68 protein-coding genes and 2 other annotated features are annotated in these 53,385 nt (G+C 50.0%); all 68 genes read right to left on the bottom strand.

Annotation, left to right across the window (positions count from 1 at the left end):
* Positions 1–291: 291 nt before the first annotated feature.
* The 68 genes from RT52_RS10310 to RT52_RS09985 all read right to left on the bottom strand — a co-directional run bounded on the left by RT52_RS10310 (position 292) and on the right by RT52_RS09985 (position 53,230).
* Positions 292–927, bottom strand: a complete 636-nt coding sequence (locus RT52_RS10310; protein WP_034807521.1) for a KinB-signaling pathway activation protein — start codon at positions 925–927, stop codon at positions 292–294.
* Between the two features lie 11 nt (positions 928–938).
* Positions 939–1,970 (bottom strand): Mrp/NBP35 family ATP-binding protein, encoded by a 1,032-nt coding sequence (locus RT52_RS10305; RefSeq protein WP_034807523.1) that lies wholly within the window; start codon positions 1,968–1,970, stop codon positions 939–941.
* A gap of 139 nt (positions 1,971–2,109) precedes the next feature.
* Complete coding sequence (rpsI, locus tag RT52_RS10300; protein WP_034807525.1) at positions 2,110–2,502, bottom strand: 30S ribosomal protein S9; 393 nt, start codon at positions 2,500–2,502, stop codon at positions 2,110–2,112.
* Positions 2,503–2,527: 25 nt separating this feature from the next.
* A complete protein-coding gene (gene rplM, locus RT52_RS10295) occupies positions 2,528–2,965 on the bottom strand; it encodes a 50S ribosomal protein L13 (protein ID WP_024372202.1) in 438 nt (145 codons plus the stop codon).
* A 154-nt stretch (positions 2,966–3,119) separates the two neighbouring features.
* Complete coding sequence (gene truA / locus RT52_RS10290; RefSeq protein WP_034817145.1) at positions 3,120–3,860, bottom strand: tRNA pseudouridine(38-40) synthase TruA; 741 nt, start codon at positions 3,858–3,860, stop codon at positions 3,120–3,122.
* Positions 3,857–4,648 carry an energy-coupling factor transporter transmembrane component T family protein gene (locus RT52_RS10285; RefSeq protein ID WP_034817143.1) on the bottom strand — a complete coding sequence of 264 codons (792 nt, stop codon included), beginning with the start codon at positions 4,646–4,648 and terminating at the stop codon, positions 3,857–3,859. The genes truA and RT52_RS10285 overlap by 4 nt, the downstream gene beginning before the upstream one ends.
* Positions 4,645–5,523, bottom strand: coding sequence for an energy-coupling factor transporter ATPase (locus tag RT52_RS10280; RefSeq protein ID WP_034817141.1), 879 nt, complete (start codon positions 5,521–5,523; stop codon positions 4,645–4,647). The genes RT52_RS10285 and RT52_RS10280 overlap by 4 nt, the downstream gene beginning before the upstream one ends.
* A complete protein-coding gene (locus tag RT52_RS10275) occupies positions 5,499–6,335 on the bottom strand; it encodes an energy-coupling factor transporter ATPase (protein ID WP_034817139.1) in 837 nt (278 codons plus the stop codon). Before RT52_RS10275 ends, RT52_RS10280 begins: the two co-directional genes overlap by 25 nt.
* Positions 6,336–6,403: 68 nt before the next feature.
* Positions 6,404–6,757 (bottom strand): 50S ribosomal protein L17, encoded by a 354-nt coding sequence (gene rplQ / locus RT52_RS10270; RefSeq protein ID WP_012727650.1) that lies wholly within the window; start codon positions 6,755–6,757, stop codon positions 6,404–6,406.
* Between the two features lie 24 nt (positions 6,758–6,781).
* Positions 6,782–7,726 (bottom strand): DNA-directed RNA polymerase subunit alpha, encoded by a 945-nt coding sequence (locus RT52_RS10265; RefSeq protein ID WP_021066625.1) that lies wholly within the window; start codon positions 7,724–7,726, stop codon positions 6,782–6,784.
* 92 nt (positions 7,727–7,818) lie between these two features.
* Positions 7,819–8,214 carry a 30S ribosomal protein S11 gene (gene rpsK / locus RT52_RS10260; protein ID WP_021066624.1) on the bottom strand — a complete coding sequence of 132 codons (396 nt, stop codon included), beginning with the start codon at positions 8,212–8,214 and terminating at the stop codon, positions 7,819–7,821.
* Between the two features lie 16 nt (positions 8,215–8,230).
* Positions 8,231–8,596, bottom strand: a complete 366-nt coding sequence (rpsM, locus tag RT52_RS10255) for a 30S ribosomal protein S13 (protein ID WP_024372197.1) — start codon at positions 8,594–8,596, stop codon at positions 8,231–8,233.
* 19 nt (positions 8,597–8,615) lie between these two features.
* Positions 8,616–8,729, bottom strand: a complete 114-nt coding sequence (gene rpmJ / locus RT52_RS16215; RefSeq protein ID WP_003156543.1) for a 50S ribosomal protein L36 — start codon at positions 8,727–8,729, stop codon at positions 8,616–8,618.
* Positions 8,730–8,759: 30 nt separating this feature from the next.
* Complete coding sequence (infA, locus tag RT52_RS10250) at positions 8,760–8,978, bottom strand: translation initiation factor IF-1 (RefSeq protein WP_021066622.1); 219 nt, start codon at positions 8,976–8,978, stop codon at positions 8,760–8,762.
* A 105-nt stretch (positions 8,979–9,083) separates the two neighbouring features.
* Positions 9,084–9,842: a type I methionyl aminopeptidase gene (gene map, locus RT52_RS10245; RefSeq protein WP_034804052.1), complete on the bottom strand. Its 759-nt coding sequence runs from the start codon at positions 9,840–9,842 to the stop codon at positions 9,084–9,086.
* Positions 9,839–10,489: an adenylate kinase gene (locus tag RT52_RS10240; RefSeq protein ID WP_034817137.1), complete on the bottom strand. Its 651-nt coding sequence runs from the start codon at positions 10,487–10,489 to the stop codon at positions 9,839–9,841. Before RT52_RS10240 ends, map begins: the two co-directional genes overlap by 4 nt.
* Before the next feature lie 78 nt (positions 10,490–10,567).
* Positions 10,568–11,857, bottom strand: coding sequence for a preprotein translocase subunit SecY (secY, locus tag RT52_RS10235; protein ID WP_034804046.1), 1,290 nt, complete (start codon positions 11,855–11,857; stop codon positions 10,568–10,570).
* Positions 11,857–12,297: a 50S ribosomal protein L15 gene (rplO, locus tag RT52_RS10230; protein WP_021066618.1), complete on the bottom strand. Its 441-nt coding sequence runs from the start codon at positions 12,295–12,297 to the stop codon at positions 11,857–11,859. The genes secY and rplO overlap by 1 nt, the downstream gene beginning before the upstream one ends.
* Before the next feature lie 33 nt (positions 12,298–12,330).
* Entirely contained in the window at positions 12,331–12,516 is a 186-nt protein-coding gene (rpmD, locus tag RT52_RS10225; RefSeq protein ID WP_024372193.1) for a 50S ribosomal protein L30, read from the bottom strand.
* A 15-nt stretch (positions 12,517–12,531) separates the two neighbouring features.
* On the bottom strand, positions 12,532–13,032 hold the full coding sequence (gene rpsE / locus RT52_RS10220; RefSeq protein WP_034817136.1) for a 30S ribosomal protein S5: 501 nt from the start codon (positions 13,030–13,032) through the stop codon (positions 12,532–12,534).
* A gap of 20 nt (positions 13,033–13,052) precedes the next feature.
* The gene (gene rplR, locus RT52_RS10215; protein WP_034804040.1) at positions 13,053–13,415 is read right to left on the bottom strand and encodes a 50S ribosomal protein L18; all 363 of its coding nucleotides are present in this window, start codon (positions 13,413–13,415) and stop codon (positions 13,053–13,055) included.
* A gap of 34 nt (positions 13,416–13,449) precedes the next feature.
* Positions 13,450–13,989 (bottom strand): 50S ribosomal protein L6, encoded by a 540-nt coding sequence (rplF, locus tag RT52_RS10210; protein WP_024372191.1) that lies wholly within the window; start codon positions 13,987–13,989, stop codon positions 13,450–13,452.
* A 33-nt stretch (positions 13,990–14,022) separates the two neighbouring features.
* Positions 14,023–14,421 (bottom strand): 30S ribosomal protein S8, encoded by a 399-nt coding sequence (gene rpsH / locus RT52_RS10205; protein WP_034804038.1) that lies wholly within the window; start codon positions 14,419–14,421, stop codon positions 14,023–14,025.
* Positions 14,422–14,451: 30 nt separating this feature from the next.
* On the bottom strand, positions 14,452–14,721 hold the full coding sequence (gene rpsN / locus RT52_RS10200; protein ID WP_034804036.1) for a 30S ribosomal protein S14: 270 nt from the start codon (positions 14,719–14,721) through the stop codon (positions 14,452–14,454).
* Positions 14,722–14,741: 20 nt separating this feature from the next.
* Positions 14,742–15,281: a 50S ribosomal protein L5 gene (gene rplE / locus RT52_RS10195; protein WP_024372189.1), complete on the bottom strand. Its 540-nt coding sequence runs from the start codon at positions 15,279–15,281 to the stop codon at positions 14,742–14,744.
* Between the two features lie 32 nt (positions 15,282–15,313).
* On the bottom strand, positions 15,314–15,622 hold the full coding sequence (gene rplX / locus RT52_RS10190) for a 50S ribosomal protein L24 (RefSeq protein WP_021066612.1): 309 nt from the start codon (positions 15,620–15,622) through the stop codon (positions 15,314–15,316).
* Between the two features lie 36 nt (positions 15,623–15,658).
* A complete protein-coding gene (rplN, locus tag RT52_RS10185; protein ID WP_012727667.1) occupies positions 15,659–16,027 on the bottom strand; it encodes a 50S ribosomal protein L14 in 369 nt (122 codons plus the stop codon).
* Positions 16,028–16,070: 43 nt separating this feature from the next.
* Entirely contained in the window at positions 16,071–16,331 is a 261-nt protein-coding gene (gene rpsQ / locus RT52_RS10180) for a 30S ribosomal protein S17 (protein ID WP_034804034.1), read from the bottom strand.
* Positions 16,332–16,364: 33 nt separating this feature from the next.
* Positions 16,365–16,568, bottom strand: a complete 204-nt coding sequence (gene rpmC / locus RT52_RS10175; protein ID WP_012727669.1) for a 50S ribosomal protein L29 — start codon at positions 16,566–16,568, stop codon at positions 16,365–16,367.
* Positions 16,555–16,992, bottom strand: a complete 438-nt coding sequence (rplP, locus tag RT52_RS10170; protein WP_012727670.1) for a 50S ribosomal protein L16 — start codon at positions 16,990–16,992, stop codon at positions 16,555–16,557. Before rplP ends, rpmC begins: the two co-directional genes overlap by 14 nt.
* Positions 16,993–17,024: 32 nt before the next feature.
* Positions 17,025–17,684, bottom strand: a complete 660-nt coding sequence (gene rpsC, locus RT52_RS10165) for a 30S ribosomal protein S3 (RefSeq protein WP_024372187.1) — start codon at positions 17,682–17,684, stop codon at positions 17,025–17,027.
* Positions 17,685–17,697: 13 nt separating this feature from the next.
* Entirely contained in the window at positions 17,698–18,030 is a 333-nt protein-coding gene (rplV, locus tag RT52_RS10160) for a 50S ribosomal protein L22 (protein WP_024372186.1), read from the bottom strand.
* Between the two features lie 20 nt (positions 18,031–18,050).
* Positions 18,051–18,326, bottom strand: a complete 276-nt coding sequence (rpsS, locus tag RT52_RS10155) for a 30S ribosomal protein S19 (protein WP_012727673.1) — start codon at positions 18,324–18,326, stop codon at positions 18,051–18,053.
* A gap of 66 nt (positions 18,327–18,392) precedes the next feature.
* Entirely contained in the window at positions 18,393–19,223 is an 831-nt protein-coding gene (rplB, locus tag RT52_RS10150) for a 50S ribosomal protein L2 (protein ID WP_034817133.1), read from the bottom strand.
* Between the two features lie 34 nt (positions 19,224–19,257).
* Positions 19,258–19,539, bottom strand: a complete 282-nt coding sequence (gene rplW / locus RT52_RS10145; protein WP_024372184.1) for a 50S ribosomal protein L23 — start codon at positions 19,537–19,539, stop codon at positions 19,258–19,260.
* Positions 19,539–20,162, bottom strand: a complete 624-nt coding sequence (gene rplD, locus RT52_RS10140) for a 50S ribosomal protein L4 (RefSeq protein ID WP_034804023.1) — start codon at positions 20,160–20,162, stop codon at positions 19,539–19,541. Before rplD ends, rplW begins: the two co-directional genes overlap by 1 nt.
* Before the next feature lie 28 nt (positions 20,163–20,190).
* Positions 20,191–20,817: a 50S ribosomal protein L3 gene (gene rplC / locus RT52_RS10135; RefSeq protein WP_024372182.1), complete on the bottom strand. Its 627-nt coding sequence runs from the start codon at positions 20,815–20,817 to the stop codon at positions 20,191–20,193.
* A gap of 61 nt (positions 20,818–20,878) precedes the next feature.
* Complete coding sequence (rpsJ, locus tag RT52_RS10130) at positions 20,879–21,187, bottom strand: 30S ribosomal protein S10 (protein WP_016508894.1); 309 nt, start codon at positions 21,185–21,187, stop codon at positions 20,879–20,881.
* Between the two features lie 378 nt (positions 21,188–21,565).
* Entirely contained in the window at positions 21,566–22,075 is a 510-nt protein-coding gene (locus tag RT52_RS10125; protein ID WP_034817131.1) for a hypothetical protein, read from the bottom strand.
* A 95-nt stretch (positions 22,076–22,170) separates the two neighbouring features.
* The gene (tuf, locus tag RT52_RS10120; RefSeq protein ID WP_034817130.1) at positions 22,171–23,358 is read right to left on the bottom strand and encodes an elongation factor Tu; all 1,188 of its coding nucleotides are present in this window, start codon (positions 23,356–23,358) and stop codon (positions 22,171–22,173) included.
* Positions 23,359–23,472: 114 nt separating this feature from the next.
* A complete protein-coding gene (fusA, locus tag RT52_RS10115; RefSeq protein WP_034804017.1) occupies positions 23,473–25,551 on the bottom strand; it encodes an elongation factor G in 2,079 nt (692 codons plus the stop codon).
* 116 nt (positions 25,552–25,667) lie between these two features.
* On the bottom strand, positions 25,668–26,135 hold the full coding sequence (gene rpsG, locus RT52_RS10110; RefSeq protein WP_021066600.1) for a 30S ribosomal protein S7: 468 nt from the start codon (positions 26,133–26,135) through the stop codon (positions 25,668–25,670).
* A 52-nt stretch (positions 26,136–26,187) separates the two neighbouring features.
* Positions 26,188–26,610, bottom strand: coding sequence for a 30S ribosomal protein S12 (rpsL, locus tag RT52_RS10105; RefSeq protein ID WP_012727683.1), 423 nt, complete (start codon positions 26,608–26,610; stop codon positions 26,188–26,190).
* A 288-nt stretch (positions 26,611–26,898) separates the two neighbouring features.
* Entirely contained in the window at positions 26,899–30,498 is a 3,600-nt protein-coding gene (gene rpoC, locus RT52_RS10100) for a DNA-directed RNA polymerase subunit beta' (RefSeq protein ID WP_034817127.1), read from the bottom strand.
* A 22-nt stretch (positions 30,499–30,520) separates the two neighbouring features.
* Complete coding sequence (gene rpoB, locus RT52_RS10095; protein WP_034806381.1) at positions 30,521–34,069, bottom strand: DNA-directed RNA polymerase subunit beta; 3,549 nt, start codon at positions 34,067–34,069, stop codon at positions 30,521–30,523.
* A 193-nt stretch (positions 34,070–34,262) separates the two neighbouring features.
* The gene (locus RT52_RS10090; RefSeq protein WP_034817125.1) at positions 34,263–34,859 is read right to left on the bottom strand and encodes a class I SAM-dependent methyltransferase; all 597 of its coding nucleotides are present in this window, start codon (positions 34,857–34,859) and stop codon (positions 34,263–34,265) included.
* A gap of 85 nt (positions 34,860–34,944) precedes the next feature.
* The gene (rplL, locus tag RT52_RS10085) at positions 34,945–35,310 is read right to left on the bottom strand and encodes a 50S ribosomal protein L7/L12 (RefSeq protein ID WP_024372175.1); all 366 of its coding nucleotides are present in this window, start codon (positions 35,308–35,310) and stop codon (positions 34,945–34,947) included.
* A gap of 56 nt (positions 35,311–35,366) precedes the next feature.
* Positions 35,367–35,873 (bottom strand): 50S ribosomal protein L10, encoded by a 507-nt coding sequence (rplJ, locus tag RT52_RS10080; protein WP_024372174.1) that lies wholly within the window; start codon positions 35,871–35,873, stop codon positions 35,367–35,369.
* Positions 35,874–35,918: 45 nt separating this feature from the next.
* Positions 35,919–36,072 (bottom strand) — a sequence feature (ribosomal protein L10 leader region).
* 59 nt (positions 36,073–36,131) lie between these two features.
* On the bottom strand, positions 36,132–36,818 hold the full coding sequence (gene rplA, locus RT52_RS10075) for a 50S ribosomal protein L1 (protein WP_034817123.1): 687 nt from the start codon (positions 36,816–36,818) through the stop codon (positions 36,132–36,134).
* Between the two features lie 98 nt (positions 36,819–36,916).
* A complete protein-coding gene (rplK, locus tag RT52_RS10070; protein WP_021066593.1) occupies positions 36,917–37,342 on the bottom strand; it encodes a 50S ribosomal protein L11 in 426 nt (141 codons plus the stop codon).
* Between the two features lie 147 nt (positions 37,343–37,489).
* Positions 37,490–38,041: a transcription termination/antitermination protein NusG gene (gene nusG / locus RT52_RS10065; protein WP_024372172.1), complete on the bottom strand. Its 552-nt coding sequence runs from the start codon at positions 38,039–38,041 to the stop codon at positions 37,490–37,492.
* A 17-nt stretch (positions 38,042–38,058) separates the two neighbouring features.
* Entirely contained in the window at positions 38,059–38,229 is a 171-nt protein-coding gene (secE, locus tag RT52_RS10060) for a preprotein translocase subunit SecE (protein ID WP_012727692.1), read from the bottom strand.
* A gap of 34 nt (positions 38,230–38,263) precedes the next feature.
* Positions 38,264–38,410, bottom strand: coding sequence for a 50S ribosomal protein L33 (gene rpmG, locus RT52_RS16210; protein ID WP_081825824.1), 147 nt, complete (start codon positions 38,408–38,410; stop codon positions 38,264–38,266).
* Between the two features lie 129 nt (positions 38,411–38,539).
* Positions 38,540–39,181 carry an RNA polymerase sporulation sigma factor SigH gene (gene sigH, locus RT52_RS10055; RefSeq protein WP_034806365.1) on the bottom strand — a complete coding sequence of 214 codons (642 nt, stop codon included), beginning with the start codon at positions 39,179–39,181 and terminating at the stop codon, positions 38,540–38,542.
* A gap of 222 nt (positions 39,182–39,403) precedes the next feature.
* On the bottom strand, positions 39,404–39,931 hold the full coding sequence (locus RT52_RS10050) for an NYN domain-containing protein (protein ID WP_034817121.1): 528 nt from the start codon (positions 39,929–39,931) through the stop codon (positions 39,404–39,406).
* Positions 39,928–40,677, bottom strand: coding sequence for a 23S rRNA (guanosine(2251)-2'-O)-methyltransferase RlmB (rlmB, locus tag RT52_RS10045; RefSeq protein ID WP_034806379.1), 750 nt, complete (start codon positions 40,675–40,677; stop codon positions 39,928–39,930). The genes RT52_RS10050 and rlmB overlap by 4 nt, the downstream gene beginning before the upstream one ends.
* A gap of 103 nt (positions 40,678–40,780) precedes the next feature.
* Entirely contained in the window at positions 40,781–41,188 is a 408-nt protein-coding gene (locus RT52_RS10040) for a Mini-ribonuclease 3 (RefSeq protein ID WP_034806359.1), read from the bottom strand.
* Entirely contained in the window at positions 41,185–42,582 is a 1,398-nt protein-coding gene (gene cysS / locus RT52_RS10035; RefSeq protein WP_034817118.1) for a cysteine--tRNA ligase, read from the bottom strand. Before cysS ends, RT52_RS10040 begins: the two co-directional genes overlap by 4 nt.
* On the bottom strand, positions 42,551–43,240 hold the full coding sequence (gene cysE / locus RT52_RS10030; RefSeq protein WP_034817116.1) for a serine O-acetyltransferase: 690 nt from the start codon (positions 43,238–43,240) through the stop codon (positions 42,551–42,553). Before cysE ends, cysS begins: the two co-directional genes overlap by 32 nt.
* Positions 43,241–43,289: 49 nt before the next feature.
* Positions 43,290–43,493 (bottom strand) — a binding site (T-box leader).
* A complete protein-coding gene (gene gltX, locus RT52_RS10025; RefSeq protein WP_034817114.1) occupies positions 43,490–44,944 on the bottom strand; it encodes a glutamate--tRNA ligase in 1,455 nt (484 codons plus the stop codon). Its footprint overlaps the feature before it by 4 nt.
* Positions 44,945–44,992: 48 nt before the next feature.
* Positions 44,993–45,466, bottom strand: coding sequence for a 2-C-methyl-D-erythritol 2,4-cyclodiphosphate synthase (gene ispF / locus RT52_RS10020; RefSeq protein WP_034817112.1), 474 nt, complete (start codon positions 45,464–45,466; stop codon positions 44,993–44,995).
* Positions 45,463–46,140 carry a 2-C-methyl-D-erythritol 4-phosphate cytidylyltransferase gene (gene ispD, locus RT52_RS10015; protein ID WP_034817110.1) on the bottom strand — a complete coding sequence of 226 codons (678 nt, stop codon included), beginning with the start codon at positions 46,138–46,140 and terminating at the stop codon, positions 45,463–45,465. The genes ispF and ispD overlap by 4 nt, the downstream gene beginning before the upstream one ends.
* A 58-nt stretch (positions 46,141–46,198) precedes the next feature.
* Positions 46,199–47,263 carry a PIN/TRAM domain-containing protein gene (locus RT52_RS10010; RefSeq protein WP_034806342.1) on the bottom strand — a complete coding sequence of 355 codons (1,065 nt, stop codon included), beginning with the start codon at positions 47,261–47,263 and terminating at the stop codon, positions 46,199–46,201.
* 114 nt (positions 47,264–47,377) lie between these two features.
* Positions 47,378–48,754: a DNA repair protein RadA gene (gene radA, locus RT52_RS10005; RefSeq protein WP_034806339.1), complete on the bottom strand. Its 1,377-nt coding sequence runs from the start codon at positions 48,752–48,754 to the stop codon at positions 47,378–47,380.
* A gap of 54 nt (positions 48,755–48,808) precedes the next feature.
* Positions 48,809–51,244, bottom strand: coding sequence for an ATP-dependent Clp protease ATP-binding subunit (locus tag RT52_RS10000; RefSeq protein ID WP_034817108.1), 2,436 nt, complete (start codon positions 51,242–51,244; stop codon positions 48,809–48,811).
* 25 nt (positions 51,245–51,269) lie between these two features.
* On the bottom strand, positions 51,270–52,313 hold the full coding sequence (locus tag RT52_RS09995; RefSeq protein ID WP_081852695.1) for a protein arginine kinase: 1,044 nt from the start codon (positions 52,311–52,313) through the stop codon (positions 51,270–51,272).
* Complete coding sequence (locus RT52_RS09990; RefSeq protein ID WP_034817105.1) at positions 52,313–52,747, bottom strand: UvrB/UvrC motif-containing protein; 435 nt, start codon at positions 52,745–52,747, stop codon at positions 52,313–52,315. Before RT52_RS09990 ends, RT52_RS09995 begins: the two co-directional genes overlap by 1 nt.
* Before the next feature lie 15 nt (positions 52,748–52,762).
* Positions 52,763–53,230: a CtsR family transcriptional regulator gene (locus tag RT52_RS09985; RefSeq protein WP_034817103.1), complete on the bottom strand. Its 468-nt coding sequence runs from the start codon at positions 53,228–53,230 to the stop codon at positions 52,763–52,765.
* Between the last annotated feature and the right edge of the window lie 155 nt (positions 53,231–53,385).

Below are 53,385 nucleotides of genomic sequence, written 5' to 3'. Positions count from 1 at the left end.
TTTGCCTCATCGTTCAGTTTTCAAAGACCAATTCGTTGTCGTGTTAGCGACTTTTTAATAATAGCGATTCGACTTGTGAAAGTCAATCACTTTTTATTATTTTTTTCACTTACTTTCTGATGTTCCGAAAGGAACAGCAGCGACGTTTATTAATATATCAGCGCCCCTAATATTCGTCAACTGTTTTTCTAAAAAAACTTTATTGTTTTTTGAATTTCTTTCGCCTGATCATTCCTGTAGCAAAAAAAGGGGAAACATCCAGTCGGACGTTCCCCTTTCTCGACTTTTCAGTTAAGACGACTTTGACGTGACACGTTTTTTCGAACCTTTTGGCTGACGCGCCTCGACCGGTGCCTCAACAGGCGCCTGAAACCGATGCAACATCAACACTTGATACGCGTTCGCGAACACAAGCGTCGCTAAGGCCGGCCAAAGAAGCGCGACCTCATCTGTCGTTTGAAGCGCAGGAATCCATTCAATCAACGTGATGACAATCATCAAGAAGAGGGTCGGGATAAACGCACTCGCATTCGTCTGTCTCGCCTTGCTCGTCGCGACAATCCAAGAGACGATGACTAACACGACCATCTCTCCGATATAGCGCCACATATGATCGTTACTAAACGCAAGCATACGAAGGTAGACAGCATCAAATAAGGCGAAGGCGATCAAGAGCACTTGGACACGATTCCAAAGCCTCGGTCCACGAAATAAATCCAGTCCGACACGATGCACGATCAAATAAGCAAAAAAGCCCATCATGCTGATTCCGGTCCACGTGCTTGAATAACTGAGTGCCGTCACGATGGCGGCCCATGACTGGCTCACTAAATAACCCGGGTTCGCCAACAAGTTCATCACGAACCCAAATAATGTCCCGAAGACGAGTGTTGTCCAAAACAACCGTAAAAAACCTTGTACTTTCATCTGTTAACCATTCACCCTTCTATTTGTTCAATCACCGCTTGTGCCAATTCATCGTAAGTCGCTTCAAACGGGTGGCCGTCACGGTAGACCGACGGCGCAAAGTCTTCTTCATTGTCATAAGGTTGGCCGAGCGGGATTTGGGCGAGCAGCTTACTCTTCAACGCTTCAGACAATTTCTCCCCACCACCGTAACCAAAGACGTATTCTTTCTCGCCTGTCACCTTGCTCTCGAAGTAAGCCATGTTCTCGATGATGCCGAGTACTTTATGGTTCGTCTTAATCGCCATCGCACCGGCACGGGCCGCGACGAACGCTGCCGTGGCGTGAGGCGTCGTCACGATCAACTCCTGACAAGCTGGGAGCATCGAGTGGATGTCGAGCGCGACGTCACCCGTTCCTGGCGGCAAATCGAGGAGCAGGTAATCGAGATCACCCCACTCGACGTCATTGAAGAAGTTATTGAGCATCTTCCCGAGCATTGGCCCCCGCCAAATGACCGGCGCATTGTCCTCGACGAAGAAGCCCATCGAGATGACTTTGACACCGAACCGCTCGACCGGGATAATCTTCTCTCCGCGCACGACCGGACGTTCTTCAATCCCGAGCATGTCCGGCACACTGAAACCGTAAATGTCCGCATCAATCAATCCGACTTTTTTACCGGCACGCGCGAGTGCGACCGCCAAGTTGACCGATACGGTCGATTTGCCGACGCCGCCTTTACCTGAGGCGATGGCGATAAACGTCGTCCCTGAGTTTTCACGCAGGATGGCCGGCTTCGTCGCTTCCTTCAGACTCTCATCGTTGAGCGCTTCGAAGCGAAGACCGACCGTCTTGAAGCCTTTGCCTTTTAAGAGCGTCACGATCTCTTGTTGCAGTTGTAACTGTTCCCCGCTCCCAGTCTGACCGAGCGCCACTTTCACGCTCACATAATCTTCTTTGATGCGGACATCTTTCACACCAGCTGTATCACCAAGCGTACGGTTAATCGTCGGATCGACTAACCCCGCCAATTCTTCACGAACTTGTTCGACTGTAAGCATGTCATTTCCCCCTAATTTCTGTCTCGCTAACAGTATATCAAAAAAAGCGTTTTCTTGATGAAACAGAAATCGGTAAATTGCATACAAAAAAACTCTCCACCCAGAAAGGGGGAGAGTAAAAGACCAACTTGCCCGAAGATTAACGCTTCGAGAACTGTGGTGCGCGACGTGCTGCTTTAAGACCGTATTTTTTACGCTCTTTCATACGTGCGTCACGAGTCAAGAAGCCTTTTTCTTTGAGGCCTGGACGGAATTCTGGGTCCGCTTGAAGAAGCGCACGTGATACGCCGTGGCGAATCGCTCCAGCTTGTCCAGTGTATCCACCACCGTTAACGTTAACGATTACATCGTATTTACCTTCTGTTTCAGTCAATACGAGTGGTGATTTAGCCATCATGATCAAAGTCTCATGACCGAAGTATTCTGAGATATCACGGCCATTTACAACAACTTTACCGTCACCTGCAACGAGGTGAACGCGAGCCACCGAGTGTTTGCGGCGGCCTGTTCCGTAGTAACGTACATCTGCCATCGTTTAGTTCCTCCCTGTGTCCCGATTAACCGCGAAGTTCGTAAACTTCTGGTTTTTGTGCTTCGTGCTTGTGCTCAGCTCCAGCGTAAACGTGGAGTTTGTTGAATGATTGACGACCGAGTGATCCTTTTGGAAGCATCCCTTTAATCGCGAGTTCAAGCATACGCTCTGGGCGTTTTGCAAGAAGCTCTTTTGCAGTTTGTGATTTCAAACCGCCTGGATGACCTGAATGACGGTAGTAGATCTTGTCATTTAACTTGTTACCAGTTAAGTGAATTTTCTCAGCGTTGATGATGATGACGTGGTCTCCGCAATCAACGTGTGGTGTGAAAGTCGGCTTGTGCTTACCGCGAAGAAGTGATGCTACTTCACTAGTCAAACGACCAAGTGTTTTGCCTTCTGCGTCGATAAGGAGCCATTTGCGTTCTACTTCAGATGCTTTTGCCATGAATGTCGTGCGCATGTGGAATACCTCCTAAAATGTCTGTTCGCTTAATTTTTTTACTGCTTGGGTGATGCTTTATCATAATCCTAGTTTACGGGGCTAAGATTGTGGTTCATCTCTCAATATGAAAATGAAATGCCAATGAATATGATACGATTTTATAAGGGGAATGTCAATCTACTTTTTCATAATTCACATTCCATAAATAAAGGCCGTGCGGCGGTGCCGTAATTCCAGCAACCCGACGGTCTTTTTCCGCCAACATTCGCTCGATGTCCCGAGGCTCATACTTCCCGCGGCCGACGTCAAGCACGGTGCCGACCATGATGCGGACTTGATTGTATAGGAACCCCGACCCGACGAACCGGAAGTACATCTCTTCCCCGGTTTCGACGAGCTCTGCCTCATAGATGGTCCGGACACGATCCTCGACTTCCGCCTTCGTCACGGAGAACGACGTGAAGTCATGCGTCCCGACCAAGTGAGCGAGTGCTTGTCGCATCCGCTCGACGTCGAGCGGATATGTCACCGTCACGGCATGGTGCCGACGAAACGGATCCACGTCCTGGCGGATGACGTACCGATACTCCTTCCGCTTCGCCCCGTAACGGGCGTGAAATGACGTTTCGGTCTCTTCCGCCGAACAAGCATGGATGTCGTCCGGTAGCATCGCGTTCAACGCTTTGACGAACCGGTCCGCCGGCATTTGTAAATGCGTGTCAAAGTGGAGCACTTGGCCTTTCGCGTGAACACGTGCATCGGTGCGGCCTGAGGCGACGACTTTAACGCGTTGCCCATGCATCCGCGCTAGCACGGCCTCGACCTCGGCTTGAATCGTGTTGCCGTTCGGTTGTACTTGATAGCCTGCGTAGTTCGTCCCGTCATAAGCGATCGTCAATTTAATCCGTCTCATCCAATCCCTCGCAATCCTAATAAGATGAGTGTCAACACGACGAACGCGACGAGTAAGCCCGTATCACGGCGATGCCACGTCATCTCACGCCATCTTGTCCGTCCTTCCCCCCCACGATACCCGCGGGCCTCCATCGCCGTGGCGAGATCCTCAGCCCGTTTAAACGCCGATACGAATAACGGAATCATGAGTGGGACGACCGCCTTCAACCGATCTTTAACGGGGCCGCTCTTCAAATCGACGCCGCGAGCTTGTTGGGCTTTCATGATGCGATCGGTCTCGTCGGCAAGCGTCGGCAAGAAACGAAGCGAGATGGACAACATGAGCGCGATCTCATGGGCCGGCACTTTGAACCGTTCGAGCGGACGGAGTCCGGCCTCGATCGAGTCGGTCAGTTCCATCGGTGTCGTCGTGAGCGTCACGAGCGTCGTCAGCATGACGAGATAGAAGAAACGGAGCGAGACGATCATCCCCATCCGAATCCCTTCCGAGTAAATCGCAAACGGCCCGACCGAAAGGAGCAACTGCCCGTCCCGATTGAAGAACAGTTGCAAGAACAGCGTGAAGATAATCAAGAACAGAATCATCCGTAAACCGTTCCACAGAAAACGCCACGACAGTTGGGACAGTTTGACTGCGAACAACGTGAACGCCAGTAAAAATACGTTCGTCCATAAGTTATCCGCCAAGAAGACAATCGGGATAAACAAGAGGACGAACAACGTCTTCGCCCGGGCGTCGAGCGAATGGAGCCACGAGTGTCCCGGGATATATTGCCCGATAATCAAAGGGACCCCTCCTTCCGAAGATGCAGCGCAATCCAATCGGCAAGTTCCGCCTCGGTCCGTAATGCCGGCGGGATTGTTCCGAACGTCGGCTCGAACGCTTGGGCCATCCGGAGCACGTTCGGAACGTCGAGTTGTAACGACGTGACGAGCGCTTCATCACGGAATAAGTCGAACGGGTCTCCGTCGAAGGCGACAGCGCCGCGTTCCATCACGACGACACGCTCGGCATACGTCAAGACATCGTCCATGTCGTGCGACACGAGGATGAGTGTCAAATCCAGTTCATGTTTTAAGCGTTTGAACAAACTGAGCATGTCGCGACGTCCAAGCGGATCGAGTCCTGCTGTCGGCTCATCGACGACGAGGACGTCTGGACGGCTTGCAAGCACGCCTGCAATCGCCACACGACGCATCTGACCCCCAGACAAGTCAAATGGTGAACGGGTCCACAGCGACTCGTCTAGCCCGACGAGACGTAAAGCGGCATGGGCCCGTTCTTTCGCTTCGGCCTCGGTCGCGCCGAAGTTGCGCGGACCAAACATGACGTCGCGTTCGACCGTCTCTTCGAACAGCTGATGTTCGGGATATTGGAAGACGAGCCCAACGCGGCGCCGAAGCGGTAGTAAGCTTTCTTTTTTGTCACGACGTTTCGTGATGGCCCGGACCTCGATGTCATCGACGACGACACGCCCTTTCGTCGGGCGCAACAATCCATTCAAATGTTGGACGAGCGTCGACTTCCCTGAGCCGGTATGGCCAAGAAACGCAACAAGCGCTCCCGACGGAATGGATACATTCACATCGCGCAGCGCGGTTCGTTCAAACGGAGTATTCAATTGGTACAAATAGGTCACTTCTTCAATGCTAATCGGCATAGATGATTCACCAACTCCGAATGTTGTAGCATCAGACGATCGAGTGGAATGCCGCGTTCCTTCAGTTCGAGTTGCATCCTGACGATGAACGGCACATCCAGTTGAATGGCACGTAATGCGTCCGGACGTTGAAACACGTCTTCAGGAGTGCCTGTCATGGCAATTTCGCCTTTTGACAGGGCAATGATACGGTCAGCAAACAACACTTCGTCGAGCTCGTGGGTAATGGCGACAACGGTCATCCCTTCCGAGACGAGCTGTCGTACCGTTTGTAACACCTCTTTGCGCCCAATCGGGTCGAGCATCGAGGTCGCTTCATCGAGCACGAGGACATGCGGGCGCATTGCGAGAGCCGAAGCAATCGCAACACGCTGCTTTTGTCCACCGGATAACTGATGCGGTTCACGGTCCGCTAGTTCCGATAATCCAACGCGCGCTAGACTGTCATCAATTCGACGAACCATTTCTTGACGTGGAAGTCCCATGTTTTCGAGAGAGAATGCCACATCATCGCGCACGGTCGCCCCGACAAACTGGTTGTCAGGATTTTGGAAGACGACACCGACCCGTTTCCGGACGTCCCACACGTCTGTGGCGTCCGTCGGATCGAGTGCCTCTACCCGGACTTCTCCTTCTTGGGGAAGCAAAAGCCCGTTCCACAATTTCGTTAAAGTCGACTTGCCAGAACCGTTATGGCCGACGATGGCGAGCCATTCCCCTTTGTATACATCGAGCGACAACCCGTTAAGGGCAGGCTCGGTTTGTCCCGGGTAACGAAACACGATATCGCGTACCATAATTTGAGGTTCCATGGGCCGACTCCTTTCGATGTGGAAACAGGGCAATACGTCACCGCATGCCCTGTTGACTGCCTAATGAATTAGACGAGTTCGATGATTACAACTTCTGCACCATCACCGCGGCGTGGGCCGACTTTCATGATGCGCGTGTATCCACCTTGACGTTCAGCGTAGCGTGGTGCCACGTCTTCGAACAATTTTTGGATTGCGTCTTTTTCTCCAGCGTTCTCTTTGCGAACGAATGAAGCAACTTGACGACGGGCATGAAGATCGCCACGTTTCCCAAGAGTGATCAATTTTTCAACGACTGGGCGAAGTTCTTTCGCTTTTTGTTCAGTTGTTTGAATGCGCTCGTTGATAATAAGGTCAGTTGCAAGATCACGCAAAAGTGCCTTACGTTGTGAGCTTGTACGGCCAAGTTTCGAATAAGCCATTACATTTCCCTCCTTCGGTTGAACTTAGTCTTCTTTACGCAAGCCCAAACCGAGCTCGTCCAACTTGAGTTGAACTTCTTCGAGTGATTTACGTCCGAGGTTACGGACTTTCATCATCTCTTCCTCTGATTTGTTTGCGAGTTCTTGAACAGTGTTGATGCCGGCGCGCTTCAAGCAGTTGTACGAACGAACTGAAAGATCGAGTTCTTCAATCGTCATTTCGAGTACTTTTTCTTTTTGGTCTTCTTCTTTCTCGACCATGATTTCTGCATTGAGAGCTTCGTCCGTCAAGCCAACAAAGATGTTCAAGTGTTCTGTCAAAATTTTCGCCCCGAGCGATACCGCTTCTTCCGGACGGATTGAACCATCTGTCCACACGTCTAATAGAAGCTTATCGAAGCTAGCGTCTTGACCGACACGTGTTTTATCTACTTCGTAGTTTACACGTTGAATCGGTGTGTAGATCGAATCGATTGGAATGACACCAATCGGCATATCATCACGTTTGTTGTCTTCTGCCTGGACGTAACCACGACCACGGCGAGCAGTCAAACGCATGCGAAGCGTCGCGTTGTCAGCGAGAGTCGCGATGTGGAGCTCAGGATTCAAGATTTCAACGTCGCTATCATGGGTAATGTCTGCCGCAGTGACAGCACCGGCACTTGAAACGTTAATCTCAAGCGTCTTCTCTTCGTCCGAGTACACTTTGAGCGCTAACTTCTTCAGGTTTAATACGATTTGTGTGACGTCTTCGACGACACCGTCAATCGTAGAGAACTCGTGAAGCACGCCATCGATTTGAACTGCCGTTACCGCTGCACCAGGAAGCGATGACAATAAAATTCGACGTAGTGAGTTACCAAGAGTCGTGCCATATCCACGTTCAAGCGGTTCGACTACGAATTTACCAAACGTAGCATCCTCGCTGATTTCGACCGTTTCGATCTTTGGTTTTTCAATCTCGATCATCTGAACCCCTCCTTGAGTGTATCCTGCCATGCAGTTTGCACTGCATTGTATATGCTGTCCGTGCTAGGAATGCCCATCACACGCTCAAGCGGTTATACGCGGCGACGTTTTGGAGGGCGGCAACCGTTGTGCGGAACTGGTGTTACGTCACGGATTGCAGTTACTTCAAGACCAGTAGCTTGGAGGGCACGGATAGCCGCTTCGCGTCCAGCACCAGGACCTTTAACGTTAACTTCTACTGTGCGCATACCGTTGTCCATTGCAACTTTCGCTGCAGTTTCAGCAGCCAATTGTGCTGCGAACGGAGTCGATTTACGTGATCCTTTAAATCCAAGGTTACCAGAAGTAGCCCATGAGATCGCGTTACCTTGCGTATCAGTGATTGTGATGATTGTGTTGTTGAATGTAGAACGGATGTGTACCACACCGACTTCAACATGTTTTTTAACTTTACGTTTAGAACGTACGTTTTGCTTACGTTTCGCCATTGTTCAATTCCCTCCTTTACTTCTTCTTGTTCGCTACTGTACGGCGTGGGCCTTTACGAGTACGCGAGTTGTTCTTCGTGTTTTGACCGCGAACAGGGAGACTACGACGGTGACGAACACCGCGATATGCGCCGATTTCGATCAAACGCTTAATGTTGAGTGAAACTTCACGACGAAGGTCACCTTCAACTTTGATTCCGTCAATTGCTTCACGGATGCGGTTGATTTCGTCCTCTGTCAAATCACGTGTGCGTGAATCTTCAGATACGTTTGCAGCCTTCAAAATTTCTTGTGCTCTTGTTTTACCAATACCAAAGATGTATGTGAGCGAAATAACGATACGTTTTTCGCGTGGAATATCTACACCAGCAATACGTGCCATGTGTGCACCTCCTCTTAGATTAACCTTGTTTTTGTTTGTGTTTCGGGTTTTCGCAAATTACCATTACTTTACCCTTACGACGAATAACTTTACATTTTTCGCAGATCGGTTTTACCGACGGTCTTACTTTCATGATTATACCCTCCTCCTGGAAAAATCGGAGTTACTTGTAACGGTACGTAATCCGCCCGCGAGTCAAGTCGTACGGAGACAACTCGACAGTTACGCGGTCACCTGGAAGGATTCGAATGTAGTGCATCCGAATTTTCCCTGAGACGTGCGCGAGCACCGTGTGGCCGTTTTCTAACTCCACTTTAAACATTGCGTTTGGAAGTGGTTCGACAACAGTGCCTTCCACTTCAATGACATCTTGTTTCGCCATCATTTATTCCCCTTTCTATATGAAGATATTTAGGAGCACAGACGATCTATCGCATTGTACTGTGAGAGAAGGATCCGTAACGGATCAGCACGAAGCAATAGAGCCTCATTCACCGGAATCGAGTTTCGTTAAAATCTCGTATCCATCGTCTGTGATGGCGATGGTGTGCTCAAAGTGGGCGCACATGCTACCGTCCACTGTCACAACTGTCCAGTTGTCAGCCAGTGTTCGAACATAGCGTTGACCAGCGTTCACCATCGGTTCGATAGCTAACGTCATTCCAGTCTTCAGGCGTGGCCCTTTCCCCGGTGGACCATAGTGTGGGATTTGCGGTTCTTCATGCAAATTTTGACCGACACCATGACCGACGTATTCGCGGACGACAGAAAAATCGTGTGCCTCGACATACGCTTGAATCGCATGCGAGATATCCGTTAATCGCTGTCCAGCCTTGGCGTGCTCCAATCCTTTATACAGACTTTCTTCGGTTACGTCAAGTAACCGCTGCGTCTCGTCCGAGATTGTTCCGACTGGATAAGTCCAGGCAGAGTCTCCATGGTATCCGTTGTAATGGGCACCGATGTCGATGGAGATGATATCTCCGTCGTTCAATACCCGTTCCCCCGGAATGCCATGAACAAGCTCTTCATTCACCGACGCACAAACGCTACCGGTAAACCCGTTGTAACCTTTGAACGAAGGTGTTGCACCTTGGCTGCGAATATAATCTTCCGCAATCCGGTCGAGCTCAAGCGTTGTAATTCCTGGTTTGATGTGCTGTTTAAGCACCTGGTGCGTTCGAGCAACAATTTGCCCAGCCTCACGCATAATCGCAATTTCACGAGGCGTCTTCGTGATGATCATTCAGTATCACCGAGTAACGCTTTGACATCGGCGTAAACGACATCGATTGGACGATCTCCATCCAATGTACGAAGATACCCTTTTTCAGCGTAAAAGTCAATGAGTGGTTTCGATTGCTCGATGTTGACGTCAAGGCGACGGCGAACCGTTTCCTCTTTATCGTCTTCACGTTGCATGAGAGCCGACCCATCCACATCACAAATCCCTTCCACTTTTGGTGGGTTGAAGATGACGTGATATGTCGCACCACACGTCGGGCAGATCCAACGACCTGTCAAACGCGGGACGAGAATTTCCGCATCCACATCGATGTTCACGACATGGTCAATCTGTTTTCCCAAATCTTTAAGCAAACTTTCGAGTGCCTCTGCTTGAGCAACAGTACGCGGGAATCCATCGAGTAGGAAGCCGTTCTTCGTGTCATCTTGACTCAAGCGCTCACGTACGATTCCGATTGTAACCTCATCCGGTACGAGTTCGCCTTTATCCATGAACGATTTTGCTTCTTTGCCGAGTGGCGTTCCGCCTTTGATTGCCGCACGAAACATGTCGCCTGTCGAAATGTGTGGGATTTGGTACTCTTCGACGATTTTCGCCGCTTGAGTCCCTTTCCCTGCACCCGGTAAGCCCATGAGTACTAGATTCATCTCAGTTAGCCTCCAGTTTTGTTTTTCACGAACTAGTCGTAACACGACAGGAAGGAAGGGTTTACCCTTCCTTCCGCTTTAACGGATAAAGCCTTTGTAGTGTCGTTTTACGAGTTGGCTTTCGATTTGTTTCATCGTCTCGAGGGCTACCCCGATGACGATCAACAAGCTCGTTCCTCCGATTTGCACCGAAGTTGGGAGACCGGCAAGCTTAATGAAGATTGTCGGCATGATCGCGACGACCGATAAGAAGATCGCCCCGAAGAACGTCAATCGATAAAGCAACTTCGTGATGTACTGTTCTGTTTGCGCCCCAGGACGAATCCCAGGGATATAACCACCTTGCTTCTGCAAGTTTTCTGCCATCTGTTCCGGGTTAACCTGAACGAATGTATAGAAGTAAGCGAACGCGATGATGAGCGCTACATAGATGGACATTCCAATCGGAGCTGTCGTATCGAAGTAGGTCTGCAATTTCTGCGTCGTTTCAGGAGAAGCAATGAAGCTTGCAACAGTTGGCGGTGTCACCATGAAGGAAATCGCGAAGATAACCGGGATAACACCAGCCGCGTTTAGCTTGATTGGCAAGTGCGTTGACTGACCGCCCACAGGGGTGCGGTTCGCCGTACGCTTCGCATATTGAATCGGAATTTTGCGTGCCGCTTGTTGAACATAAATGATCCCAACCGTCACAGCCAAAATAACGAGTGCCAATACAACCAAGTAAACAACGTTAATGAATAACGCGTCTCCAGCATTTTGGAGCTTCGTCTCATAAATCTGCGTGAAGATTCTTGGGAACCCAGCGACGATACCGGCGAAGATAATGATGGAAATACCATTCCCAACACCTCTCTCCGTCGTCATCTCACCTAAGAACATCAAGAACGCTGTACCTGCAGTGAGTACAATCGCGATCACAAAGTAGGTAGCCGTTCCCCACGTCTCATTGACGAGACCTGGGTAGAGGCGGTTGAACCCAAACGACAACGAAGTCGCTTGAATAAATCCTAAGATGATCGTCCCATAGCGCGTGACCGTCGCTAACTTCTTACGACCCGCCTCTCCTTGTTTTGCCCATTCGGCAAACTTCGGAACGACATCCATCTGTAAGAGTTGTACGACGATCGATGCCGTAATGTACGGCATGATCCCCATTGCGAACAGGGAGAAGTTCTGTAAAGCATTTCCTCCAAACAAGTTCAGGAAGTCGAGAAGACCACCTGAGTCAAAACGCAACACATCCGTATTCACCATCGGCACCGGGATATGGGCCCCGATGCGGAAAATGATGATGATTGCGAGTGTGAAGAGAATACGCTGTCGAATATCTTTCACGCGCCACATATTGGAGATCGTCTGAAACATCAGATCACCTCAACTGAACCGCCAGCTGCTTCGATCGCTTCTTTCGCTGCACCCGAGAATTTGTTGGCTTTTACAGTCAATTTCGTTTCAAGCTTGCCGTTAGCAAGTACTTTGATCCCGTCTTTAGCAGAGCTGACAACACCAGTCTCGATTAAGAGTTCTGGAGTTACTTCAGTACCTGCCTCGAAACGGTTAAGCGTGTCTAGGGATACAACTGCGTACTCTTTACGAGTCGGGTTGTTGAAACCGCGTTTTGGAAGACGACGGTAGAGTGGGTTTTGCCCACCTTCAAATCCTGGACGAACGCCACCGCCCGAACGAGCTTTTTGACCTTTGTGTCCACGGCCAGAAGTTTTACCGTTACCAGTCGCCATACCGCGACCGACACGGTTGCGTTCGTGACGTGAACCTGGAGTTGGCTTCAATTCATGGAGTTTCATAGTGGCACCTCCTTATTTAATAAGATCTTTTGATTATTCGTTGATTTCTTTTACAGTCACAAGGTGCGACACTTTTTTGACCATACCGCGCATCGCGACGTTGTCAGGGACAACGACTGTCTGATGCATTTTGCGAAGACCAAGTGTACGTACTGTTACACGCTGATCCTCAGGACGGCCAATAATGCTGCGTGTGAGGGTGATTGCGAGTTTCGCCATGTCTAGTTCCCTCCCTTATTTAAGAAGTTCTTCTACGCTTTTACCGCGTAGTTTAGCAACTTCCTCTGCTTTTTTAAGCTCTGTCAAGCCTTGTACCGTCGCGCGGACGATGTTGATTGGTGTGTTCGAACCTAACGATTTCGAAAGGATGTCACCTACACCTGCAAGTTCGAGTACGGCACGAACCGGACCACCTGCGATAACCCCAGTACCTTCAGAAGCTGGTTTCATGAATACACGACCTGCTCCGAATACTCCTGTGATTTCGTGTGGAATCGTTGTACCGACCATTGGTACTTGAACCATGTTTTTCTTAGCGGCTTCAATAGCCTTGCGGATCGCTTCTGGCACCTCTTGTGCCTTACCTGTACCGAAACCGACGTGACCATTTTTGTCACCTACGACGACGAGAGCGGCGAAACGGAAGCGACGGCCACCTTTCACGACTTTCGCGACGCGGTTTACGGTAACAACGCGTTCTTCGAGTTGTTCCATGTTAACGTCTAACTGGCGCATCGAGTGTCCCCTCCTTTTTATTAGAATTTAAGACCTGCTTCACGAGCTGCTTCAGCAACAGCTTTGACGCGGCCATGATAGAGGTATCCACCACGGTCGAACACAACTGTGTCGATACCTTTCTCGAGTGCACGTTCAGCAGCAAGTTTACCGACAGCTTTCGCTGCTTCAACGTTACCACCGTTTGTAAGATCGAGAGCTTTATCTTTCGAAGATGCTGACACAAGCGTTGTTTGTGACGCGTCATCGATGAGTTGTACGTAAATGTGTTTGCTTGAGCGGAAGACGTTCAAACGTGGACGAACTGCTGTCCCCGAGATCGTACGACGTACACGAGCATGACGCTTTTTACGAACTGCATTTTTATCTGCTTTTGTGATCATTTATGCCACTCCTTTCCGTTCATTTCGTGACGAATTACTTACCAGTCTTACCTTCTTTACGGCGAATACGTTCATCAGAGTAACGAACACCTTTACCTTTGTAAGGTTCTGGAGCACGGTACGAGCGGATTTGAGCAGCAACGTGACCGACGCGCTCTTTGTTAATCCCTTTTACGATGATTTGCGTGTTTGAAGGTACTTCGATTTCGATACCTTCTTCAGCAACGTACTCGATTGGGTGCGAGTAACCGAGGCTGAGGACGAGTTTGTTCCCTTGCTTAGCAGCACGGTAACCAACCCCTGAGATCTCAAGTGTTTTCTGGAATCCGTTAGACACACCTTCCACCATGTTGGCGATAAGGGCACGTGTCGTACCGTGGATCGTACGGTTCTCTTTCGAGTCATCCGGACGAACGACAGTCAATTCGTTCTCTTCAACTTTGATTTCCAATGCTGGGTTAGCTGAAAGCGAAAGTTCACCTTTAGCACCTTTTACTGTGACCGTGTTGTCTTCTGCAACCGTGACAGTAACGCCAGCTGGAATCGTAACTGGTTTTTTACCAATACGTGACATTGATTACACCTCCGTTCTTGTTAGAAAAGTGACTTACCAGATGTAGGCGATCACTTCGCCGCCGACTTGTTGTTGGCGAGCTTCTTTATCAGTCATAAGACCTTTTGATGTCGAAAGAACTGCGATACCGAGTCCTCCGAGTACTTTTGGTACTTCATCTGCTTTTGCATATACGCGAAGACCTGGTTTCGAAATACGTTTGAGACCAGTGATAACACGTTCGTTGCTTGCTCCATATTTAAGGAAAAGACGAAGTGTACCTTGTTTAGCGTCCTCGATATATTCAACATCGCGAATGAAACCTTCACGCTTGAGGATCTCTGCAACCTCACGTTTGATGTTCGAAGCTGGAAGCTCCAATTTTTCATGGCGAACCATGTTAGCGTTACGGATACGTGTAAGCATATCTGCAATTGGGTCTGTCATTACCATGCGATGTACCTCCTTTCACACTTTAGTGGATTACCAGCTTGCTTTTTTAACACCAGGGATTTGACCTTTGTATGCAAGATCACGGAACTTGATACGGCTGATCCCGAATTTACCCATGTAACCATGTGGACGACCTGTGATGCTGCAACGGTTGTGCAAGCGAACAGGTGACGAGTTACGTGGCAATTTGCTGAGTCCGATATAATCGCCTTCAGCTTTAAGCTTCGCACGTTTTTCAGCGTACTGGGCAACGAGTTTCTCGCGTTTGATTTCGCGATTCACCATTGACTTTTTAGCCATGTTGTCGACCTCCCTTTAGATTATTTTTGGAATGGCATTCCGAGAAGTGTGAGCAATTCACGAGCTTCTTCGTCTGTGTTCGCTGTTGTAACAACAACGATGTCCATACCGCGTACTTTAGATACTTTATCGTAATCGATCTCAGGGAAAATAAGTTGCTCTTTCACGCCAAGCGTGTAGTTACCGCGTCCGTCGAATGCTTTCTTCGATACACCGCGGAAGTCACGTACACGTGGAAGTGAAACAGTTACCAATTTGTCGAGGAAATCGTACATGCGCTCGCCGCGAAGTGTTACTTTCGCTCCGATTGGCATGCCTTCACGAAGTTTGAAACCAGCGATTGATTTCTTAGCCTTCGTTACGAGTGGTTTTTGACCAGAAAGAATTGATAATTCTTCCACTGCCATATCAAGTGCTTTCGAGTTCGAAACAGCGTCACCTACACCCATGTTGATGACGATCTTGTCGACCTTCGGTACTTGCATGACTGAGTCATAGTTGAATTTATCCATCATCGCTTTCACGATGTCGCTTTTATACTTCTCTTGCAAACGGTTCATAGTCGAATGGACCTCCTTTCGTCACGTTCTTCTTATTTATCGAGTACTTCGCCCGATTTCGCGACACGAACTTTTTTACCATCGACTACTTTGAAACCAACACGAGTTGGTTTGCCCGTTTTCGGGTCGAGTGGCATGACGTTCGAGACGTGAATTGGTGCTTCGATTTCAAGGATACCGCCTTGTGGATTCGCTTGTGATGGTTTCGAGTGTTTTTTAATCACGTTGATACCTTCTACGACTACGCGGTTCTTGCTTGGCATCGCTTTGAGGATAACCCCTTGCTTGCCTTTATCTTTACCAGACATTACCTGGACTGTATCGCCTTTTTTAACATGCATCGTTTGCGCACCTCCTTATAGGATTGAAATTGGAAATTAAAGTACTTCCGGTGCCAACGAAACGATCTTCATGAATTCTTTTTCACGAAGTTCACGTGCAACTGGCCCGAAGATCCGTGTGCCGCGTGGGCTCTTGTCATCTTTGATGATGACTGCTGCGTTCTCATCGAAACGGATGTACGAACCATCTTTACGACGAGCGCCGCGTTTTGTACGAACGACAACTGCTCTGACAACGTCACCTTTTTTAACAACGCCACCTGGTGTTGCTTGTTTTACCGTCGCGACGATGATGTCACCGATGTTTGCAGTCTTACGACCTGAACCACCGAGGACTTTAATTGTCAACAGTTCACGCGCGCCAGAGTTGTCTGCTACTTTCAAGCGAGATTCTTGTTGAATCATGCGAGTGTACCTCCCTCCGGATGTTTATAGATCCGAACTGTTATTAGATGATTACTGATTCTTCAATTACTGTTACGAGACGGAAACGTTTGTCTTTCGAAAGTGGACGTGTTTCCGCGATGCGTACGATATCGCCAACTTTAGCGACATTGTTCTCATCATGCGCTTTAAATTTCTTCGTGTAGTTTACACGCTTACCATAAAGCTTATGACGTACTTTTGTTTCAACTGCAACGACGATCGTTTTGTCCATTTTGTCAGACACGACGCGTCCAGTGAGCACTTTACGCTGATTGCGTTCCATGAGTGTTACCTCCTCTTCAAGAATCCGATTAGATTAGCCGTTGTTGATGCCGAGTTCGCGTTCACGAAGAATCGTTTTAGCACGCGCAATCGACTTGCGTACTTCACGGATACGAGCAGGATTCTCAAGCTGACCTGTAGCTAATTGGAAACGAAGGTTAAAGAGTTCTTCTTTCCACTCGCCGACTTTACCGTTGAGCTCTTCAGTTGTTGATTGACGGAGATCAGTTGCTTTCATTCGTATCACCACCATTTTCTTCACGTTTCACGAACTTACATTTAACTGGAAGTTTGTGCGATGCAAGACGAAGTGCCTCACGTGCCACTTCCTCAGATACACCTGCGATTTCGAACATTACTTTGCCAGGCTTAACTACAGCTACCCAGCCTTCTGGAGCACCTTTACCCGAACCCATTCGGACTTCGAGAGGCTTTTTCGTGTATGGTTTGTGTGGGAAGATCTTGATCCACACTTTACCACCACGTTTCATATAACGTGTCATTGCGATACGTGCTGATTCGATTTGACGGTTTGTGATCCAGCTCGCTTCGAGAGCTTGGAGACCGAATTCACCGAAATGTACTGTTGTGCCGCGTTTTGCATTCCCGCGCATTTTACCACGGTGTACACGACGATATTTCACGCGTTTAGGTAACAACATAGTGTGTTGCCTCCTTCCTGAAAGAGTGTTTATTATTCAGCGTTTTTCGCTGTGTTGTTTTTTGTTGGAAGAACTTCACCATGGTACAACCAGACTTTAATTCCGATTTTACCGTAAGTTGTGTCTGCTTCAGCTGTTCCGTAGTCGATATCGGCACGGAGTGTGTGAAGTGGAACTGTTCCTTCCGAGTACTTCTCTGAACGAGCGATGTCAGCGCCACCAAGACGACCAGAAACTTCTGTTTTGATCCCTTTGATGCCAGTGCGCATCGAACGTTGAATTGATTGCTTCATTGCACGACGGAAAGATACGCGACCTTCCAATTGACGAGCGATGTTTTCAGCAACGAGTTTTGCAACAGCGTCCGCGTTTTTCACTTCAACAACGTTGATGTGAACACGTTTGCCTTCTGCAAGTTTCGTGATGTTTTTACGGAGTGACTCGATTTCCGAACCACCTTTACCGATAACCATACCTGGTTTCGCAGTGTGAAGCGAAATGTTTACGCGGTTTGCAGCGCGCTCGATTTCTACTTTAGAAACACTAGCATCCTTCATTTTGTTTTCGATATATTCACGAATAACGAAGTCTTCATGAAGGAGATCTGCGTAGTCTTTCTCAGCGTACCAACGCGAATCCCAGTCTTTGATAATACCAACGCGAAGACCGTGCGGATTTACCTTTTGACCCACTACATATCCCTCCTTATTTTTCAGTTACCACGATGTGGATGTGGCTTGTGCGTTTGTTAATACGGCTTGCGCGACCCATCGCACGTGGGCGGAAGCGTTTGAGTGTTGGACCTTCGTTAACAAATGCTTCTGTAACGACAAGGTTCTCAATGTTCATATCGTAGTTGTGCTCTGCGTTAGCAATTGCCGACTTCAATACTTTTTCAACAACTGGCGACGCTGCCTTGTTCGTGTGAGCAAGGACAGAGAGCGCTTCGCCGACTTGTTTCCCGCGAATTAAGTCTACAACGAGACGTGCTTTGCGAGGAGCAAGACGGACCATATTAGCTGATGCTTTAGCTTGCATGGATTTGACCTCCCCTCAAATTACCGTTTCGTTTTCTTGTCTGATCCGTGACCTTTGTACGTGCGTGTTGGAGCGAACTCACCAAGTTTGTGACCAACCATGTCTTCTGTCACGAATACTGGTACGTGTTTGCGACCATCGTGTACACCGAACGTGTGACCCATGAATTCTGGGAAGATCGTCGAGCGACGTGACCAAGTTTTAATAACCTGCTTCTCACCAGATTCGTTGAGTTTGTCAACTTTAGCGAGCAAGTGGTGATCTGCGAATGGACCTTTTTTCAAGCTGCGACCCATGATAGAACCTCCCTTTGGAATGATTCGGGAACGGCCCTTTCGAACCGCCCGAGAATCATGTAGTGATTATTTCTTACGGCGACGGAGAATGTACATGTCGCTCGATTTGTTTTTCTTACGTGTTTTAAGACCAAGAGCTGGTTTACCCCAAGGAGTAAGTGGGCCCGAACGACCGATTGGCGCACGACCTTCACCACCACCGTGTGGGTGATCAACCGGGTTCATGACAGAACCACGTACTGTTGGGCGTTTGCCTAACCAACGTGAACGTCCTGCTTTACCGATGTTAACGAGTTCGTGTTCTTCGTTACCAACTGAACCGACTGTCGCGCGGCAAGTGCCGAGGAACAAGCGTGATTCACCTGATTGAAGACGAACGATGACGTACTTGCCGTCACGTCCTTGGATTTGTGCCGATGCACCAGCCGCACGAACAAGCTGACCGCCTTTACCAGGCTTAAGCTCGATGTTGTGGATAGTAGTACCGACAGGGATGTTTGCGAGTGGCAACGCGTTCCCTACTTTGATGTCCGCTTCTGGGCCAGCCATGATTTCCATGCCTACTTTGATCCCTTTAGGAGCGAGGATGTAACGTTTCTCACCATCTGCATAGTTGATGAGGGCGATGTTCGCTGAACGGTTTGGATCGTACTCGATCGTTGCTACGCGTCCGACGATGCCATCTTTGTTACGTTTGAAATCGATGATACGGTATTTACGTTTGTGTCCGCCACCTTGGTGACGTACAGTCAAACGACCTTGGTTGTTACGTCCGCCTTTTTTCGAAAGCTTTTCAGTTAACGATTTTTCAGGGCGATTCGTAGTGATCTCTGCAAAGTCGAGAGATGTCATGTTACGGCGACCGTTAGTGGTCGGCTTAAACTTTTTAATTGCCATCGAGGATTCCCTCCTTTTCTTGTAAAGTAATCAATTAACCGAGGAAGTCGATTGTGTTGCCTTCAGCAAGAGTTACGATCGCTTTCTTACGACGCGATGTGTAACCAGAGTGACGACCGACACGTTTCGCTTTCGGTTTCATGTTCATTGTGTTTACCGAAGCAACTTTCACGTTGAAGATTGTTTCGATAGCGTGTTTCACTTGCGATTTAGTCGCTTTAACTTCGATCTCGAAAACGTATTTGTTAGCTTCCATGAGGCTAACTGAACGCTCAGTGATGATCGGGCGTTTGATGATATCGTATGCTTGAGCCATTATGCAAGCACCTCCTCTACCTTCGCAACCGCATCTTTAGTGAAGATGACTTTGTCGTTAGCAACGAGGTCAAGAACGTTCACGCCTGCTGCTTCGATCACAGTCACTCCTGGGATGTTACGAGCTGCGAGAGCGATAGTCTCATTGTAGTCCGCTGTGACTACGAGAGCCTTACGTTCTACTGAAAGGCTGTTAAGTACAGCAGCCATATCTTTTGTTTTTGGTGCATCGAAAGCAAGGCCTTCGAGGACGATCATTTCGTTGTTTTGTACTTTAGTCGACAAAGCCGAGAGAAGTGCAAGACGACGAACTTTCTTAGGAAGCTTGTAAGAGTATGAACGTGGAGTTGGACCGAAGACTGTTCCACCACCAACCCATTGTGGTGAGCGGATCGAACCTTGGCGCGCACGACCAGTTCCCTTTTGTTTCCATGGTTTACGGCCGCCACCGCGTACTTCCGAGCGACCTTTCGTATCGTGAGTACCTTGACGGCGTGATGCTTGTTGCATGACGATCGCGTCATAAAGTACTGAATCGTTTGGCTCGATACCGAAGATGGCTTCTGCCAATTCGATTTCGCCAACTTGTGAACCTGTTTGGTTAAGCAAAGCTACTTTAGGCATTCGTAATTCCTCCTTTCCGTGCAGTTAATTAGTTACCTTTTACCGCTGTTTTGATGATGACGTTCGACTTGCGAGCGCCTGGGATTGCGCCTTTAACGAGTACAAGGCCGCGTTCCACGTCAACTTTAACAACTTCAAGGTTTTGAATCGTTTTACGCTCGCCGCCCATTTGACCAGGAAGAAGCTTCCCTTTGAATACGCGGTTAGGAGCTACAGGACCCATCGAACCAGGACGACGGTGGTAGCGCGAACCGTGAGCCATTGGTCCACGTGATTGTCCGTGACGCTTGATCGCACCTTGGAATCCTTTACCTTTTGAAGTACCTGTAACGTCTACTAATTCACCTGCAGCGAAAATGTCCGCCTTGATCTCTTGACCGATTTCGTATCCTTCTACTGAAGTACGAATCTCTTTGATGAAGCGCTTAGGTGTCGCGTTTGCTTTCGCAGCGTGACCTTTTGCCGGTTTGTTTTGACGTGATTCTTTCACGTCGCTGAAACCGAGTTGGACTGCTTCGTAACCGTCCGTTTCAACTGTTTTAAGTTGAAGCACAACGTTTCCTTCGACAGCAACTACTGTTACTGGTACGACTTCGCCTGCTTCGTTGAAGATTTGAGTCATACCGAGTTTTGTTCCTAAGATTCCTTTAGCCATGAGATACACCTCCTGTTTAATAATTATTGTCTCTTCTGGCTAGTATCTACTATATGAAGAATTAAAGTTTGATTTCGATGTCAACACCTGATGGTAATTCGAGGCGCATAAGCGCATCAACCGTTTTTGGTGTTGGGTTGACGATGTCGATCAAGCGTTTGTGTGTACGCATCTCGAACTGCTCACGAGCATCTTTGTACTTGTGAACCGCACGAAGGATCGTGTAGATCGATTTGTCAGTTGGAAGCGGGATTGGTCCCGAAACCTTTGCACCTGAACGCTTCGCAGTTTCAACGATTTTCTCAGCTGATTGATCGAGAACGCGATGGTCGTATGCTTTTAAACGAATACGGATTTTTTCATTTGCCATGTAAGTTTCCCTCCTTTGTCGCCTATTTTAAAAATAGACAGTTCTCCGCGGAAATTTCCACACCGGCCATGGCAAAGCTGCCTGGCGTGTCATAACCTCCCGCTTCATCGCAGCGTGCTTGTGTCAGCAGAGGCATCCGATCATTGCAAATCAACGATTGGACCCGTTTTCTGCTGTAAAGTCTCTCACCACTCGCACAAACACTTAATCATTATATCGAATCCGCAAATGAATTGCAAGATTTGATTTTTTTGAACGCGCCGGATGTCTGATGAGTTATTCAACGTTCACTAATGTAACAAGATTCCGAGCCATTTGCAAGCTATTTTCTTTCTTTTGTTGAACTATTTTCGAAACGAACTCCTGTGTCAACTCGACCTAGCGTTTCATTTCATCTTGAAACCGCGTCATCACCTGCTCGACGATCGAATCCGGGGCCCGCAAGAGGCACGTTCGAACAATCGCCTTATCGAATGCATAATCGTGGAAATACGCCTTGATACGGTCGACTTTATCCGGTCGCTCCATGACCGTGTAAAGCACGGCCCACTCCTCGAGATGCATCCAGCCGTTCACGGGCTCGACGTATGGATGTGTATAGATGCCGTCCGTGCACTTCATCCGAAACGACGCCATCACATCGATCTCCACCCCTTCAACTTCATACTCACCAAAGTACGTTGTTAAATAATCGGCATGCGGTTTTGAATCACGCTTTTCCCCAACTCGACTGAGCACGTTATCAAGTCGCTCAAATTGATCGGGTTCTACAAAAATATCGAAATCATTTGCCACGTCGATGAGTCCATGATGTTTCAGTAACGTCGAACCCCCGATGCGGCATTCGATTCCGTTCAATCGGCACAGCGTCTCTAGTTTCTCTTTCATCATCATCGCTCCTTCGATTCCATATGTGCTATCTTACCATGACGCCACCTAAACAAAAAAAGCGATCCGCAAATGCGGACCGCTTTGAACATCGATTACTCGATGATTTGTGTTACAGAACCAGCACCTACAGTACGGCCACCCTCACGGATTGAGAAACGTGTTCCGTCTTCGATCGCGATTGTAGAAATCAATTCGATCGTCAACTCGATGTTGTCTCCTGGCATTACCATTTCAGTACCTTCTGGAAGGTGAACGATACCTGTTACGTCAGTTGTACGGAAGTAGAACTGCGGACGGTAGTTCGCGAAGAATGGCGTGTGACGGCCACCCTCTTCTTTAGAAAGAACGTAGATTGAAGCTTTGAACTTCGAGTGTGGCGTGATTGAACCTGGCTTAGCAAGTACTTGTCCACGCTCGATGTCGTCGCGTGATACACCACGGAGAAGTGCACCGATGTTGTCGCCAGCTTCAGCGTAGTCGAGAAGCTTACGGAACATCTCTACACCAGTACATACAGTTTTCTTAGTTTCTTCTGTAAGACCAACGATTTCAACTTCGTCGTTGACGCGGAGAACACCACGCTCAACACGACCAGTCGCTACAGTACCGCGACCAGTGATTGAGAATACGTCCTCAACTGGCATCATGAAGTCTTTGTCCGTGTCACGAACTGGCTCGGGGATGTACTCATCAACAGCGTTCATGAGTTCCATGATTTTTTCTTCCCACTGAGCTTCGCCGTTAAGCGCGCCAAGTGCTGAACCTTTGATTACTGGAAGGTCGTCGCCTGGGAAGTCGTACTCAGAAAGAAGTTCACGGATTTCCATTTCAACGAGCTCGAGGAGTTCTTCGTCGTCAACCATGTCAACTTTGTTCATGAATACGACGATGAAAGGAACACCTACTTGACGTGAAAGAAGGATGTGCTCACGTGTTTGTGGCATTGGGCCATCTGTTGCAGAAACAACGAGGATCGCGCCGTCCATTTGTGCAGCACCAGTGATCATGTTTTTAACATAGTCAGCGTGACCTGGGCAGTCAACGTGTGCATAGTGGCGTTTCTCAGTTTCGTACTCGATGTGAGCTGTTGCGATTGTGATACCGCGCTCGCGCTCTTCAGGAGCACCATCGATTTGGTCAAACTTCGTAGCAGCCTTACCTTGTGCTTTTGAAAGTACAGCAGAGATTGCTGCAGTCAAAGTAGTTTTACCGTGGTCGACGTGGCCGATTGTACCAACGTTAACGTGCGGTTTAGAACGGTCGAATTTTTCTTTACCCATTCTAGATTCCTCCTCTATTAGACAATTAGTTTTTATTTAACTAGGAAGACGTAGGCTACTTTTAACATACGTCCTCCTTAGCTTACAACAATCAATTCAGCGTTACAACCGTTATTAGCCGTTCGCTTTTTTGATGATTTCTTCAGCAATTGACTTCGGTACTTCTTCGTAGTGGTCGAAGTGCATCGAGTACGTTCCGCGTCCTTGTGTACGTGAACGAAGTGACGTTGCATATCCGAACATTTCCGAAAGTGGAACCATCGCCTTAACGACTTGTGCGTTACCGCGTGCTTCCATACCTTCTACGCGTCCACGGCGTGACGTGACGTCACCCATGATGTCTCCCAAGTATTCTTCTGGGATAACAACTTCAACACGCATCATTGGCTCAAGGATAACAGCTTTCGCTTGTTCCTTAAGTTGTTTAACCGCCATCGAAGCAGCAACTTTAAACGCCATCTCGTTCGAGTCGACATCGTGGTACGATCCGAAGACGAGGGCAGCTTTAACGTCAACTACTGGGTAGCCAGCGAGGATACCGTTTTCGAGAGCTTCTTCAATCCCGTTTTGAACAGCTGGGACGTATTCACGTGGGACAACACCACCGACGATCTTGTTCTCGAATGCGAATCCAGCGCCTTCTTCGTTCGGCTCGAATTCTACGACAACGTGACCGTACTGACCGCGTCCACCCGATTGACGTACGAATTTCGAATCGATCTTCGCAGCGCCACGGATTGTCTCACGGTAAGCAACTTGTGGTGCACCAACGTTTGCTTCTACTTTGAATTCGCGACGCATACGGTCAACGAGGATATCAAGGTGAAGCTCACCCATACCAGAGATGATCGTTTGACCTGTCTCTTGGTTTGTTTCAGTGCGGAATGTTGGATCCTCTTCTGCGAGTTTCGCGAGGGCTTGACCCATCTTGTCTTGGTCAGCTTTCGATTTAGGCTCGATTGCGACCGAGATAACCGGTTCTGGGAATGTCATTGACTCGAGAACGACGTTGTCTTTCTCTGAGCAAAGCGTATCACCAGTCGTTGTATCTTTAAGACCAACAGCTGCGGCGATGTCACCAGCGTATACCATTGGAATTTCTTCACGGCTGTTCGCGTGCATTTGAAGGATACGACCGAGACGCTCACGCTTCCCTTTAGTCGAGTTCTTCACATACGAACCAGCTTGTGCTGTACCAGAGTACACACGGAAGAATGTCAATTTACCGACGTAAGGGTCAGTCATGACTTTGAATGCGAGTGCCGAGAACGGCGCTTCATCCGAAGGTTCACGCGTGATTTCTTCTTCTGTATCGAGGTTAACCCCTTTGATTGACTCAACATCAACTGGTGATGGGAGGTAATCAACAACTGCGTCCAACATCAATTGAACACCTTTGTTTTTGAAGGCCGAACCAACGAGTACAGGGTAGAATTCTACGCTGAGTGTTGCTTTACGAATACCAGCTTTGAGTTCTTCGATTGAGATCTCTTCGCCTTCGAGGTATTTCATCATCAACTCTTCGTTGTAGTCCGCGACCGCTTCGATCAATTGACCGCGAAGTTCTTCAGCTTGGTCAGCCATGTCAGCTGGGAAGCCTTCGATTACTTCGATGTCTGTACCGAGGTCGTTCGAGTACATGTACGTCTTCATTTCGACGAGGTCAACGATTCCTTTGAATTCGTCTTCCGCACCGATTGGAAGTTGGATTGGGTGTGCATTGGCTTGAAGACGCTCGTGAAGTGTTTTCACCGAGTACAAGAAGTCCGCACCGATCTTATCCATCTTGTTGACGAATACGACACGTGGAACACCGTAAGTCGTCGCTTGACGCCATACAGTTTCTGTTTGTGGTTCAACACCTGATTGTGCATCAAGTACTGCTACTGCGCCATCAAGTACACGAAGTGAACGCTCAACTTCAACTGTGAAGTCTACGTGTCCAGGTGTATCGATGATGTTTACACGGTGGCCATTCCACTGTGCAGTTGTCGCTGCAGAAGTGATCGTGATTCCACGCTCTTGCTCCTGCTCCATCCAGTCCATTTGTGAAGCTCCTTCATGAGTTTCACCAATTTTGTGGATACGACCTGTGTAATAAAGAATACGTTCAGTCGTTGTCGTTTTACCGGCATCGATGTGAGCCATGATCCCGATGTTACGAGTATTCTTTAGGGAGAATTCTCTTGCCATACTGGGTATTCTCCTTCCGCATGTGTTTTTCGTGTGCTGGCACACGATATGATTATACCCGAAAGCCACTCCATTAAGCCACCGCTTGGTGACGTGGAGTGGACTTTACGTTTAAATTACCAACGATAGTGAGCAAACGCTTTGTTCGCTTCTGCCATCTTATGCATGTCTTCGCGTTTCTTAACTGAAGCACCAGTGTTATTGGCTGCATCCATGATTTCGTTCGCGATACGTTGCTCCATCGTCTTCTCGTTGCGGAGACGAGCGTAGTTCACGAGGTAACGAAGACCAAGTGTCGTACGGCGCTCTGGACGAACTTCAACAGGAACTTGGTAGTTTGCTCCACCAACACGGCGAGCTTTAACTTCAAGTACAGGCATGATGTTGTTCATTGCTTCTTCGAACACTTCCATAGGCTCTTTGCCTGAGCGTTCAGCGATGAGGCCAAATGCGTTGTAAATGATAGTTTGAGCTGTACCTTTTTTACCGTCTAACATGACACGGTTAATGAGGCGAGTTACCAATTTCGAGTTGTAGATCGGATCTGCGATAACGTCACGACGTTCTGCACGGTTTTTACGCATCCGAGTACCCTCCTTTCAAAATTTCAGTAGTTGTAGTTTTAGTAAGCGAGAATTACTTCTTCGCAGCTTTCGGACGTTTCGTACCGTATTTAGAACGGCCTTGCATACGTCCGTCAACACCTGCAGTGTCAAGCGCACCACGAACGATGTGGTAACGTACCCCTGGTAAGTCTTTTACACGTCCTCCACGGATAAGAACAACGCTGTGCTCTTGAAGGTTGTGGCCAATACCTGGGATGTACGCAGTCACTTCGATTTGGTTCGTCAAGCGAACACGAGCATACTTACGTAACGCCGAGTTCGGTTTCTTCGGAGTCATTGTACCAACACGTGTACAAACACCACGTTTTTGTGGCGAGCTCACGTTTGTTTGTGACTTGATGAAACTGTTGTAACCTTTGTTAAGTGCTGGAGAGTCAGATTTAACGACTTTCGATTTACGTCCTTTACGGACTAACTGGTTGATAGTAGGCATCTTTGAAGATCCTCCCTTCCTGAATTGTGCTATTTTCTAGACCCACCGACCCGGGTGGTTCATTTAAGGTCATAACGAAACGCCTTTACGAGGCGTAGGCATTCCATGACCTCGCAAAAACGTGAGTTATACCTTGAAAGTGGCAAAGATAGCAGCCAAATCCTTCCGAAGAAAGATCGGGTGACGTCCAAGTAGCTTGCCGACTGCTGGACACCGTTGTCTACGACAACAACCGATTGGCGGCACTAAATCATAGTAGCACCGCCAATGAATGCTGTCAAGACGTTTTTATTCCACTGTCGTGTCTTCGAGAGCGACTTCTGCCTTGTCCTCTTTGAGCTGGACATCGCGGTAAACCGGCATCCCTGTACCAGCAGGAACGAGCTTACCGATGATGACGTTCTCTTTGAGACCGAGGAGATAGTCACGCTTGCCTTTGATGGCAGCGTCTGTCAACACGCGAGTCGTTTCTTGGAACGAAGCGGCCGAGAGGAACGAATCTGTCTCGAGCGACGCTTTCGTGATTCCGAGAAGGACCGGTTTGGCCGTCGCCGGGCTCTTGCCGTCGCGGAGAGCATCTTTACATGCCTCTTTGAAGACGCTGATATCGACGAGTGAACCTGGGAGAAGCGGCGTGTCACCTGATTCGATGACTTTGACGCGACGAAGCATTTGGCGAACCATGACCTCGACGTGCTTATCGCCGATTTCTACCCCTTGCATCCGGTATACTTTTTGAACTTCTTGGAGAAGATAGTTCTGAACACCCGATACACCACGGACGGTGAGCAATTCTTTCGGATCGATCGAACCTTCCGTGAAGACTTCCCCAGCGTCGACCGTATCGCCGATTTGGACACGGAGACGTGCTCCGAACGGAATCGTGTACGAACGTGTTTCGCTGAGCCCTTCGACTGTGAGTTCACGCTTGTCGCGCGACTCGGTGAAGTCGATGACCGTACCCGGGATTTCCGAGATGACCGCTTGACCTTTCGGGTTACGGGCCTCGAATACCTCTTGGATACGCGGAAGACCTTGTGTGATATCATCTCCGGCTACACCACCTGTGTGGAAGGTACGCATCGTAAGCTGCGTTCCTGGCTCACCGATTGATTGCGCGGCGATGATTCCGACAGCTTCCCCGACTTCGACGTTCGAACCGGTCGCCAAGTTGCGTCCGTAACACTTCTTACATACGCCGTGTGACGTGTTACATGTGAAGGCAGTACGGATTTCAACGCGCTCAACGCCAGCATCGACGATTTCACGGGCAAGCTCTTCGGTGATGAGTTGGTTCTTCTCGACCATGACTTCTCCCGTTTCCGGATGTGCCACTGTCTCGAACGATGTACGGCCGACGAGGCGGTCATACAAGCTTTCGATTTCTTCCGTGCCTTCGCGGAGAGCGGCGACGCGGATTCCGCGGTCCGTTTCACAATCTTCTTCACGGATGATGACATCTTGGGCAACGTCGACGAGACGACGCGTCAAGTAACCTGAGTCAGCCGTCTTAAGGGCTGTATCGGCAAGACCTTTACGCGCACCGTGCGTCGAGATGAAGTACTCTTGAACCGTCAGTCCCTCACGGAACGACGATTTGATCGGAAGTTCGATGATGCGGCCAGATGGAGCGGCCATCAAACCACGCATCCCTGCGAGCTGCGTGAAGTTGGACGCGTTACCACGGGCACCAGAATCAGACATCATGAAGATCGGGTTCAAGCGGTTGAGGGATTTCATCAAGCGTGACTGAATCTCATCTTTCGCTTCGTTCCACGACCGGACGACACGCTCATAGCGCTCATCTTCAGTGATGAGACCACGGCGGAACGATTTCATGATTTGGTCGACTTGTTTCTGTGCTTCATCGAGGATTTCTTGTTTATCCGGAAGAACGATGATGTCCGAGATCCCGACCGTCACACCCGCTTTTGTCGAGTGTTTGAAGCCGAGGTCTTTCATCCGGTCAAGCATGCGGCTTGTTTCAGTCGTTTCAAACTTCTGGAACACTTCCGCGATGACTTTTCCAAGGAATCCTTTTTTGAACGGCTCGACGAGTGGACGTGCGGCGATTTCTTCCGCGACGTTCGCACCTTTGTCGATGAAGTACTTGTCAGGTGTTGCTTCCTGCAAGTTTTCCATTGACGGCTCGTTCAAGTATGGGAACGTGTTCGGCAAGATTTCGTTAAAGATCATCTTTCCGACCGTCGTGATCAATAGTTTCTCATTTTGTTCGTCAGTGAACGTCGGGTTGTTGAGTGTCCGCGCCGGAACCGCCACACGCGAGTGCAAGTGGACGTAACCGTTTTGGTACGCGATGAGTGCTTCGTTGACGTTCGACATGATCTTCCCTTGACCGATGGCATCGTCGCGCTCAAGCGAGATGTAGTAGTTACCGAGGACCATATCCTGCGATGGTGTAACGACTGGTTTTCCATCTTTCGGGTTCAAAATGTTTTGTGCTGCGAGCATGAGAAGACGAGCTTCCGCTTGCGCTTCTGCAGAAAGTGGAACGTGAACCGCCATTTGGTCACCATCGAAGTCGGCGTTGTAAGCCGTACATACGAGCGGGTGAAGGCGAATCGCGCGACCTTCTACGAGAATCGGTTCAAACGCCTGGATTCCGAGACGGTGAAGCGTCGGGGCACGGTTCAAGAGAACCGGATGCTCACGGATGACTTCTTCAAGGACGCCCCAGATTTCAGGTTGCATCTTCTCAATCTTGCGTTTTGCGTTCTTGATGTTCGACGCGATGCCGCGACCGACGAGTTCTTTCATCACGAACGGCTTAAAGAGTTCGAGTGCCATCTCTTTCGGGAGACCACACTGGTACATCTTCAAGTTTGGTCCAACGACGATAACCGAACGTCCTGAGTAGTCGACCCGTTTACCAAGAAGGTTTTGACGGAAACGACCCTGTTTCCCTTTCAACATGTGTGAAAGTGATTTGAGCGGACGGTTACCAGGACCTGTGACCGGACGTCCACGACGACCGTTATCAATCAAAGCGTCAACCGCTTCTTGAAGCATACGCTTCTCGTTTTGCACGATGATGTTCGGCGCGCCGAGGTCGAGCAAACGTTTGAGACGGTTGTTACGGTTGATGACACGACGATATAAATCGTTCAAGTCCGATGTCGCGAAGCGTCCACCGTCGAGCTGCACCATCGGGCGAAGCTCTGGCGGGATGACAGGAAGTACTTCAAGGATCATCCAGTCCGGATTGTTCCCTGACGTGAAGAATGCATCGAGCACTTCAAGACGTTTAATCGCACGTGTACGACGTTGGCCTTGAACCGTCTTCAATTCTTCGCGGAGTTCTCCGACTTCCTTCTCGAGTTGTACGTCTTGAAGGAGTGTCCGAATCGCTTCCGCACCCATGTCTGCTTTGAAGTCGCTACCGTATTTCTCGCGGTAGAGACGGAATTCTTTTTCCGAGAGGAGTTGCTTCTTCTCGAGCGGTGTGTCACCTGGCTCGGTCACGACGTACGACGCGAAGTAAATGACTTCTTCGAGCGCACGTGGTGACATGTCGAGCACAAGCCCCATCCGGCTTGGAATTCCTTTGAAGTACCAGATATGCGAAACCGGTGCCGCGAGCTCGATATGGCCCATACGCTCGCGACGCACTTTCGCTTTCGTCACTTCAACGCCACAGCGGTCACAAATGACTCCTTTATAACGGATTCGTTTGTACTTCCCGCAGTAACATTCCCACTCTTTCGTCGGACCGAAGATTCGTTCACAGAACAATCCGTCCTTCTCTGGTTTAAGTGTACGATAGTTGATTGTTTCCGGCTTTTTGACTTCCCCGTAAGACCACGAACGGATCTTCTCCGGTGAAGCCAAGCCGATTTTCATATATTCAAATCGATTAACATCTACCAAGGGGCCGACCTCCCTTTTCGCCTTATTCCTCTTCCGTAACAGTCGGTTGAACGACTTGTTCTAACGCCGATGTTGCGTTCGGGATGTTGTCGTCATCTTCATCTTTCATTTCGACTTCTTCATCGTCCGCAGACATCATCTTGACTTCCATACCGAGTGCTTGAAGCTCTTTAATCAAGACGCGGAACGATTCAGGAACGCCCGCTTTCGGAACGCTCTCGCCTTTCACGATCGCTTCGTATGCTTTCACACGACCGACCGTGTCATCCGACTTGATTGTCAAGATTTCTTGGAGCGTGTAGGCTGCGCCGTACGCTTCAAGTGCCCAAACTTCCATCTCACCGAAGCGCTGTCCACCGAACTGTGCTTTACCACCGAGCGGTTGTTGCGTGACGAGTGAGTATGGTCCAGTCGAACGAGCGTGAAGTTTATCATCAACCATGTGCGCGAGTTTGATCATGTACATGACACCGACCGAGACGCGGTTATCGAACGGTTCACCAGTACGCCCGTCGTAGAGACGAGTCTTGGCATCCTTGTCCATTCCAGCTTCTTCAATCGTTGCCCATACGTCTTCCTCACGCGCACCATCGAATACAGGTGTCGCCACTTTAATGCCGAGCTTCTTCGCCGCCATCCCAAGGTGGAGTTCGAGTACCTGACCGATGTTCATACGCGATGGTACACCAAGCGGGTTAAGCATGATGTCAATTGGTGTGCCGTCTGGCATGTATGGCATATCTTCTTCTGGGAGAATGCGCGAGATAACACCTTTGTTACCGTGACGTCCCGCCATTTTATCCCCTTCGTGAATCTTACGTTTTTGAACGATGTAGACACGAACCATTTGGTTCACGCCTGGTGAGAGTTCGTCACCGTTTTCACGATCGAACACTTTGACGTCCAAGATGATGCCGTCGCCACCGTTTGGTACACGGAGTGACGTATCACGGACTTCACGTGCCTTCTCACCGAAGATCGCATGCAAGAGACGCTCTTCCGCCGTCAATTCCGTCACACCTTTAGGCGTTACTTTACCGACGAGGATGTCGCCATCCTTGACTTCCGCACCGATGCGGATGATCCCACGATCGTCCAAGTTGCGAAGTGCGTCATCACCGACGTTTGGAATATCACGTGTGATTTCCTCAGGTCCGAGTTTCGTATCGCGTGACTCTGACTCGTACTCTTCGATATGAATCGACGTGTACACATCATCTTTCACGAGACGCTCACTCATGATGATCGCATCCTCATAGTTGTAACCGTCCCATGTCATGAAGGCGACGACGACGTTACGGCCGAGCGCGAGCTCACCCATATCCATCGACGGACCGTCAGCAAGGATTTCTCCTTTTTCGACACGGTCGCCAGCAGCGATGATTGGCTTCTGGTTGTAGCATGTCCCTTGGTTCGAGCGGACATATTTTTGAAGTTTATAGCGGTCGAGGTCACCTGAAACTTCAGAGCCGTTCACGTCAGACGTGCGACGGACTAAGATTTCACGTGCTGTGACACGCTCGACGACACCTGGGAACTTGGCGATAATCGCGGCTCCAGAGTCTTTCGCTGACACGTACTCCATTCCAGTCCCGATAATCGGTGAATCTGGTTGGAGAAGTGGTACAGCTTGACGTTGCATGTTCGCTCCCATGAGGGCACGGTTCGAGTCATCGTTCTCAAGGAACGGGATACATGCCGTCGCGGCAGAAACAACCTGTTTCGGCGAAACGTCCATGTAATCGACTCGGCTCGGCTCAACTGACAAGTTTTGTCCGCGGAAGCGGCAAAGAACTTGTGCGTCGGCAAAGTGACCGTCTTCCGTGAGCGGCATGTTCGCCTGGGCGACGACGTAGAGATCTTCTTCGTCCGCCGTCATATATTGAATCTCGCCTGTGACGAGACCAGTTTCCGGGTCAACACGACGGTACGGCGCTTCGATGAACCCGTACTCGTTTACTTTCGCATAAGACGAAAGTGAGTTGATGAGACCGATGTTCGGTCCTTCTGGTGTTTCAATTGGACACATCCGACCGTAGTGCGAATAGTGAACGTCTCGAACTTCGAAGCCGGCACGCTCACGTGTCAAACCACCCGGTCCAAGTGCAGAGAGACGACGCTTATGCGTCAATTCTGCGAGCGGGTTCGTTTGGTCCATGAACTGTGACAACTGCGAGCTACCGAAGAACTCTTTCAGTGATGCAATCACCGGGCGAATGTTGATGAGCGCCTGAGGTGTGATCGCGTTTTGATCTTGAATCGACATCCGTTCTTTTACGACACGTTCCATCCGCGAGAGACCGATGCGGAATTGGTTTTGGAGAAGCTCTCCGACTGAACGAAGACGACGGTTTCCTAAGTGGTCGATGTCATCTGTTGTTCCGACTTCGTGAAGTAAGTTGAAGAAGTAGTTGATCGATGCGATGATATCGGCCGGTGTGATATGTTTCACGCTACGGTCGATATTGCCGTTACCGATAATGTTCAAAATACGCTCTCCGTCTGGGTCATCCGGTGAGATGACTTTAATCGACTGAAGACCGAACGGTTCACCTTCCGCGACGCCGCCTGTCGGCTCTGCGTCCATGTAGCCAAGGCCGTTCTCCAAATGCGGGAGGACGCGGTCAAGGTTACGACGGTCGAGTACCGTGCCAGCCTCTGCGATCACTTCGCCTGTTTCCGGGTCAACGAGCGTTTCCGCCAACTTTTGTCCGAACAAGCGATTCTTTAGATGAAGCTTTTTGTTCATCTTATAGCGACCAACGTTTGCGAGGTCATAGCGTTTCGGGTCGAAGAAACGTGAGACGAGAAGTGATTTCGCGTTCTCAACCGTTGGTGGCTCACCAGGGCGGAGACGCTCATAAATCTCAATCAATGCTTTTTCTGTCGACTCGGTGTTATCTTTTTCAAGGGTGTTACGAAGATATTCGTCGTCGCCTAAAAGGTCGATAATTTCTTGGTCCGTGCCGAATCCGAGCGCACGCAACAACACCGTTACCGGGATTTTGCGGGTACGGTCGATACGGACATACACGATATCTTTGGCATCTGTTTCGAGCTCGAGCCATGCCCCACGGTTCGGGATGACGGTCGCGCCGAAACCACGCTTACCATTTTTATCGAGCTTCGAGTTGTAATAAACGCTCGGTGAACGAACAAGCTGAGAAACGATGACGCGCTCGGCGCCGTTAATGATAAACGTTCCTGACTCTGTCATGAGCGGGAAATCCCCCATGAACACTTCTTGCTCTTTCAATTCACCTGTTTCTTTGTTTTGCAGACGTACTTTTACGCGAAGTGGCGCAGAGTAAGTAACGTCTCGCTCCTTCGACTCATCGATCGAGTACTTCGGCTCGCTGAGCGAGTAATCGATGAACTCGAGTACGAGGTTTCCTGTGAAGTCAGAGATTGGTGAAATGTCCGTGAACATCTCTTTCAATCCTTCACGCAAGAACCACTCATACGAAGCAGTTTGAATTTCAATCAAATTCGGAAGCTCTAATACCTCACTGATACGGGCAAAGCTTCTTCTCTGACGGTGACGACCGTACTGAACAAGTTGACCAGTCAACTGATTCACCTCGCAGACCCCCAATTCTTTAGCGAATTTTTCGGGCGTAATAATCGAACATTGTCATTGAATGTCGCTCTTTTTCCGCGTCTAAAAAGCGGCAAACGCGGCAGTTCCAAGCGAATTCCATTCCAATGGCATTTTATAATGTTAGCATATACGTTATAGCGAGTCAACAAGACTTCGCCGTTTGTCAAGACCGAATTGCCCGGAAAATGAAATAGCCTTTTTCCTTCGCAAGCGTCTCGACATGACCAAACACGTCTTCAAGCAACTTCTTGGCAGAAGGTGCTCCTTGTTTCTTTTGAATGACGACATAGAGCGCGCCACCGCTCACAAGGTGATCGTACGCATCCCGAAGGATCGTATGGACCACTTGTTTACCGGCGCGAATCGGCGGATTGGTCACGATGGCCGCGAACCGTTCCTCTCCGACCGCATCATAAGCATGACTGAGTCGCGTCTCAATCGTCACTCCGTTCTGGGTGGCGTTTTGTTCGGACAAAGCGAGCGCCCGCTCGTTCACGTCGACGAGGAGCGCTTCCCGCCCAGAGGCGTCGGCAAGCGAGATCCCCATAGGACCGTAACCACAGCCGACATCTAAAATGCGGCCCGAAACGACAGGCACTTCAAATGACTCGATTAAGAGACGTGACCCAAAATCGACCGATCCTTTCGAGAACACGCCGCGGTCCGAGGTGAAGCGATACGTCTTCCCTCGTAACTCGAACGACCACGTCTCAGGGGCACTTTTCGAACTCGGATCGTTCGTATAGTAATGATCTCCCATGCGTTGAACCTCCTAACCCAATCTTCAAGGAAATAAAAGAAGCTCGCCACGGCGAGCTTCTATAGGTTGTGAAGTAAAAGTTGGATTACTTAACTTCAACAGTTGCGCCAGCTTCTTCAAGCTTAGCTTTAACTGCGTCTGCGTCTTCTTTCGAAACGCCTTCTTTGACTGGAGCTGGAGTTCCGTCAACGAGTGCTTTCGCTTCTTTAAGACCGAGGCCTGTAAGTTCACGAACCGCTTTGATGACGTTGATTTTACCAGCGCCAGCGTTTGTGAGGATTACGTCGAATTCAGTTTGCTCTTCAGCTGCTGCTGCGCCTGCACCTGCAACTGCTACTGGAGCTGCTGCTGATACGCCGAATTCTTCTTCGATTGTTTTTACGAGTTCGTTAAGTTCGAGAACCGTCATTGATTTGAGGTCTTCGATGAATTGCTCTTTGTTGAAAGCCATTATGGTTTTCCTCCTTTGATGTTGTAAACATGTTTAGTTACGCTACGCGACAAAAATTAAGCAGACTGCTCTTCTTTTTGTTCTGCGATTGCGTTTGTTGCGACTGCGAGCCCACGGATTGGAGCTTGAAGTACGCTGAGAAGCATCGAGAGAAGACCTTCGCGTGATGGAAGTTCTGCAAGAGCTTTCACTTCTTCAAGTGAAGTTACTTTGCCTTCGATGATTCCGCCTTTGAGTTCGAGCGCTTTGTGCTCTTTCGAGAAGTCGTTCAAGATCTTCGCTGGAGCAACAACGTCTTCTTTCGAGAACGCGACTGCTGTAGGACCTGTGAAGACTTCGTCAAGACCGTCAAAACCAGACTGAGTAGCCGCGCGGCGAAGAAGTCCGTTTTTGTATACTTTGAACTCGATTCCAGCGTCACGGAGTGATTTACGGAGTGTAGTCACTTCTTCAACTGTAAGTCCACGGTAGTCAACAACGATTGTTCCAACGCTCGCTTGCATTTTCTCAGCGATTTCATCGACGAGTGCCGATTTCTGAGCTACGATTTTTTCGCTTGCCATGTGTTTGCACCTCCTAGTCATTTCTTGTACCGGACGAGAGGCTGCTCTTCAAAAAGAAATCCCTCGTATGAAGACATACGAGGGCGTAATTGTTTGAAAGTAAACCTGTGACAACAGGCTCAAGTTCGAGCAAAGACACCTCGGAAGGGTTTACGGACCGATGTCCACCTTCTGTCTGCGGTAATCCAACATATTCGGTTGAACGTGTCTTACTTTAACAGCGGTATCACACGTTGTCAACAGTTTATTTCAAGTAGATTACTTGATGAAGTCGGCAGTCGCAACACGGATTCCAGGACCCATTGTTGACGAAAGCGCGATGTTTTTGAGGTAAGTTCCTTTTGCAGTAGCAGGCTTCACTTTCATGAGTGTCTCGATGATTGTCTCGATGTTCTCAGAGAGTTTCGTTGCTTCAAACGACTTCTTACCAACTGGTACGTGGATGTTACCGGCTTTGTCAACGCGGTACTCTACTTTACCAGCTTTGATGTCAGCGATTGCTTTCTCGACATCAAACGTAACTGTGCCTGTTTTCGGGTTAGGCATGAGGCCTTTTGGTCCGAGAACGCGACCGAGTTTACCAACTTCACCCATCATGTCAGGTGTCGCAACGATGACATCGAAGTCGAACCATCCTTGTTGGATTTTCGTGATGAACTCAGAGTCACCGACATAGTCAGCGCCAGCTGCTTCAGCTTCTTTAGCTTTTTCGCCTTTTGCGAAGACGAGAACTTTTTGTGTTTTACCAGTACCGTGTGGAAGTACAACGGCACCGCGGATTTGTTGGTCTGCTTTCTTTGGATCTACGCCGAGACGTACAGCCACTTCGATTGTTTCATCGAACTTAGCAGTAGCAGTTTTTTGAACGAGTTCAACCGCTTCAGCGAGGTCGTAAGACTTCGTGCGATCAACAAGCTTCGCTGCTTCTTGGTGTTTTTTACCCATGATTCTTTTCCTCCTTGTGGTTAGCGGAATTTCCTCCCACATAATGAAGGGATTGAGGGTGAGTACAATATTCACCGTCAATCCCAGAGACTAATCAATTAGTCTTCGATTACAATACCCATACTGCGCGCAGTACCTTCAACCATAAGCATCGCTGTTTCTACAGACGACGCGTTAAGGTCAGGCATTTTAAGTTCAGCGATTTCGCGAACTTTATCACGCTTAACCGTTGCTACTTTCTTACGGTTCGGTTCACCAGAACCGCTCTCGATACCAGCAGCTTTCTTCAAAAGAACTGCAGCTGGTGGAGTTTTCGTAATGAATGTAAACGAACGATCTTCGTATACCGTAATGACTACAGGAATAATCAATCCGGCTTGGTCTTGTGTACGAGCGTTGAACTCTTTACAGAATCCCATGATGTTAACACCTGCTTGACCAAGTGCTGGTCCTACTGGTGGTGCTGGGTTAGCTTTACCAGCTGGGATTTGAAGTTTAACGAGTTTAGTAACTTTTTTCGCCACGAGACACACCTCCTTAAGTCTAAAATGTGGTTTCTTGGACGTTGTGCGCCCTCCCACTCAATCTATTAGGTCGAGTTTGTACCGAAATAAAGCACAACATCAAACATTTCCGATTGTACCATCCGTTTCCGAAGATGGCAAGTGGGTTTAGTTAATTTTCTGAACTTGTTCGAAATCAAGCTCGATTTTCGTTTCGCGGCCGAACATGTCGACGACGACTTTGAGCTTCTCTTTGTCAGCTTCGATTTCATCAATCGTCCCTTCAAAGTTCTCGAACGCGCCTTCTTTGACACGGACGAGATCGCCGAGCTCGTAGTTGTAACGGTCTTTCTTCTCGATGAGGCCCATCTGTGAAAGCACGTTCGTCACTTCGTCCGGTTGAAGCGGGATCGGCTTGGCGCCGCCACCCGTCGAACCGAGGAAGCCTGTGACGTTCGGTGTGTTCCGAACGACGTACCATGAATCGTCCGTCATGATCATCTCGACGAACACGTAGCCCGGGAAGTTTTTCACTTCACGTTCTTTAATCTTCTTCTCGCCACTTTTAAGCGTGACTTCTTCTTGCGTTGTTTCAGTCGGAACGAGGACGCGGAAAATTTTATCTTCCATGTTCATCGAACCGATTCGACGCTCTAGGTTTTCTTTGACGTTGTTCTCAAAGCCAGAATACGTCTGGACAACAAACCATTGTTTCTCCACGGCTTTCACCTCTTTCCTTAGTTAATCAATAAGTTGACGAGATAGCTGACACCAGTATCCACGCCAAACACGAACAAGCCAATCACGACGACGGTCGCGATGACTGTGATGGTATATTTCGTGAGCTCTTTACGAGTCGGCCAACTCGTTTTCTTTAGCTCTTTCCATACATCACGCAAAAAGTTCATGGTAGCTTCCTCCTACATTGAATGCCAATTGACGTTACTTTGATTCTCGGTGCACCGTATGCGCATTGCAACGACGGCAGAACTTGTTCAGTTCAAGGCGTGTCGCCACGTCATCACGTTTCGTCGTCGAGTAAACGCGTGATCCGCAAGTTGCACAGGCGAGACTTACTTTCTTTGCCATTCATAAGCGCCCCTTTCGACGGCTCTCCTACTAAAAAAGAGCGAAAAAAAAACGCCTCCTGTAAAATGGCGTCTACGGACAAGGCGCTGCCTTAAAAGTATCACATAGGAGGCGTGGGGTCAATATCGGTTAACTCGTCAACGTCTTCACATCGACGTGACGTTCAAACTTCTTCTTCACACGCTGCAAGGCGTTATCAATCGATTTGACGTGACGATCGAGGTCGTCCGAGATCTCTTGGTACGAGCGGCCATCCAAATAAAGCCGAAGCACTTTTCGTTCCAAGTCGCTAAGCAGCTCATCCATCTTTTCTTCCATGAACAACTGGTCTTCCCGCGTGACAAGCAGTTCTTGTGGGTCGGTCGGGTGCGGGGGCAAGATGACGTCAAGCAACGTGCGGTCTGACTCATCGTCAAAGATCGGCTTATCGAGTGACACGTACGAGTTGAGCGGGATGTGTTTTTGGCGCGTGGCCGTCTTAATCGCCGTAATCATTTGACGCGTGATACACATCTCGGCAAAGCTTTTGAATGAGGCGAGCCGCTCGTCGCGGTAATCCCGAACCCCTTTATAAAGCCCGATCATCCCTTCTTGGACGATGTCCTCGTGATCGGCTCCAATCAAGAAGTACGACCGTGCTTTCGCTCGCACGAAATAACGATAGCGCTCAATCAGAAATTCTAACGCATCGCTATCCCCTTCGTTGCGCGCGAGCAAGACGAGCTCTTCGTCCGACATGTTTTCAAACTGTTCGTATGGCCATCCGTTCATGTTTCATACCCCCCGGCAATTGATGATGAACTATGTAAGTTTGTGACCTCATTATAGACAGCAGGTAAAACGACCGTCAAACAAAATTCTAAAAATTCCGTCAATTACAATTCGTGTAACGCATACATCTATTAGTATACAACATTTCCTTTCAAAAAAATGTCAAACTAAAAACAAAGACGAGTCCATTTCATGAACTCGTCCGTGACGTGCGTCACCGCCTCATTTGCGACGACGCATTTCTTCCAATCGGGCTCGCACTTCCGGCGAGAGGTCGATCGTTTTTCGGTTCGACCGGTCTTGTTTGAGCGCCGATCGCTCTTGTTCGATTAACAGCTGGGCGTGCTTCCAGTCCTTCAACAGTTCGGTCGCCGGAACGCGGAGCGCCCCTTGACCGAAGATGACCCATTGCTCCGTGAAGTCGTTCGTCGCCACGAACAGGGTGACGAGACGGTTATCGACGAGTTCATGCGCCCGACGCTCAATCCATTCATCGGCCGTCTCGTTCTCTTTCGTATAAACGACCGCGACCCGGCTCTGTGTCGCTTTCGACTCGCGACCATAGCGCATATGGGCGTCGAAGACGATTGTCACTTCCCGACCGGTGACGGCTTGATACTCGGCCATCGCTTCAATGAGGTCGTTTCTCGCTTTGTCGAAGTCGATTTCGCGTAACTTCCGAAGATGTGGCCACGCTCCGATAATGTTATAGCCGTCAACGAGTAGAAGTTCCCGCTTTTTCACACTCATGACAGCGGATGGCGGGTGCGATGCACTTCATACAAGAGAAGCGCAGCTGCGACCGAGGCGTTGAGCGACGTCACATGACCAACCATCGGCATATGGACGAGGAAGTCACACGTCTCCCGTACGAGTCGGCTCATCCCCTTGCCTTCACTACCGATGACGACGACGAGCGGCATGTTGCCATCGAGGCGGCGATAGTCTTGGCTCTCGCTCGCGTCAGTCCCGACGACCCACAACCCTTTCTCTTTCAACTCTTCGAGCGTTCGCGTCAAATTCGTGACGCGCGCGACCGGGATGTACTCGATTGCGCCCGTTGATGCTTTCGCGACCGTTTGCGTCAACCCGACCGAACGACGTTTCGGGATGATAATCCCGTGGGCGCCGACAGCGTCCGCCGTCCGTAAAATCGAGCCAAGGTTGTGCGGGTCTTCAAGCTCATCGAGCAAGATGAAGAGCGGTGTCTCCCCTTTCGACTCGGCTAGCGCGAACATGTCTTCAATCGACTTATACTCGTATGCCGCGACGGCCGCGACGACACCTTGGTGGTGTTCACTGCCGGCCATTTTCTCGAGTTTCGTTTTCGGGACGAATGACACTTGTACCGACGCTTCGTTCGCCATCGCGATGATTTGGGCGAGCGGCCCTTTTTGTTGGCCTTCCATGATGAAGACTTTGTTCATGTCGCGCCCGCTCCGGAGCGCCTCCATGACCGGGTTACGCCCGTATAGGAAGTCGATCCCTTCTTCCATCACGTCGACTTCTTGATAATCCGGTCGTTCTAACTTTTGTCGTTTCGGGCGGTCGTCGCTGCGTGGACGATCGAATGAACGTTTATCGCGCGACTTGCCTCCTTCATGTCGTTTCGGGTTGCTCGGTTTCGAGCCAAATGAACGCTTGTTCGATGAGTTCTTCAAGACGATCCCTTCTTTCTGTAAGGTAGATGTAACCAATCAGTGCCTCGAACGCGGTCGAGTAACGATACGTATGGACGTCCGTCCGCTTCGGAATCGAACCGGACTTGGCGTTTCGCCCACGCCGCACGACCGCCTGTTCTTCTTCCGAGAGCACGTTCGTCTCGAGCCAGTGGGTGACGACGCCTGCTTGCGACGAGGCATTGACGTAACGGATGGCCCCACGGTGTAAATCGTTCGGTCGCGTCAAGCCCCGCTCGAGCAATCGTTTCCGCACCGCCATCTCATAGACGACGTCGCCCATATATGCGAGCGCGAGTGCGTTCAGTTGGGCCGGGTTCACACTCATAGACGCTTCCACCGGACGCCTTGCGCCGTATCTTCAAGTTGAATCTGTTGTTGTTTCAGTAGGTCACGAATCTCGTCGGCACGCGCGAAGTTTCGTTCGGCACGGGCCGCGTCGCGCTCTTGAATCAATTGATCAATCTCGGCATCTAACAGTTCCTTCTCTTCTGACAACGTCAAACCGAGGACACCGGTCAACTCGTCGAACAAGTCGATGACGTGCTCAAGCGTCTCTTTCGATACGTGGTTCGCTTTCGCGTAGATGTTCGCTTCTCTCGCCAAGTCGAACAGCACGGTGACGGCGTTGGCCGTATTGATGTCATCATCCATCGCCTCAATAAATGTCGACTTGATGCCAGCAAGCTTACGCTCCATCGCCTCACTCGGCTCTTCTAAGCCGACCGTGACTGACAACCGGTGCTCGACGTTATGGTACGCCTCTTTGATGCGGTCCCAGCCGTTCGCTGCTTGCTCAATCAATTCGCGGCTGTAGTTGATCGGATGACGATAGTGGACCGACAGCATGAAGAAGCGGAGCACCATCGCATCGACTTCTTTGAGCGCCTCATGGACGAGCAAGAAATTCCCGAGCGATTTGGACATCTTCTCGTTCTCGATATTGATGAAGCCGTTGTGGAGCCAATAGTTGGCGAACTTCGTATGGTTGCACGCCTCGGACTGGGCGATTTCGTTCTCATGGTGCGGGAACTTCAAATCGTGACCGCCCGCATGGATATCAATCGTCTTGCCGAGATGCTTTTTCGCCATCGCCGAGCACTCGATGTGCCAGCCCGGACGCCCTTGTCCCCATGGACTCTCCCAAGCCGGTTCTCCCGATTTCGCCGCTTTCCATAAGACGAAGTCGAGCGGATCTTCTTTCTTCTCGCCGACGTCGACGCGCGAGCCGGCCCGCAAGTCTTCAATCGACTGCTGACTGAGCTTGCCGTACTCGTCAAATTTACGGGTGCGGAAATAGACGTCACCTTCGGACGCGTACGCATACCCTCCCGTCTCTAAGTTCCGGATAAACTCGATGATGTCTTCCATCGTGTCAGTGACGCGCGGATGCACATCGGCCGGTTGGACGTTGAGCGCCCCCGTATCGGCCAAATACGCTTCGATGTAGCGGTTCGTCAGCGTCGAGACGTCTTCACCGAGCTCGTTCGCGGCCCGGATGATTTTATCGTCGACGTCCGTGAAGTTCAAAACGTACTTCACATCATAGCCGCGATACGTCAAATAGCGACGGACCGTGTCGAATGCGATCGCTGGTCGGGCGTTCCCGACGTGGATATAGTTATAGACGGTCGGCCCGCACACGTACATCGACACTTTCCCTGGTACGATTGGGACGAACGGTTCCTTTTTATTCGTGAGGCTGTTGTAAAACTGAATCATGTGTCTTCTCCTCCATCCGTTTCTCTAAAGAAGCTAACTTTTTCTCTAATTGTTCGACCGCGTTCTCGAGTCGCTCTTGGCATTCTCGGTCTGGGTCCGGGAAGCGATGATCGAGGTCGTGTTGTTTGACCCGCTCACCGTTTCGGATGACGACACGACCCGGAATTCCGACGACCGTCGAGTCCGACGGCACGTCTTTTAAGACGACGGAACTCGCTCCGATTTTGACGCAATCGCCAATCGTGATATTGCCGAGCACTTTCGCACCTGCCGAAATCAACACGTCATTCCCGATCGTCGGGTGACGCTTCCCTTTCTCTTTTCCCGTTCCGCCGAGCGTCACGCCTTGATAAATCGTGACATCGTTACCGATGATGGCCGTCTCGCCAATGACGATGCCAAAACCATGGTCGATAAACAGACGTTCGCCGATGACGGCGCCCGGGTGAATTTCTACCCCAGTCAACCAACGGCTCGTCTGCGCAATCAATTTCGCGACGAGCTTCACGTTCCGTTTCCATAGGCCGTGTGCGATACGGTGCGCCCAGAGCGCATGCAGTCCCGGATACGTTAAAACGACCTCCGCTTTCGACCGCGCGGCCGGGTCAAGCTCGAGCACGTTTTGAATATCGGCCCGTACACTTTTCCAAAATCCCATAATTGTTCTCCTTTTCTATATCAAAAACAAAGACGCCCCTGTGCCAAGGCACAGAGACGCCGTAAGCGCGGTTCCACTCTGTTTGGGAAACTTCCCCTCTCAAGTCTCGTTAACGCCGAGTCGCGGTCCCGACTACGTATCGCCGGAACGGCTCCGAGGTGCACTTCGACGGGGGACGCTTCTAGAACTTCCAGCCTTGGTTCTAGTCTCTGTTAAGTGTCAATCCGCTTACTTTCCTCATCATTGCCTTTAAGCTAATAAAGTTGAGAGACGTGCCAAGACACGCTCTTTTCCAATCAATGCGATTGCATTTGGAAGCTCTGGTCCGTGCGTCTGCCCTGTCGTCGCGACACGGATCGGCATGAACAAGTTCTTTCCTTTTTGACCAGTCGCTTTTTGTGTCGCTTTCGTCGCGGCTTTAATCGCTTCCGGTGTGAAATCTTCGATCTGTTCGAGTTGCGCCTTGAATTCAGCCAAGACGCTCGGTACCGCCTCACCGGCAAGCACCGCGTTCGCCTCTTCGTCATACTCGACTTCGTCTTTAAAGAACAAGTCCGTCAACGCGACGATCTCAGCGCCGTGCGTCATCTGTTCTTTATAGAGCGCGATGAGCGCTGTCGCCCAATCCGCTTCTTCCATCGAGAGCGCTTCTGGTAAACGGCCCGCTTCTTGTAAGAATGGTAAACTGAGTGCCACCACTTCGTCAAGCGAAGCCTGTTTCATGTAGACACTGTTGATCCACGCGAGCTTCTGTTGATCAAACACGGCCGGGCTCTTCGAGAGTCGACCCGCGTCGAACATGTCGATGAACTGTTGTTTCGTGAAGATCTCTTCTTCACCGACCGGCGACCAGCCGAGAAGCGAGATGAAGTTGAAGAGCGCTTCCGGGATGTATCCGAGATCGGCATATTGCTCGATGAACTGAATGATTGACTCATCACGCTTCGAGAGTTTCTTATGGTTCTCATTGAAAATGAGCGTCATATGCCCGAACGTCGGGTAGTCCCATCCGAGCGCGTCATAGACCATCATCTGTTTCGGTGTGTTGGCGATGTGGTCGTCGCCCCGTAACACGTGACTGATCTTCATCAAGTAGTCATCGATGACGACCGCAAAGTTGTACGTCGGAATCCCGTCTTGTTTGACGATGACCCAATCACCGAAGTCTTTCGCTTCAAACGAGACGTCACCTTTGACGACATCATGCCATTTGTACGTGACGCCCTCAGGCACACGGATGCGAATCGACGGCTTGCGACCTTCCGCTTCGAATGCGGCCTGCTCCTCAGCGCTCAAGTTGCGATGGGCACCCGAATAACGCGGCGCTTCGCCGCGCGCGATTTGTGCTTCGCGCTCTGCCTCGAGTTCTTCCGACGTCATATAGCACTTATAGGCGAGTCCTTTCTCCATCAACTCGTTCACATGTTTGTTGTAGAGGTCGAGTCGCTCCATTTGGAAGTAAGGGCCGTAGTCACCACCGCGGCCTGGACCTTCGTCCCAATCGATTCCAAGCCATTCAAGATACTTCATCTGACTTTCGACACCGTTCTCAACGTTCCGTTTTTGATCGGTATCCTCGATTCGGAGGATCATCTTCCCGCCGGCGTGGCGAGCATATAAATAATTGAATAGCGCGGTCCGGGCGTTCCCGATATGAAGGTGACCCGTCGGACTTGGCGCATAGCGTACACGCACTTCACTCATACTATTTCCACCTTTCTTCTCTTCTGCCCAAATAGTATACCACTTTTGTCAAGCACGGTTGAGCAGGATGACCGCCTGGGCAGCAATTCCTTCTTCTCGTCCCGTGAAGCCGAGCTGTTCCGTCGTCGTCGCCTTTACGTTCACTTGGCTGATGTCAGCCTCAAGCAACTCAGCAATGACCGCTCGCATGTCATCGATATATGGACGAAGTTTTGGCCGCTGTGCCATGACCGTCGCATCGACGTTTCCAAGGACGTACCCTTCTGCTTTCACGAGTTGCCAGACGTGTTGAAGCAACACTTTCGAATCGGCATCTTTAAAAGCTGGGTCCGTGTCCGGAAAATGCTTGCCGATATCTCCGGCTGCGATCGCACCGAGGGCCGCATCGGCAATCGTGTGGAGCAACACGTCCGCATCGGAATGACCGAGTAGACCACGGTCGTGCGGAATCTCGATTCCCCCTAAAATGAGCGGGCGCCCTTCCGCAAATGCATGCACATCAAATCCTTGTCCTATTCTCATCGATAATCCTCCTTCGTCAAAATCGCTTCCCCGAACAATAAATCTTCGGGTGTCGTGATTTTTATGTTGTGATAGTCACCCGGGATGACCGCGACCTCATGACCTGCCCATTCGAACAGACTCGCATCGTCGGTACCCGTAAACGTTTGCGCCGCCGCTTCGTCGTGGATGCGCCGAATCCGCTCAATCGGAAACGCCTGCGGGGTCTGGGCGAGCCAAAGCGTCTCACGCGGAACCGTGCGGGTAATTTGTCCAGCATCCACTTGCTTCACCGTGTCTTTCACGGGAACCGCTAAAATCGCACCGCCCGTTTGTCCTGCTTGAGCCACTTGCCGTAATTGTTCGACTCGAATGAACGGACGCGCTCCGTCATGAATCAAGACGACACCGTCTCGCGTCACGGCATGCAGGCCGGCACGGACACTTTCTTGCCGTTCTTTCCCGCCGGTCACATACGTGATGGGGGTCGGAATATGGTTAAGCATCGAGCGAAACCACGGCTCTTCCTCCGGACGAATCGCCAAGATGATGGCGTCACACCATGTGTCACGGGCGAACGCCTCGACCGTCCACACGATAATCGGCTTTCCTTGGAGCTGTAACATCAATTTATTCTCGTTCGCCCCCATACGCTTGCCTTGACCGGCCGCTGGGATGACGACTGCATATCGCATCACTAATTCCCCTCACTTCGTGAAAAAAGAGAGCGCGAAGCGCGTCTCTTTTTCACAGTTATTCAGGACGAGCAAAAATCATTCGACCTGCCGAGGTCTGGAGCACACTCGTCACGACGACCGGTAACGTCTTCGAAATGAGCTTACGTCCCCCTTCGACAACGACCATCGTCCCGTCCTCGAGGTAGGCGACTCCTTGATTTTGTTCTTTTCCTTCTTTGATGACCGTAACGACCATCTCTTCACCTGGAATGACAATCTGTTTCACCGAGTTAGCTAAATCGTTAATGTTTAACACCGGGACGTTTCGAACTTCACATACTTTGTTCAAGTTGTAGTCGTTCGTCACGACGATCCCGTTCTTCACTTCAGCGAGTTTAATCAGCTTGATATCGACTTCCGCTACATCTTCAAAGTCTCCATCATAAATCTCGACTTCGATGCGGTCGTTGTCTTGAAGCTCTTTTAAGATATCGAGTCCGCGTCGACCGCGATTCCGTTTCAACGTATCTGAAGAGTCCGCGATATATTGGAGTTCGCCGATGACGAACTGGGGAACGATAAGCGTTCCTTCAATAAAGCCTGTCTTCGCGATGTCGGCGATACGACCGTCGATGATGACACTCGTATCCAAAATCTTATCGTTCGAACGGCGTACCGGCTCAGCCGGCTGCTTTTCGCGTTCACTTTTCACGAACAGTTTGATCCACTCGTTGCGCTTTCGGTACCCGACGGCAAATCCGAAGTATCCGAACAAAGCGGTCACGAAAATCGGGACGATTTTACTGAGCAAGAAAATGTTCGTCACTTCGAGCGAGACGCTAATCAAAAAGGCGATTAACAACCCGATAATCAATCCAATCGAGCCGAACAAAATATCCCCGACCGGCAAACGGACGAGCCGTTCTTCGACAAAACGGATGAATTTAACGACCATGTCGGTCAAGAATAAACTGAGAATGAAGAAGATAAGTCCACCAATCAAACTAGCTACGTATGGAATCGTCAACCATGCCGGCACGTTCACACCGAGGTCACTTAGTAAAATCATCAACTCGATAATCCCGAACCATCCGACGACGAGACCGATTAAAATAAATCCGATTCGCACTGCAATCTTCACTCATTCCACCTCCTTCGTTTGAATTTAAATTTCATGAAAACAGCACTTTTATTGTAACACGGTTCGTTTGAAAGCGTTCGTTACAAAGCGTTAAAAACCTGTCGGAGGCGCCCGTCAGAACGGAATGGTGAGTTGTAGCGCCTCATCGACAGTACTGACCCCGACGACGTCGATTCCGGCTGGTGCCGTCCAGCCGCCAAGGTTGTTTTTCGGAATGATCGCACGCGTGAAGCCGAGCTTAGCCGCCTCGGCGACGCGTTGTTCGATTCGTGACACCCGGCGTACTTCACCGGTCAATCCGACTTCCCCGATACAGACGTCGGTCGGGCGTGTCGGACGGTCGCGGAAACTTGAGGCGATGGAGACACAGATTGCCAAATCGATGGCCGGCTCGTCAAGCTTCACGCCACCAGCCGCCTTCAAATACGCATCTTGCGTCTGGAGCAAGAGACCGGAACGTTTCTCGAGCACGGCCATGAGCAGCGCGACGCGGTTTTGGTCGATTCCCGTCGCCATGCGTCTCGGATTCCCGAATGACGTCGGCGAAATGAGCGCTTGAAGCTCGACGAGCACCGTTCGCGTCCCTTCCATTGAAGCGACGACCGTCGAGCCGGATACACCGGCCGTCCGTTCTTCTAAGAAAATCTCGGACGGGTTGAGCACTTCCTCGAGCCCGCTCTCTTTCATCTCAAAGATGCCAATCTCATTCGTCGAGCCGAAACGGTTCTTGACCGCACGTAAAATCCGGAACGTATGATGGCGCTCGCCCTCGAAATACAACACCGCATCGACCATATGCTCGAGCAAGCGTGGTCCGGCGATCGAACCTTGCTTCGTGACGTGTCCGACGATAAAGACGGCCACGCCTCGCGTTTTGGCGATTTTCATAAGCGCTGCGGTACATTCCCGCACTTGAGCGACACTGCCCGGCGCCGATTGAATCTCATCCATATATACCGTTTGAATCGAATCGATGATGACAAATCCCGGCTTCTCTTCATCGATGACCCGTTCAATCATCAACATATCGGTCTCGGCGAGCACATATAAATCCTGTGTCGGCAGGCCGAGTCGCTCCGCACGAAGCTTCGTCTGCTTGAGCGATTCCTCACCTGAAATGTAGAGTACTTTCCGTCCGCTATGGGCAAGATGCGCACTGACTTGAAGTAAAATCGTCGACTTGCCGATACCCGGGTCACCCCCGACAAGGACGAGCGATCCAGGGACAATCCCCCCACCGAGGACGCGGTCAAACTCTTGACTGTTCGTATGGACTCGCGTCTCTTCCTGCGAGACGACGTCCGCGAGACGTTCCGGTTTCAACTGGCGTGAGGAACTGTGAACGAACGCGGCCCCGCGCTTCGCTTTCTTCTCTTCGACGAACTCTTCGACGAGCGTGTTCCATTCATTACATCCCGGGCAACGTCCCATCCATTTGGCGGACTCATAGCCACACGATTGACATACGTATTTCGTTTTTAATTTAGCCATACCGAATCCTTTCTGTTTAAAAAAGCCCCCTCACACGAGAGAGGGAGCTTCGCATTATTGAACGACGCCTTCGCTTCGGACGATAAACTCTCCGTCCTGCACGTCGAGCGCGACTTTACTACCTTTGGTGATGTCTCCACTGAGCATCGCTTCTGAGAGTCGGTCCTCCACCTCGCGTTGGAGCGCCCGGCGGAGCGGTCGAGCCCCGTACTCTGGGTCGTATCCAACTTCAGCGATCTTCTCAAGCGCCGACTCCGTCAACGTGAAGTCGATGCCTTGTTCGCCAAGACGTTTCGTGAGTGTCTCGGCCATGAGCTTGACGATTTGTTGGATATGCTCTTTTTGAAGCGAGTGGAATACCGTGATCTCATCGATTCGGTTCAAGAACTCAGGACGGAACGCTTTTTTGAGCTCTTCCATGACTTTGTCCTTCATCTCTGTATATTCACGTTTCACATCGTCTTCAACCGTGAATCCGACATATTTGTTCCGTTTGAGCGCGGCGGCCCCGACGTTTGATGTCATGATGATGACGGTGTTGCGGAAGTCGACCGTGCGGCCTTTCGAGTCTGTCAAGCGGCCGTCGTCGAGCACTTGGAGCAAGATGTTGAACACTTCCGGGTGCGCTTTCTCAATCTCATCAAGCAAGATGACCGAGTATGGCTTCCGGCGAACTTTTTCTGTCAATTGTCCACCTTCTTCATACCCAACATACCCTGGAGGCGAACCGACGAGTCGGCTCGTCGCATGTTTCTCCATGTACTCGGACATGTCGATGCGGATAATCGCGTCCTCATCGCCGAAGAGCGCTTCGGCAACGGCACGGGCAAGTTCGGTCTTACCGACACCGGTCGGCCCAAGGAAGACGAACGATCCGATTGGACGTTTCGGGTCTTTCAACCCGGCACGGGCCCGGCGGATTGCCCGCGAAATCGATTTGACGGCTTCATCTTGACCGATGACACGGTTATGCAAAATCGACTCGAGTTTCAAGAGACGATCTGTCTCTTCCTCTGCGATTTTTGTGACCGGAACGCCGGTCCAGTTGGCGACGACTTGGGCGATATCTTCTTTCGTCACTTCAAGTTTCTCATTGCCTTGTTTGTTCTGCCATTCGGACTTCAACTGTTCGAGCTCTTCTCGAACTTTTTGTTCCGTATCTCGAAGCGAGGCTGCTTTCTCGAACTCTTGGCTCTGAACGGCCGAATCTTTTTCTTTACGAATCGATTCGAGACGTGCTTCGAGCTCTTTCAAGTTCGGTGGCGCCGTGAACGAACGGAGGCGGACTTTTGACGCGGCCTCATCGACGAGGTCAATCGCTTTATCCGGAAGGAAACGGTCTGAAATGTAGCGGTCTGAAAGAACGACAGCTTCGTGGACCGCTTCGTCCGTGATGGTCACGCGATGGTGCGCTTCATAACGGTCGCGTAAACCGAGTAAGATTTGCTCTGCTTCTTCTGCAGTCGGTTCATTGACTTGAATCGGTTGGAAGCGGCGCTCGAGCGCTGCGTCTTTTTCGATATACTTCCGGTATTCGTCGAGTGTCGTCGCACCGATACATTGAAGTTCGCCACGAGCGAGTGACGGCTTCAAGATGTTTGAGGCGTCGATTGCACCTTCCGCACCCCCGGCACCAATCAACGTATGCAACTCGTCAATGAAGAGGATGACGTTCCCGGCTTGACGAATCTCGTCCATGACTTTTTTCAAGCGGTCTTCAAATTCACCGCGATATTTCGTCCCTGCGACGAGTGTCCCCATATCGAGTACCATGACGCGTTTATTGCGGAGCGTCTCCGGCACTTCGTTATTGATGATCTGTTGGGCCAAGCCTTCGACGACCGCCGTCTTCCCGACGCCTGGCTCCCCAATCAAGACCGGGTTGTTTTTCGTCCGACGTGACAACACCTCAATGACGCGTTGAATCTCACCTGCGCGTCCGATGACCGGATCGAGTCGTGATTCACGAGCTTGCTGCGTCAAGTCACGAGCCAAGCCGTCGAGCGTTGGAGTCGCAGCGCTCGTTCCAGGTTGCGAGGCGTTGGCTGACGATTCTGTGTTTCCGAGCAGTTGGAGTACTTGCTGACGGGCCTTCGTCAAACTGATGCCGAGGTTATTCATAACACGAGCCGCGACACCTTCTCCTTCTCGAATCAACCCGAGCAAGATATGCTCTGTCCCGACATACGAGTGACCGAGCTTACGGGCCTCGTCCATCGAGAGCTCAATCACTTTTTTCGCTCGCGGTGTATAGTGAATTGTCGAACCGTTCTCTGAACCACGTCCAATGAGCGCTTCCACTTCTTGTTGAATCTTTTCAGACGTCATGCCGAGGGCGAAGAGCGCTTTTGCAGCGATGCCTTCCCCTTCTCGAATCAATCCGAGTAAAATGTGTTCCGTACCAATATTGTGATGGCCAAGCCGTACCGCTTCTTCTTGTGCCAAAGCTAATACGCGCTGAGCTCGTTCTGTGAATCGACCAAACATCATGGACAAAACCTCCTTGAGAGTTAAATCAAACTAAACCGTGATCTAGCGTTCGACGAACGAGCGTTGCTCGTTCTCGATCTCGTTCTTTCGTAGATAATGTTTTCCCGAAATGTTTTTGTAGGAAACCTGATTGCAACCTTACAATCAGCTCATGAAACTGGGGTGGGCTCCAATCCGACAGTAGTCCGAGGTCGCTCGCTAAGTGTAAGTCAGAAAGACGTTCAATCGCTTCCGTCGAAGATAGCAATTTGGCATAGCGCAAAATCCCGTAAGAGCGATAGAACTGATCTTCTAACTCCGCTTCATTGGTTTTAAGCAAATCATCGCGTGCTTGGCGCTCCGCTTGAATGATTTGTTCCGTTACTTCCATAAAATCTGACAAGAGTTGGGATTCGTGACTTCCAAGTGTCCGTTGATTCGACAGTTGGAAGAGTCGTCCCGCCGCGTCACTGCCTTCTCCATACCGTCCGCGAATGGTGTAACCGAGTTTGCGAAGTTCTTTTAATATAGGAGTAATCCGACCGGTCAATGTCAAACCCGGTAGGTGGAGCATGACCGAGGCGCGGAGGCCGGTCCCGATATTGCTCGGGCACGTCGTCAAGTAACCTAACGTTTCATCGAAAGCATAAGGGAGAGACTCTTCACACAAGGCATCGACGCGCTTAGCTAGTTCGAACGCCTCTGCCACCTGAAAGCCAGGCAACAACGTTTGAATCCGTAAGTGATCTTCCTCATTGACCAATACACTGATCGTTTCGTCTTCACTTAAAAAGACGGCACTTTCATCTTTCTTAGCGATGGTCGGACTGATCAAATGCTTCTCGACAAGTGCTTGCCGCGTCACGAGATCATAGGAACCCATATGGATGTACTGGAACCCTTGAAGACCGCCAAGAGAGGACTCGACACGTTCACACAAGTGCCGTTGCCCTTCTTCAGAGAGAACAGGGGAGAAGACCGTGTCTTTCAGGTTGCGAGCCAATCGAATCCGAGTCGAGATGACAAGGTCGTCTAACTTCGCTCGTTCACGCATCTTCGGACCGAGCGGCTTTTCGAGGAATGTCTCCATCACGCCTCACCTTGCCCTTTCAATTGAATCATTTCTTTCTTGATACGGGCTGCACGTTCATAATCTTCTTGTTCGACGGCTTGCTCCAACTCCCCTGCCAGCTTCACGAGTCGTTCTTCAATTCGTTCGTCAGGTGTTCGTAACAGGTTTGGAATCGAACCGACGTGATGATCATGTCCTTGTTGATATTGACGAGTCATCTTCAATAAATCATCGCGAAAGACAGTATAGCACGTCGTACAGCCAGCTTTTCTCGTTTGACGTAGTGCGTGTTGCGTCATCTGACATGTCGGACATCGCTTCACGACTGGAACGTAACCAGTCATGACTTCAAACGCACACGTGCGACACAGTTTACGCGTGACAGGAACTCCATCTTCATTGATGACCATCTCATTGACGGCAGGTCGCCGTTTACACCGTTCACATAACATGTCCTTCCGCCTCCGTCAGCGATAACTTAACAGTTTCATGAGCGCTAATAATTGATGCCGGCGAATCAAATAACGGTCCTCTGTGTAGAGTCCGAGTGATTCGTCAGACAGTATGTGAAAAAGAAGACGAACTTCGTGCTCGCTCATCAACCCTTCCTCAAACAGACGAATCAGTATGTTTTCGACGACTTGTTCATTCAAGCTCGGTTGATTGTGCAGGAAGTCGATTAAACTGGCCAGTACATCCTGTTTCTCGTGTAAGATGACACGTCGAATGCGAATATATCCCCCTCCGCCGCGTTTACTTTCGACGAGGTAGCCTTTCTCGACAGTAAACCGTGTATTGATGACGTAGTTGATTTGAGACGGAACACATTCAAAACGTTTTGCGATGTCTTGCCGCTTGATTTCAATCGTATTGGCCTGACTTTCTTTGAGCACTTGCTTCAAATACTGTTCGATCACATCAGATATGTTTCTCATCTCCACCACCCTCTGACCATCTTTGACTTTTGACTATATTTTATCATTGATTCAAAAAAAGGCAAACGAAAAGCGACGATGCCTCGCATCATCGCACAAAAAAAGACGATCGAGCATTCTGCTCGACCGTCTCATGTTGCCTGGCAACGTCCTAT

Source organism: Exiguobacterium alkaliphilum 12/1, from assembly GCF_000714435.1.
In the GTDB taxonomy this organism is placed as follows: Bacteria; Bacillota; Bacilli; order Exiguobacteriales; family Exiguobacteriaceae; genus Exiguobacterium; species Exiguobacterium alkaliphilum.
This window is presented reverse-complemented; position numbering and strand designations above follow the sequence as displayed.

What these genes read in the sequence shown, in the direction of transcription:
- RT52_RS10310 (WP_034807521.1), bottom strand. Translation starts at nt 927, where the DNA reads ATGAAAGTACAAGGTTTTTTACGGTTGTTTTGGACAACACTCGTCTTC.
- RT52_RS10305 (WP_034807523.1), bottom strand. Translation starts at nt 1,970, where the DNA reads ATGCTTACAGTCGAACAAGTTCGTGAAGAATTGGCGGGGTTAGTCGAT.
- rpsI (WP_034807525.1), bottom strand. Translation starts at nt 2,502, where the DNA reads ATGGCAGATGTACGTTACTACGGAACAGGCCGCCGCAAACACTCGGTG.
- rplM (WP_024372202.1), bottom strand. Translation starts at nt 2,965, where the DNA reads ATGCGCACGACATTCATGGCAAAAGCATCTGAAGTAGAACGCAAATGG.
- truA (WP_034817145.1), bottom strand. Translation starts at nt 3,860, where the DNA reads ATGAGACGGATTAAATTGACGATCGCTTATGACGGGACGAACTACGCA.
- RT52_RS10280 (WP_034817141.1), bottom strand. Translation starts at nt 5,523, where the DNA reads ATGCCGATTAGCATTGAAGAAGTGACCTATTTGTACCAATTGAATACT.
- RT52_RS10275 (WP_034817139.1), bottom strand. Translation starts at nt 6,335, where the DNA reads ATGGAACCTCAAATTATGGTACGCGATATCGTGTTTCGTTACCCGGGA.
- rplQ (WP_012727650.1), bottom strand. Translation starts at nt 6,757, where the DNA reads ATGGCTTATTCGAAACTTGGCCGTACAAGCTCACAACGTAAGGCACTT.
- RT52_RS10265 (WP_021066625.1), bottom strand. Translation starts at nt 7,726, where the DNA reads ATGATCGAGATTGAAAAACCAAAGATCGAAACGGTCGAAATCAGCGAG.
- rpsK (WP_021066624.1), bottom strand. Translation starts at nt 8,214, where the DNA reads ATGGCGAAACGTAAGCAAAACGTACGTTCTAAACGTAAAGTTAAAAAA.
- rpsM (WP_024372197.1), bottom strand. Translation starts at nt 8,596, where the DNA reads ATGGCACGTATTGCTGGTGTAGATATTCCACGCGAAAAACGTATCGTT.
- rpmJ (WP_003156543.1), bottom strand. Translation starts at nt 8,729, where the DNA reads ATGAAAGTAAGACCGTCGGTAAAACCGATCTGCGAAAAATGTAAAGTT.
- infA (WP_021066622.1), bottom strand. Translation starts at nt 8,978, where the DNA reads ATGGCGAAACAAGATGTCATTGAAGTGGAAGGCACTGTTGTCGAACCA.
- map (WP_034804052.1), bottom strand. Translation starts at nt 9,842, where the DNA reads ATGATCATCACGAAGACGCCTCGTGAAATTGCGATTATGCGTGAGGCT.
- RT52_RS10240 (WP_034817137.1), bottom strand. Translation starts at nt 10,489, where the DNA reads ATGAATCTAGTACTCATGGGCTTACCGGGTGCAGGGAAAGGGACTCAA.
- secY (WP_034804046.1), bottom strand. Translation starts at nt 11,857, where the DNA reads ATGTTTCAGACGATCTCCAATATGTGGCGCGTGAAAGATATTCGACAG.
- rplO (WP_021066618.1), bottom strand. Translation starts at nt 12,297, where the DNA reads ATGAAACTCCATGAATTGAAGCCAACTCCAGGTTCACGTCACGAACGC.
- rpmD (WP_024372193.1), bottom strand. Translation starts at nt 12,516, where the DNA reads ATGGCGAAACTCGCAATCACCCTCACACGCAGCATTATTGGCCGTCCT.
- rpsE (WP_034817136.1), bottom strand. Translation starts at nt 13,032, where the DNA reads ATGCGCCAGTTAGACGTTAACATGGAACAACTCGAAGAACGCGTTGTT.
- rplR (WP_034804040.1), bottom strand. Translation starts at nt 13,415, where the DNA reads ATGATCACAAAAGCAGATAAAAATGCAGTTCGTAAAAAGCGTCATGCT.
- rplF (WP_024372191.1), bottom strand. Translation starts at nt 13,989, where the DNA reads ATGTCACGTATTGGTAAAAAACCAGTTACGATTCCAGCTGGCGTTACT.
- rpsH (WP_034804038.1), bottom strand. Translation starts at nt 14,421, where the DNA reads ATGGTAATGACAGACCCAATTGCAGATATGCTTACACGTATCCGTAAC.
- rpsN (WP_034804036.1), bottom strand. Translation starts at nt 14,721, where the DNA reads ATGGCTAAAAAGTCAATGGTGAATCGCGAAATCAAACGCGAGAAACTC.
- rplE (WP_024372189.1), bottom strand. Translation starts at nt 15,281, where the DNA reads ATGAACCGTTTGCAAGAGAAGTATAAAAGCGACATCGTGAAAGCGATG.
- rplX (WP_021066612.1), bottom strand. Translation starts at nt 15,622, where the DNA reads ATGCATGTTAAAAAAGGCGATACAGTCCAGGTAATGTCTGGTAAAGAT.
- rplN (WP_012727667.1), bottom strand. Translation starts at nt 16,027, where the DNA reads ATGATTCAACAAGAATCTCGCTTGAAAGTAGCAGACAACTCTGGCGCG.
- rpsQ (WP_034804034.1), bottom strand. Translation starts at nt 16,331, where the DNA reads ATGGAACGCAATCAGCGTAAAGTGCTCACTGGACGCGTCGTGTCTGAC.
- rpmC (WP_012727669.1), bottom strand. Translation starts at nt 16,568, where the DNA reads ATGAAAGCAACTGATCTCCGTCAATCAACAACTGAAGAGCTCAACGGT.
- rplP (WP_012727670.1), bottom strand. Translation starts at nt 16,992, where the DNA reads ATGTTGTTACCTAAACGCGTGAAATATCGTCGTGTACACCGTGGTAAA.
- rplV (WP_024372186.1), bottom strand. Translation starts at nt 18,030, where the DNA reads ATGCAAGCTAAAGCATCAGCTAATATGGTCCGTCTTGCTCCTCGCAAA.
- rpsS (WP_012727673.1), bottom strand. Translation starts at nt 18,326, where the DNA reads ATGGGTCGCAGCTTGAAAAAAGGTCCATTCGCAGATCACCACTTGCTC.
- rplB (WP_034817133.1), bottom strand. Translation starts at nt 19,223, where the DNA reads ATGGCAATTAAAAAGTTTAAGCCGACCACTAACGGTCGCCGTAACATG.
- rplW (WP_024372184.1), bottom strand. Translation starts at nt 19,539, where the DNA reads ATGGCTCAAGCATACGATATCATCAAACGCCCGATCATCACTGAGCGT.
- rplD (WP_034804023.1), bottom strand. Translation starts at nt 20,162, where the DNA reads ATGCCTAAAGTAGCTTTGCTTAACCAAACAGGTTCACAAGTTGGCGAA.
- rplC (WP_024372182.1), bottom strand. Translation starts at nt 20,817, where the DNA reads ATGGCTAAAGGAATCTTAGGAACAAAACTCGGTATGACTCAAATCTTC.
- rpsJ (WP_016508894.1), bottom strand. Translation starts at nt 21,187, where the DNA reads ATGGCAAATGAAAAAATCCGTATTCGTTTAAAAGCATACGACCATCGC.
- RT52_RS10125 (WP_034817131.1), bottom strand. Translation starts at nt 22,075, where the DNA reads ATGAAAGAGAAACTAGAGACGCTGTGCCGATTGAACGGAATCGAATGC.
- tuf (WP_034817130.1), bottom strand. Translation starts at nt 23,358, where the DNA reads ATGGGTAAAGAAAAATTCGACCGTTCTAAACCGCACGTTAACGTTGGT.
- fusA (WP_034804017.1), bottom strand. Translation starts at nt 25,551, where the DNA reads ATGGCAAGAGAATTCTCCCTAAAGAATACTCGTAACATCGGGATCATG.
- rpsG (WP_021066600.1), bottom strand. Translation starts at nt 26,135, where the DNA reads ATGCGTAAAAACCGTGCAGAACGTCGTGACGTTATCGCAGATCCGATC.
- rpsL (WP_012727683.1), bottom strand. Translation starts at nt 26,610, where the DNA reads ATGCCTACTATCAACCAGTTAGTCCGTAAAGGACGTAAATCGAAAGTC.
- RT52_RS10090 (WP_034817125.1), bottom strand. Translation starts at nt 34,859, where the DNA reads ATGGGAGATCATTACTATACGAACGATCCGAGTTCGAAAAGTGCCCCT.
- rplL (WP_024372175.1), bottom strand. Translation starts at nt 35,310, where the DNA reads ATGGCTTTCAACAAAGAGCAATTCATCGAAGACCTCAAATCAATGACG.
- rplJ (WP_024372174.1), bottom strand. Translation starts at nt 35,873, where the DNA reads ATGGCAAGCGAAAAAATCGTAGCTCAGAAATCGGCACTCGTCGATGAA.
- rplA (WP_034817123.1), bottom strand. Translation starts at nt 36,818, where the DNA reads ATGGGTAAAAAACACCAAGAAGCAGCGAAGCTTGTTGATCGCACGAAG.
- secE (WP_012727692.1), bottom strand. Translation starts at nt 38,229, where the DNA reads ATGAACTTTTTGCGTGATGTATGGAAAGAGCTAAAGAAAACGAGTTGG.
- rpmG (WP_081825824.1), bottom strand. Translation starts at nt 38,410, where the DNA reads ATGGCAAAGAAAGTAAGTCTCGCCTGTGCAACTTGCGGATCACGCGTT.
- sigH (WP_034806365.1), bottom strand. Translation starts at nt 39,181, where the DNA reads ATGAACGGATGGCCATACGAACAGTTTGAAAACATGTCGGACGAAGAG.
- RT52_RS10050 (WP_034817121.1), bottom strand. Translation starts at nt 39,931, where the DNA reads ATGAGTGTGAAAAAGCGGGAACTTCTACTCGTTGACGGCTATAACATT.
- rlmB (WP_034806379.1), bottom strand. Translation starts at nt 40,677, where the DNA reads ATGGAAGAAGGGATCGACTTCCTATACGGGCGTAACCCGGTCATGGAG.
- RT52_RS10040 (WP_034806359.1), bottom strand. Translation starts at nt 41,188, where the DNA reads ATGAGTGTGAACCCGGCCCAACTGAACGCACTCGCGCTCGCATATATG.
- cysS (WP_034817118.1), bottom strand. Translation starts at nt 42,582, where the DNA reads ATGATTCAGTTTTACAACAGCCTCACGAATAAAAAGGAACCGTTCGTC.
- cysE (WP_034817116.1), bottom strand. Translation starts at nt 43,240, where the DNA reads ATGGGATTTTGGAAAAGTGTACGGGCCGATATTCAAAACGTGCTCGAG.
- gltX (WP_034817114.1), bottom strand. Translation starts at nt 44,944, where the DNA reads ATGAGTGAAGTGCGTGTACGCTATGCGCCAAGTCCGACGGGTCACCTT.
- ispF (WP_034817112.1), bottom strand. Translation starts at nt 45,466, where the DNA reads ATGAGAATAGGACAAGGATTTGATGTGCATGCATTTGCGGAAGGGCGC.
- ispD (WP_034817110.1), bottom strand. Translation starts at nt 46,140, where the DNA reads ATGCGATATGCAGTCGTCATCCCAGCGGCCGGTCAAGGCAAGCGTATG.
- radA (WP_034806339.1), bottom strand. Translation starts at nt 48,754, where the DNA reads ATGGCTAAATTAAAAACGAAATACGTATGTCAATCGTGTGGCTATGAG.
- RT52_RS10000 (WP_034817108.1), bottom strand. Translation starts at nt 51,244, where the DNA reads ATGATGTTTGGTCGATTCACAGAACGAGCTCAGCGCGTATTAGCTTTG.
- RT52_RS09995 (WP_081852695.1), bottom strand. Translation starts at nt 52,313, where the DNA reads ATGGAGACATTCCTCGAAAAGCCGCTCGGTCCGAAGATGCGTGAACGA.
- RT52_RS09990 (WP_034817105.1), bottom strand. Translation starts at nt 52,747, where the DNA reads ATGTTATGTGAACGGTGTAAACGGCGACCTGCCGTCAATGAGATGGTC.
- RT52_RS09985 (WP_034817103.1), bottom strand. Translation starts at nt 53,230, where the DNA reads ATGAGAAACATATCTGATGTGATCGAACAGTATTTGAAGCAAGTGCTC.